Source organism: Stenotrophomonas sp. LMG 10879 (assembly GCF_002750935.1).
Classification (GTDB): Bacteria; Pseudomonadota; Gammaproteobacteria; order Xanthomonadales; family Xanthomonadaceae; genus Stenotrophomonas; species Stenotrophomonas lactitubi_B.
This window is the reverse complement of the sequence record NZ_PEJT01000004.1, coordinates 341,297-389,309: the sequence shown is the minus strand read 5'-3', so window position 1 is coordinate 389,309 and position 48,013 is coordinate 341,297. Positions and strand designations below refer to the sequence as shown.

Annotated in this window: 48 protein-coding genes (1 of these 48 only partly in view); 29 read left to right on the top strand and 19 right to left on the bottom strand. The window is 67.5% G+C overall.

What is annotated here, in order from left to right:
• Window positions 1–429: 429 nt before the first annotated feature.
• Window positions 430–1,638 (bottom strand): tyrosine--tRNA ligase, encoded by a 1,209-nt coding sequence (gene tyrS, locus CR919_RS08735; RefSeq protein WP_032977018.1) that lies wholly within the window; start codon window positions 1,636–1,638, stop codon window positions 430–432.
• 167 nt (window positions 1,639–1,805) lie between these two features.
• Between tyrS and CR919_RS08730 the strand changes: the two genes are divergently transcribed.
• Together CR919_RS08730 and CR919_RS08725 are read left to right on the top strand one after the other, a co-directional pair.
• Window positions 1,806–3,275, top strand: coding sequence for a peptidoglycan DD-metalloendopeptidase family protein (locus CR919_RS08730; RefSeq protein ID WP_099819672.1), 1,470 nt, complete (start codon window positions 1,806–1,808; stop codon window positions 3,273–3,275).
• Window positions 3,276–3,339: 64 nt separating this feature from the next.
• Window positions 3,340–4,467 carry an anhydro-N-acetylmuramic acid kinase gene (locus CR919_RS08725; protein WP_099819671.1) on the top strand — a complete coding sequence of 376 codons (1,128 nt, stop codon included), beginning with the start codon at window positions 3,340–3,342 and terminating at the stop codon, window positions 4,465–4,467.
• A 55-nt stretch (window positions 4,468–4,522) separates the two neighbouring features.
• Here CR919_RS08725 and CR919_RS08720 read toward each other — a convergent pair whose 3' ends face one another.
• The 3 genes from CR919_RS08720 to CR919_RS08710 form a co-directional block, all read right to left on the bottom strand.
• Window positions 4,523–4,753, bottom strand: coding sequence for a hypothetical protein (locus tag CR919_RS08720; RefSeq protein ID WP_099819670.1), 231 nt, complete (start codon window positions 4,751–4,753; stop codon window positions 4,523–4,525).
• Between the two features lie 77 nt (window positions 4,754–4,830).
• Window positions 4,831–6,135, bottom strand: a complete 1,305-nt coding sequence (locus CR919_RS08715; RefSeq protein WP_099819669.1) for an MFS transporter — start codon at window positions 6,133–6,135, stop codon at window positions 4,831–4,833.
• Entirely contained in the window at window positions 6,132–6,932 is an 801-nt protein-coding gene (locus CR919_RS08710; protein WP_099819668.1) for an exodeoxyribonuclease III, read from the bottom strand. Before CR919_RS08710 ends, CR919_RS08715 begins: the two co-directional genes overlap by 4 nt.
• Window positions 6,933–7,095: 163 nt before the next feature.
• Here CR919_RS08710 and pyrE point away from each other — a divergent pair, with 163 nt between their 5' ends.
• From pyrE to CR919_RS08670, 8 genes are all read left to right on the top strand, one after another.
• Complete coding sequence (gene pyrE / locus CR919_RS08705; RefSeq protein ID WP_025879424.1) at window positions 7,096–7,755, top strand: orotate phosphoribosyltransferase; 660 nt, start codon at window positions 7,096–7,098, stop codon at window positions 7,753–7,755.
• An 18-nt stretch (window positions 7,756–7,773) separates the two neighbouring features.
• Window positions 7,774–8,433 carry a hypothetical protein gene (locus CR919_RS08700; protein WP_099819667.1) on the top strand — a complete coding sequence of 220 codons (660 nt, stop codon included), beginning with the start codon at window positions 7,774–7,776 and terminating at the stop codon, window positions 8,431–8,433.
• A 218-nt stretch (window positions 8,434–8,651) separates the two neighbouring features.
• Window positions 8,652–8,744 carry a potassium-transporting ATPase subunit F gene (locus CR919_RS08695; protein WP_005407770.1) on the top strand — a complete coding sequence of 31 codons (93 nt, stop codon included), beginning with the start codon at window positions 8,652–8,654 and terminating at the stop codon, window positions 8,742–8,744.
• Between the two features lie 12 nt (window positions 8,745–8,756).
• A complete protein-coding gene (gene kdpA, locus CR919_RS08690; RefSeq protein WP_099819666.1) occupies window positions 8,757–10,466 on the top strand; it encodes a potassium-transporting ATPase subunit KdpA in 1,710 nt (569 codons plus the stop codon).
• Window positions 10,467–10,476: 10 nt separating this feature from the next.
• A complete protein-coding gene (gene kdpB / locus CR919_RS08685) occupies window positions 10,477–12,537 on the top strand; it encodes a potassium-transporting ATPase subunit KdpB (RefSeq protein ID WP_099819665.1) in 2,061 nt (686 codons plus the stop codon).
• Complete coding sequence (kdpC, locus tag CR919_RS08680) at window positions 12,534–13,178, top strand: potassium-transporting ATPase subunit KdpC (RefSeq protein WP_099819664.1); 645 nt, start codon at window positions 12,534–12,536, stop codon at window positions 13,176–13,178. The genes kdpB and kdpC overlap by 4 nt, the downstream gene beginning before the upstream one ends.
• Window positions 13,179–13,229: 51 nt before the next feature.
• Window positions 13,230–15,890, top strand: coding sequence for a sensor histidine kinase KdpD (locus CR919_RS08675; RefSeq protein ID WP_099819663.1), 2,661 nt, complete (start codon window positions 13,230–13,232; stop codon window positions 15,888–15,890).
• On the top strand, window positions 15,871–16,584 hold the full coding sequence (locus tag CR919_RS08670) for a response regulator transcription factor (RefSeq protein ID WP_099819662.1): 714 nt from the start codon (window positions 15,871–15,873) through the stop codon (window positions 16,582–16,584). Before CR919_RS08675 ends, CR919_RS08670 begins: the two co-directional genes overlap by 20 nt.
• 326 nt (window positions 16,585–16,910) lie before the next feature.
• Here CR919_RS08670 and CR919_RS08665 read toward each other — a convergent pair whose 3' ends face one another.
• The 3 genes from CR919_RS08665 to coaBC are packed head-to-tail and all read right to left on the bottom strand — an operon-like array spanning window position 16,911 to window position 21,019.
• The gene (locus CR919_RS08665; RefSeq protein ID WP_099819661.1) at window positions 16,911–19,259 is read right to left on the bottom strand and encodes a phosphomannomutase/phosphoglucomutase; all 2,349 of its coding nucleotides are present in this window, start codon (window positions 19,257–19,259) and stop codon (window positions 16,911–16,913) included.
• Between the two features lie 12 nt (window positions 19,260–19,271).
• Entirely contained in the window at window positions 19,272–19,760 is a 489-nt protein-coding gene (dut, locus tag CR919_RS08660) for a dUTP diphosphatase (RefSeq protein ID WP_099819660.1), read from the bottom strand.
• Window positions 19,757–21,019 (bottom strand): bifunctional phosphopantothenoylcysteine decarboxylase/phosphopantothenate--cysteine ligase CoaBC, encoded by a 1,263-nt coding sequence (coaBC, locus tag CR919_RS08655; RefSeq protein ID WP_099819659.1) that lies wholly within the window; start codon window positions 21,017–21,019, stop codon window positions 19,757–19,759. Before coaBC ends, dut begins: the two co-directional genes overlap by 4 nt.
• A 224-nt stretch (window positions 21,020–21,243) precedes the next feature.
• Between coaBC and CR919_RS08650 the strand changes: the two genes are divergently transcribed.
• The 4 genes from CR919_RS08650 (at window position 21,244) to CR919_RS08635 (ending at window position 25,369) form a co-directional block, all read left to right on the top strand.
• Window positions 21,244–21,870, top strand: a complete 627-nt coding sequence (locus tag CR919_RS08650) for a response regulator transcription factor (RefSeq protein ID WP_099819658.1) — start codon at window positions 21,244–21,246, stop codon at window positions 21,868–21,870.
• Between the two features lie 71 nt (window positions 21,871–21,941).
• A complete protein-coding gene (gene radC, locus CR919_RS08645; protein ID WP_099819657.1) occupies window positions 21,942–22,646 on the top strand; it encodes a DNA repair protein RadC in 705 nt (234 codons plus the stop codon).
• 116 nt (window positions 22,647–22,762) lie between these two features.
• On the top strand, window positions 22,763–24,451 hold the full coding sequence (gene argS / locus CR919_RS08640; RefSeq protein WP_099819656.1) for an arginine--tRNA ligase: 1,689 nt from the start codon (window positions 22,763–22,765) through the stop codon (window positions 24,449–24,451).
• 21 nt (window positions 24,452–24,472) lie between these two features.
• Window positions 24,473–25,369 (top strand): SPOR domain-containing protein, encoded by an 897-nt coding sequence (locus CR919_RS08635; protein WP_099819655.1) that lies wholly within the window; start codon window positions 24,473–24,475, stop codon window positions 25,367–25,369.
• A 132-nt stretch (window positions 25,370–25,501) separates the two neighbouring features.
• Here the strand turns inward: CR919_RS08635 and CR919_RS08630 are convergent, their stop codons facing one another.
• Window positions 25,502–26,254: an SDR family NAD(P)-dependent oxidoreductase gene (locus tag CR919_RS08630; RefSeq protein ID WP_089241353.1), complete on the bottom strand. Its 753-nt coding sequence runs from the start codon at window positions 26,252–26,254 to the stop codon at window positions 25,502–25,504.
• Window positions 26,255–26,342: 88 nt separating this feature from the next.
• Window positions 26,343–26,837, bottom strand: coding sequence for a hypothetical protein (locus CR919_RS08625; protein WP_099819654.1), 495 nt, complete (start codon window positions 26,835–26,837; stop codon window positions 26,343–26,345).
• Window positions 26,838–26,922: 85 nt separating this feature from the next.
• Here CR919_RS08625 and CR919_RS08620 point away from each other — a divergent pair, with 85 nt between their 5' ends.
• A complete protein-coding gene (locus CR919_RS08620; protein ID WP_099819653.1) occupies window positions 26,923–27,390 on the top strand; it encodes a DUF1456 family protein in 468 nt (155 codons plus the stop codon).
• On the opposite strand, the gene CR919_RS08615 is transcribed toward CR919_RS08620, so the two are convergent.
• Complete coding sequence (locus CR919_RS08615) at window positions 27,359–28,246, bottom strand: LysR family transcriptional regulator (RefSeq protein WP_099819652.1); 888 nt, start codon at window positions 28,244–28,246, stop codon at window positions 27,359–27,361. The genes CR919_RS08620 and CR919_RS08615 overlap by 32 nt on opposite strands.
• Before the next feature lie 100 nt (window positions 28,247–28,346).
• Here CR919_RS08615 and CR919_RS08610 point away from each other — a divergent pair, with 100 nt between their 5' ends.
• On the top strand, window positions 28,347–29,540 hold the full coding sequence (locus CR919_RS08610; protein ID WP_099819651.1) for an MFS transporter: 1,194 nt from the start codon (window positions 28,347–28,349) through the stop codon (window positions 29,538–29,540).
• Here the strand turns inward: CR919_RS08610 and CR919_RS08605 are convergent.
• Window positions 29,537–30,235 (bottom strand): TorF family putative porin, encoded by a 699-nt coding sequence (locus tag CR919_RS08605; protein ID WP_099819650.1) that lies wholly within the window; start codon window positions 30,233–30,235, stop codon window positions 29,537–29,539. The two genes, CR919_RS08610 and CR919_RS08605, sit on opposite strands and share 4 nt — an antisense overlap.
• Window positions 30,236–30,400: 165 nt before the next feature.
• Here CR919_RS08605 and CR919_RS08600 point away from each other — a divergent pair, with 165 nt between their 5' ends.
• Window positions 30,401–30,790: a DUF6165 family protein gene (locus CR919_RS08600; RefSeq protein WP_099819649.1), complete on the top strand. Its 390-nt coding sequence runs from the start codon at window positions 30,401–30,403 to the stop codon at window positions 30,788–30,790.
• Window positions 30,791–30,799: 9 nt separating this feature from the next.
• Here CR919_RS08600 and CR919_RS08595 read toward each other — a convergent pair whose 3' ends face one another.
• Both CR919_RS08595 and CR919_RS08590 read right to left on the bottom strand, forming a co-directional pair.
• Window positions 30,800–31,477 (bottom strand): response regulator transcription factor, encoded by a 678-nt coding sequence (locus CR919_RS08595; RefSeq protein WP_099819648.1) that lies wholly within the window; start codon window positions 31,475–31,477, stop codon window positions 30,800–30,802.
• Between the two features lie 190 nt (window positions 31,478–31,667).
• Window positions 31,668–32,240: an Ax21 family protein gene (locus tag CR919_RS08590; RefSeq protein WP_025878364.1), complete on the bottom strand. Its 573-nt coding sequence runs from the start codon at window positions 32,238–32,240 to the stop codon at window positions 31,668–31,670.
• A 278-nt stretch (window positions 32,241–32,518) separates the two neighbouring features.
• On the opposite strand from CR919_RS08590, the gene CR919_RS08585 reads away from it, so the two are divergent.
• The gene (locus CR919_RS08585; protein WP_099819647.1) at window positions 32,519–32,878 is read left to right on the top strand and encodes a DUF1428 domain-containing protein; all 360 of its coding nucleotides are present in this window, start codon (window positions 32,519–32,521) and stop codon (window positions 32,876–32,878) included.
• A 15-nt stretch (window positions 32,879–32,893) separates the two neighbouring features.
• Here the strand turns inward: CR919_RS08585 and CR919_RS08580 are convergent, their stop codons facing one another.
• The gene (locus tag CR919_RS08580) at window positions 32,894–33,592 is read right to left on the bottom strand and encodes a hypothetical protein (RefSeq protein ID WP_099819646.1); all 699 of its coding nucleotides are present in this window, start codon (window positions 33,590–33,592) and stop codon (window positions 32,894–32,896) included.
• Window positions 33,593–33,729: 137 nt separating this feature from the next.
• On the bottom strand, window positions 33,730–34,644 hold the full coding sequence (locus CR919_RS08575) for a histone (protein WP_099819645.1): 915 nt from the start codon (window positions 34,642–34,644) through the stop codon (window positions 33,730–33,732).
• Between the two features lie 490 nt (window positions 34,645–35,134).
• Between CR919_RS08575 and CR919_RS08570 the strand changes: the two genes are divergently transcribed.
• The 10 genes from CR919_RS08570 to CR919_RS08525 all read left to right on the top strand — a co-directional run bounded on the left by CR919_RS08570 (window position 35,135) and on the right by CR919_RS08525 (window position 43,664).
• Window positions 35,135–36,568 (top strand): Do family serine endopeptidase, encoded by a 1,434-nt coding sequence (locus tag CR919_RS08570; RefSeq protein WP_099819644.1) that lies wholly within the window; start codon window positions 35,135–35,137, stop codon window positions 36,566–36,568.
• Window positions 36,569–36,670: 102 nt separating this feature from the next.
• Complete coding sequence (locus CR919_RS08565; RefSeq protein WP_025878359.1) at window positions 36,671–37,033, top strand: hypothetical protein; 363 nt, start codon at window positions 36,671–36,673, stop codon at window positions 37,031–37,033.
• 8 nt (window positions 37,034–37,041) lie between these two features.
• Window positions 37,042–37,512: a phage holin family protein gene (locus CR919_RS08560; protein WP_025878358.1), complete on the top strand. Its 471-nt coding sequence runs from the start codon at window positions 37,042–37,044 to the stop codon at window positions 37,510–37,512.
• A complete protein-coding gene (locus CR919_RS08555; RefSeq protein WP_099819643.1) occupies window positions 37,509–37,952 on the top strand; it encodes a protein sip-5 in 444 nt (147 codons plus the stop codon). Before CR919_RS08560 ends, CR919_RS08555 begins: the two co-directional genes overlap by 4 nt.
• A gap of 67 nt (window positions 37,953–38,019) precedes the next feature.
• Window positions 38,020–39,126, top strand: coding sequence for an AI-2E family transporter (locus CR919_RS08550; RefSeq protein WP_099819642.1), 1,107 nt, complete (start codon window positions 38,020–38,022; stop codon window positions 39,124–39,126).
• A gap of 93 nt (window positions 39,127–39,219) precedes the next feature.
• Entirely contained in the window at window positions 39,220–39,687 is a 468-nt protein-coding gene (locus CR919_RS08545; RefSeq protein WP_099819641.1) for a hypothetical protein, read from the top strand.
• 68 nt (window positions 39,688–39,755) lie between these two features.
• Window positions 39,756–40,484 (top strand): HAD-IA family hydrolase, encoded by a 729-nt coding sequence (locus CR919_RS08540; RefSeq protein ID WP_089241387.1) that lies wholly within the window; start codon window positions 39,756–39,758, stop codon window positions 40,482–40,484.
• 3 nt (window positions 40,485–40,487) lie between these two features.
• Window positions 40,488–41,855, top strand: coding sequence for a leucyl aminopeptidase family protein (locus CR919_RS08535; RefSeq protein ID WP_099819640.1), 1,368 nt, complete (start codon window positions 40,488–40,490; stop codon window positions 41,853–41,855).
• 169 nt (window positions 41,856–42,024) lie between these two features.
• A complete protein-coding gene (locus tag CR919_RS08530) occupies window positions 42,025–43,131 on the top strand; it encodes a catalase family peroxidase (protein WP_099819639.1) in 1,107 nt (368 codons plus the stop codon).
• Complete coding sequence (locus CR919_RS08525) at window positions 43,128–43,664, top strand: cytochrome b (RefSeq protein ID WP_099819638.1); 537 nt, start codon at window positions 43,128–43,130, stop codon at window positions 43,662–43,664. The genes CR919_RS08530 and CR919_RS08525 overlap by 4 nt, the downstream gene beginning before the upstream one ends.
• Window positions 43,665–44,192: 528 nt before the next feature.
• Here CR919_RS08525 and CR919_RS08520 read toward each other — a convergent pair.
• From CR919_RS08520 to CR919_RS08505, 4 genes are read right to left on the bottom strand one after another with little or no spacing between them, the layout of a single operon-like run.
• The gene (locus CR919_RS08520) at window positions 44,193–44,795 is read right to left on the bottom strand and encodes a response regulator transcription factor (protein WP_099819637.1); all 603 of its coding nucleotides are present in this window, start codon (window positions 44,793–44,795) and stop codon (window positions 44,193–44,195) included.
• Window positions 44,792–46,006, bottom strand: a complete 1,215-nt coding sequence (locus tag CR919_RS08515; RefSeq protein ID WP_099819636.1) for a sensor histidine kinase — start codon at window positions 46,004–46,006, stop codon at window positions 44,792–44,794. Before CR919_RS08515 ends, CR919_RS08520 begins: the two co-directional genes overlap by 4 nt.
• 6 nt (window positions 46,007–46,012) lie before the next feature.
• Window positions 46,013–46,795: an ABC transporter permease gene (locus CR919_RS08510; RefSeq protein WP_099819635.1), complete on the bottom strand. Its 783-nt coding sequence runs from the start codon at window positions 46,793–46,795 to the stop codon at window positions 46,013–46,015.
• Entirely contained in the window at window positions 46,792–47,688 is an 897-nt protein-coding gene (locus CR919_RS08505; RefSeq protein ID WP_099819634.1) for an ABC transporter ATP-binding protein, read from the bottom strand. The genes CR919_RS08510 and CR919_RS08505 overlap by 4 nt, the downstream gene beginning before the upstream one ends.
• Window positions 47,689–47,890: 202 nt before the next feature.
• Here CR919_RS08505 and CR919_RS08500 point away from each other — a divergent pair, with 202 nt between their 5' ends.
• Window positions 47,891–48,013, top strand: the beginning of a protein-coding gene (locus CR919_RS08500) for an efflux RND transporter periplasmic adaptor subunit (protein ID WP_099819633.1). It continues 1,125 nt past the right edge of the window; 123 of the gene's 1,248 nt are visible here — the first part of the coding sequence; the start codon lies at window positions 47,891–47,893; the stop codon falls past the right edge of the window.

Sequence of the window (48,013 nt, the reverse complement as noted above, 5' to 3'; positions counted from 1 at the left end):
GCAAGATGGACAATCATCCTTCCTGCAGGCGCCTTCACAAGATACCTGCGCATACTTTCAAAGATCCGGGGAAGTGGCCTCAGCGCCGTTCCCGTGTGCTGCGAAGTTTCCTTCGTAGCGAGCCGCCTATTATGCCGGACTTTTCGAGTCCGTCAACACCTTTCGTTCGATCATCTCGTTCGTCGGTGATGGCGTCCCTTGTGCCGCTGAAGCCCCTTGTTGGCGACCCCTGCGACGGGGGAGGGAAAGTATGTCCCTATTCGCGGCCTTTGTGAAGGGGGTGTGGCAACTTTTTTCATCGGATGTTGCATCTGTTCATCCAGAAGGTCCTGGCAGGGACTGTTCCGCGGAGAGCAGAAGCAGCCGAGCGTGGGCTCGGCTCTACAAGAGCACAAGGAAGGGCCGGCTTGCGCCGGCCCTTCCTTGTTGTCAGGCAGCGACCAGGCGCACGCGGGCGAAGGTGCGCTTGCCGACCTGCAGCAGGCCCTCGAAGCCCGGCTGCAGCACCTGCTGGCCGTCTTCCACCACTTCGCCGTCCACCTTCACCGCACGCTCCTTGAGCTTGCGGTTGGCCTCGGAGTTGCTCGGGGTCAGGCCGGCAGCGGTCAGCAGCGCCGCGATGCGCAGGCCTTCGGCCGGGATCGCCACGTCCTGCAGCGGCAGCTGGGTGATGTCGCCCTGCCCCGTGACAGCCGCTTCCCAGCCGGCAATCGCCTGTTCGGCCGCTGCGGCGTCGTGGAACCGGGTCGCCAGTTCACGGGCCAGGCGCAGCTTCACCACGCGCGGGTTCAGGCCAGCGGCGATCTGCTCGCGCAGGGAAGCCGCTTCGGCCTGACTGATATCGAAGGACAGCAGCTCGATCCAACGCCACATCAGGGCGTCATCCACCTTCATGGTCTTGGTGACGATGTCGATGGCCGGTTCACTGATACCGATGTAGTTGCCCAGCGACTTGGACATCTTGTTGACGCCATCCAGGCCCTCCAGCAACGGCATGGTCAGCACCACCTGCGGCTTCTGGCCGTGGTGTTCCTGCAGGCCACGGCCCATCAGCAGGTTGAACTTCTGGTCGGTCCCCCCGAGCTCGACGTCCGCTTCCAGGGCCACCGAGTCGTAGCCCTGCACCAGCGGGTACAGGAATTCGTGGATGGCGATGGACTGCTGGGCGGCGTAGCGCTTGGCGAAGTCGTCGCGCTCGAGCATGCGCGCCACAGTGTGCTGGCCGGCCAGGCGGATCATGTCGGCCGCGCTCATCTTGCCGAACCACTCCGAATTGAAGCGGACCTCGGTGCGGCTGCGGTCCAGCACCTTGAACACCTGCTCTTCATAGGTGCGGGCGTTGGCCAGCACGTCGTCGCGGCTGAGCGGCTTGCGGGTCAGGCTTTTGCCGGAGGGGTCGCCGATCATGCCGGTGAAGTCGCCGATCAGGAAAATGACCTGGTGGCCGAGGTCCTGGAACTGACGCATCTTGTTCAGCAGCACCGTGTGGCCCAGATGCAGGTCCGGCGCGGTGGGGTCGAAGCCGGCCTTGATGCGCAGCGGGCGGCCTTCCTGCAGGCGCGCGCGCAGATCCTCGAGCTTGAGGATCTCGTCGGCACCGCGGCCGATCAGGGCAAGGGCTTCTTCAATCGAGGACACGTGACTACTCCCGGCAACGCCGTTTCTTATATGGGGTGTTAAAGCGAAGTTAACCCGATCGGCTTCACAAAAGCCAATAGGCACAAGGGTTTGACGCGAATTTGTTAGGTGTCTATGTTACCGGCGTTTGGGCCCGCGTTCCCGGGTCAGCCAGAGACCGACATCTGATGCTCAATTCCGATCAAGGCCGCGCACGCAAGCAGCGCTTCCAGGAACGACTCCACGTCCTGCACGACAACGCCCTGCACCGGAAGCTGAGGCAACACCTTCCCGCTGCGTTCAATGAGCGCTGGACGCGCCGTCATTGGATGCACGCCAGCCTGTTTGTGACCATCGGCGCACTGGTGGCCACGATCGTGCCGGGCTTCTCCCACACCATCGATGCCCCCTACGCCGACAGCCACACCAGCCTGGCCCTGCCGTTGCCGCCGCTGGCAATGGCCCGCCAGCAGCAGATCCCCGGCGACAGCTGGCAGGTGCTGCGGGTACAGCGCGGGCAGACCCTGAGCGACCTGTTCGACAAGGCCGGCATCCCGGCAACCACCCTGCACCGGGTGCTGGACCATCCGGGGGCTCGCGAATCGCTGACCAAGCTGCGCCCGGGCGCCGAGATCGCCTTCGACATGCCGCTGTCCGGTGACCTGCGCAGCATCCGCTTCGACCGCGATGCCGACAACCGGGTCGAGCTGAGCCTGAGCGGCGATGACATCAAGGAAACGGTGACCAAACGCGAGACGTCCACGCGGACGGTGGTCACCAGCGGCGAGATCACCAGTTCGCTGTATGCGGCTGCACGCCGCGCCGGACTGTCGCCATCGGCAATCGCGACGATGACCGACGACATCTTCAAGTACGACATCGACTTCTCCAAGGACCTGCAGCCGGGCGACCGCTTCAGCGTGGTGATGGATGAAACCTGGCGCGAAGGCGAGAAGGTGGACACCAGCAAGATCCTGGCGGCGACCTTCACCACCGGTGGCAAGACCTATTCCGGCTTCCGCTTCGACCGCAACGGCAAGTCCGAGTACTACGACATCAACGGCCGTTCGCTGAAGAAGAGCTTCATCCGCATGCCAATCCCCTTCGCGCGGCTGAGCTCGACCTTCGGCGCGCGCAAGCACCCGGTGCTGGGCAAGATGCGCATGCACAAGGGCGTGGACTACGCCGCACGCACCGGTACCCCGATCATGGCCGCCGGCGACGCGCGGGTGCAGTTCGTCGGCGTGCAGCGCGGTTACGGCAACGTGGTGATCCTCGACCATGGCCGTGGCCACACCACCCTGTACGGCCACATGTCGCGCTTTGCCGGGATCAAGAACGGCCAGCGCGTGGCCCAGGGCACGGTGATCGGCTACGTCGGCTCGACCGGCCTGGCGACCGGCCCGCACCTGCACTACGAGTTCCGGGTCAATGGCGAACACCGCAACCCGCTGACGGTGACCATGCCGCCGCCGGAGCCGCTGAAGGGTGCCGAGCTGGTGGCGTTCCGGGCGCAGACCGCGCCGGCGATGGCCCGCATCCAGGGCATGGAGAAGCTGATCTACGCCGACGCCAGCCCCGCCCCGGCCGCCGAAAGCGCGACCACCGAGGTGGCCAGCGCCAAGGACAAGGCACCGGCAGGCCGCAAGCGCGGCTGAGCCCTGCGTTGACGAAGGAGGACACGGCAGCACAAGCTTGCCGTGTCCTTTTTTTATGCCCGCCATGAACACCACTGCCGATCCGTCCCTTCCCCTCTACCTGGGCCTGATGTCGGGCACCAGCGCTGACGGCATCGATGCCGCGCTGGTGCAGTTCCCGGCCGACGGAGGTTGCCGCTTCGTGCATGGGCTGACCGCCCGCTGGGAGCCGGTACTGCGGGCGCGGCTGGTAGCCCTCGGTGAAGGCGGTCCGCTGCAGTCGCTGGAAGAGCTGGGCGAGCTGGACGCGCGGATTGCGATCAGCTTCGCCGCCGCCGCCAACCAGCTGCTGGACGAGGCCGGTGTCGACCGTTCGCAGGTGCGGGCCATCGGCTCGCACGGGCAGACCGTGCGCCATCGACCGTTGGCCGACCCGGCCTTCACCCTGCAGCTGGGCGACGGCAACCGCATCGCCGAACTGACCGGCATCACCACGGTGTGCGATTTCCGCCGCCGCGACGTTGCCGCCGGCGGCCACGGGGCGCCGCTGATGCCCGCCTTCCACCTGGGCATGCTGGGTGCAGCCAATGAGGACCGTGCGGTGCTGAACCTGGGCGGGATCGCCAACCTGACCCTGATTCCGCGCGAAGGCGTCGTGCGTGGCTTCGATACCGGCCCCGCCAATGCGCTGATGGATGCCTGGTGCCAGCGCCATACCGGGCGCAGCTTCGACGCTGACGGTGCCTACGCTGCCAGTGGTGCGGTGGATGACAGCCTGCTGGCCGGCTGGCGCGCCGACCCGTGGTTCGCGCTGCCGCCGCCCAAGAGCACCGGGCGCGAGCAGTTCCACCTGCCGTGGGCCGAAGCGCACATGGAGGAAGGCCAGTTTGCCGCCGCCGATGTACAGGCGACGCTGCTGGAGCTGACCGCGGCGACGGTGGTGGATGCGCTGCTGGCCCAGCAGCCGGACACCCGCCGGGTACTGGTATGCGGCGGCGGTGTGCGCAACGCGCAGTTGATGCGGCGGCTGGCGGCGCGACTGCCGGGCGTGGTGGTCGAATCCACGGCATTGCACGGGCTGGACCCGGAGTATGTGGAGGCAATGGGGTTTGCGTGGCTGGCGCAGCGGACGATGGACGGGCTGGCGGGCAACCTGCCGAGCGTGACCGGGGCGAAGGGGCCGCGGATTCTCGGGGCGATTCACTTGGCGTGAGGGTTGGCCCCATCCACGCATGGCGTGGATCTACTGGGCAGCCGGTCCTGCGGGGCTAATCGAAGCCTTGGCCGGCAGGGAGGGCCTGCAGTGCGGCAATCGCGTCGGACAGGGCGTCGACTTCGGGATCGCCGAAGCCGGAGCGGACCTCCAGTTCACTGCTGAACAGGCCCTGCTCCAGCAGGGCCGCGCAGGTCTGTTCATGGGTCCAGCCGCGGGCAACCGAGACCCGTTTGATGCGTTCCAGCAGCAGCGGGTCCAGGTCCCGCAGCACTACGTCGGCCATGCTCACTTCCCCGTTCGCAAGGCACCGCCCCCTCGGCGCGTCGGGGCGATCATCCCGCAGTAAGCGCGGACAGGCAATCAGGCGGCGGGCGACGGCCCACGGTCAAGGATGCGTGGCCACAGCCAGGCCAGCAGCAGCATGGTCGGCACCACCGTGACGGCGCTGAGCATGAAAAAGGTGCTGTAGGACGTCGCTTCCACGATGTAGCCGGAGACGCCGCCGACGAACTTGCCCGGCAGATTGGCCAGCGATACCAGCAGGGCGTACTGGGTCGCGGTGAAGTTGCGATCGGTCAGCGAAGACATGAATGCCACCAGCACCGTGCCGGCGAAGCCCTGGAACAGGTTGTCGGCACTGAGCGCAGCGTAGAACGCCCACAACTGCCCCGGATTGTGCGCCATCAGCAGGAAGGCCAGGTTGGACAGGGCCACACCCAACGCTGCGACAAGCAGCATCCGGCGGAAACCGAAGGCGGCGACGGCGATACCGCCAATGAACGCGCCACCAATACCCATCCACACGCCGAACAGCTTCGATACGGTGGCGATGTCGGCCTTGTCGAAGCCCGAGTCGAGATAGAAGGGACCGGCCATCACACCGATGACCTGGTCGGGAAACTTGAAGAACCCGACGAACGCGAGCAATGCCAATGCCAGTGCCATGCCGTTGCGGCTGAAGAAGCTGGTGATCGGCTGTACGAACGCTTCGGCAATGTCGATGCGGCGCTGCACGGCGTTGGCCGGACGCTCGGGCTCGCGGCAGAACAGGGTGGTGATGATCGGCAGGATCATCAGGGCGGCCATGGCCAGATAGGCAATGATCCAGCCTTCGAACTGCGCGAGATACAACGCGCCGGCACCGGCCAGGATCAGGCCGATGCGATAGCCCAGCGTGTACGTGGCGGCCAGGGCGGCCTGCGCGGTCTGCGGCGCGATCTCGATGCGGTAGGCGTCGACCACCGAATCCTGGGTGGCCCCTGCAAACGACGCCACCAGTACCCAGGCCACCAGCGGCCACACGCCCTGCTCCGGCCGCACGAACGCCAGTGCAACCAGGCCCACCAGCACCAGGATCTGCGAGACCAGCAGCCACGAGCGGCGGCGGCCCAGGAAACCCAGCAACGGAAACGCGTAGCGATCCAGCAGGGGTGCCCAGACAAATTTGAGCAGGTAGAAGAAGCTGGCCAGGCTGATCAGGCCGATGCTGCCCAGATCGAGGCCGACATCGCGCAGGCGCGTGGACAGGGTCTGCGAGGCGATCAGCAGGAACGGCAGGCCGCTGCCGAAGCCCAGCAGGGCCATGGTCAGCGCCGAGGGCGTGCCGAACGCACGCTTGATGCCGGCCCAGCCCTTGTAGCCGGCCGGCTTGGCAGCCTCGGTCACAGGTCGTAGTCCACGATGAACGGTGCGTGGTCGGAGAAGCGCTGGTCGCGGTAGATCGAGCAGCTGCGCAGGCGGTCACGCAGGCCCGGGGTGATGAACTGGTAGTCGATGCGCCAACCGACGTTGTTGGCACGGGCGGCACCACGGTTGCTCCACCATGTGTAGTCCTCGCCGGTCGGATTGAGCAGGCGATAGGCATCGGCCCAGCCGCGACCGCTGGCCACGTCGGTGGCCTGGCCGTGGTCGGCGCACAGGGCATTGAGCCAGTCGCGTTCTTCGGGCAGGCAGCCGGAGTTCTTCTGGTTGGACTTCCAGTTCTTGATGTCCAGCGCCGAGCGGACGATGTTCCAGTCGCCACACAGCACGTAGTCGCGGCCGCTGCGCGCCCATTCCTCGAGGATCGGCCGCAGCCACTCCATCACTTCGAACTTGAAGCCCTGGCGCAGGTCACCCGAGCTGCCGGAGGGAATATAGAAGGAGACCACGCTGAGGTTGCCGAAGCGCGCCTCGATGTAGCGGCCTTCGTCGTCGAACGGAGCCCAGCCCAGCGAGGTGATGACCTGGTCCGGTTCGCGCTTGCTGTAGATCGCCACGCCGCTGTAGCCCTTCTTGGTGATGGCATCGCGGTAGAAGCAATGGTGGCCGTCCGGGCGGAACATCGGGTCGGTCAGCTGGTCTTCCTGGGCCTTGGTCTCCTGGATGCAGAGGACGTCGGCATCCTGGCCACGGAACCAGTCGAGGAAGCCCTTGGTCGCGGCCGAGCGGATGCCATTGGCATTGAAACTGATGATGCGCATGCGGAAGAACCTACGGCGGGAAACCGGGCAAGCATACCGGTTGCCTGCCGGGCTGAGCAGCCCGCGGGGGCCGCCCCGGACACCCGCGTGAAGGGGCTGGACGAGCGCGGAAAGCCCAGCTGGATTAGGATTTGCGCTCCAAATGAAGATGAATCGAGTTTTGATGAGCGACCACCGTCACCGTTTTCTGCAGCTGGCCCTGACCGCCGACGCCCTGCGCTTCGGCCAGTTCACCCTCAAGTCCGGCCGGCTGAGCCCCTATTTCTTCAACGCCGGCCGTTTCGACTCCGGTTCCCTGCTGTCGCAGCTGGGCGCGTGCTATTCCGACGCCATCGACGCCACCGGGATCAAGTACGACGTGGTGTTCGGCCCGGCCTACAAGGGCATTCCGCTGGCCACCGCAATGGCCTGCGAGCTGGCCCAGCGTGGCCGCGACCTGCCGCTGTCGTTCAACCGCAAGGAAGTGAAGGACCATGGTGAAGGCGGCCAGCTGATCGGCGCCGACATGACCGGCAAGCGCGTGCTGATCGTCGACGACGTGATCACCGCCGGCACCGCCATCCGCGAGGCGCTGGCGATCATCCGCGCTGCGGGCGGCATTCCGGCCGGCATCGTGGTGGCCCTGGACCGCCAGGAGATCGCCTCGGACAGCGACCATCGCTCCGCCGCACAGGCCGTGGCCGAAGAAGCCGGCATCCCGGTGATCGCCGTGGCGACACTGGCCGACCTGCTTGATTTCGCGTCCGGAAATCCGGAACTTGTAGGCTACCGGCAGCCGCTGGAGGCCTATCGCGCCCAGTACGGCGTCCGTTCCACGCGCTGACCATCAGGGGAAGGTCGCATGTTCCGAGTTCCTGCCATCGTTGCTGCCAGCCTGCTGCTGGTGATGCCGCAGACGCTGCTGGCACAGTCCGGCGGCAAGGCCGCAGACAAGAAGCTGTACTGCTGGAACGAGGGCAAGGAGCGGATCTGCAGCGATGCGCTGCCGGCCGATGCGGTCAACCACGCCCGCGATGAGTTCAGCGCCAACAGCGGCCTGCGCAACGCGCAGGTGCAGCGCGCGTTGAGCGATGAGGAACGCGCTGCCGCCAGCACGGCGGCGGCGCAGGTCCAGCTGGACCAGATGGCCGAACAGACCCGCCAGCGCACCGAACAGGCGATGCTGACCACCTACGGTGATGAGAACGCGCTGCGGCGCGTGTTCGCCGAGCGCCAGGAGGTGCTCGACAACAACCTCAAGACCGCCCAGTACAACGTGGCCAGCCTGCGCGATTCGCTGGTGGCCCTGCTTGCTGCCGCCGGTGACCGCGAACTGGCCGGCGGCAAGGTGGCCGACAAGCAGGCCCAGGCGATCAGCCAGCGCCATGCGCAGCTGCAGTCGCAGCAGCGGCTGCTGGCCAGCTTCGAACAGCAGCAGCAGGCATTGAAGGTCGAGATCGAGAGCAGCCTGCAGCGCTATCGCGAGCTGAAGGGCGTGGCACCGGCGAGCCAAGCCCCGTGATTGCCGGTAGAGCCGAGCCCACGCTCGGCTCCGCTTGACCTCGGGAATGAGCAGCCGAGCGTAGGCTCGGCTCTACAGCAGGCGGGGCTGGTTACGGGTTGGCCCACGGAATTTATGCACTCTTTACGCGTCGGCCCGGTCCGGCGCGTAGTGCGTTTATGGGGGTGGGGACGACGATGACGGCCTGAGGTGGAGGGGTTCCACCAGGTCTCAATTCCATGTCCCCCTGGCTGTCGTTGCTGTGTGGCGTGCTGGTGCTGGTTGCCGCCGCCTATCTTCTTTATGTCGTGCTGCGGCCCGAGTCGTTCTGAGCGGAGCCTGCCATGACTGAAATTCTTGCCATTCTTGCCGCCAGCCTGCTGCTGGCCTGGCCCCTGGGCCTGTACCTTGCCCGGGTGATGCGCGGCACGCCGATGAAGGTCGACGTGCTGTTCCACTGGATCGAAAAGCCGCTGTACAGGGTGCTCGGCGTTGATCCGTCACGCTCGATGTCCTGGCGCGGTTACGTGCTGGCGTTCGTGCTCAGCAACGTGGTGATCGCGGTGCTGACCCAGGCCGTGTTCATGACCCAGGCGTGGTTGCCGTTGAATCCGGACCAGATCCCGAACATGCGCTGGGACACGGCGCTGCACACGATGATCTCGTTCCTGACCAACACCAACCAGCAGCACTACTCCGGCCAGGCACAGCTGTCCTATTTCTCGCAGATGACCGGCATCACCGGCCTGCAGGTGGTGACGCCGATGATGGGCCTGGCGCTGGCCGTGGCGACGCTGCGTGCGTTGTTCTCGCGTGCACCGAAATCGGTCACCGCACCCGTCGCGGGCGATGACCGCCAGGTGGCGGTGGGCAATTACTACGCGGACGTCGTGCGCTTGTGCGTGCGCTTCCTGTTGCCGTTGTGCCTGGTGTGGACGCTGCTGCTGACCAGCCAGGGCGTGCCCTCCACGATGGCCGGTGGCCCGCAGGCCACGCCGATCGACGCCAGCGCCGGCATGGCGCAGCAGAAGCTGCCGCTGGGCCCGGTTGCGGCGATGGTCGCGGCCAAGCAACTGGGCGCCAATGGTGGCGGCTGGTATGGCCCGAACAGCAGCTTCCCGCTGGAGAACCCGACCCCGGTGTCGAACATGCTGGAGGTGATCGGCATCCTGCTGGTGCCGATGGCGGTGATCTTCATGATCGGCGCGTTCACCGGGCGCCGTCGTTTCGGCGCGCTGGTGTTCAGCTGCATGCTCGGCATGTCGCTGCTGTCCACCGGCGCGATGGTGTGGAGCGAGGGCCATAGCGCCAGCGCGGCCACGCCGCTGCTGATGGAAGGCAAGGAAGTGCGCTTCGGCGCCGATGGCACCGCGCTGTGGGCGGCGGTGACCACCCAGGTCTCCAACGGTTCGGTCAACGGCATGCACGATTCGCTGAGCCCGCTGTCTGGCGGCCTGGCGATGGTCAACATGCTGGTCAGCGCGATCTGGGGCGGCATCGGCTGCGGCCTGCAGCAGTTCATCGTGTACCTGCTGCTGGGCGTGTTCCTGGCCGGGCTGATGACCGGCCGTACGCCGGAACTGTTCGGCCGCAAGCTGGAAACACCACAGGTGCGCCTGCTGGCCCTGCTGGTGCTGCTGCAGCCGATCACCCTGCTGCTGTTCACCGCGATCACGCTGGCCGTGCCCGGGCTGGCCGGCACCTCCAATCCCGGTTTCCACGGCATCAGCCAGGTGTTCTACGAGTATGTCTCGGCTTACGCCAACAACGGCTCGGGCTTCGAGGGCCTGGGCGACGCAACGCCCTGGTGGAACCTGAGCTGCTCGCTGGTGCTGCTGCTGGGCCGCTTCCCGCTGCTGATCATCCCGCTGGTGGTGGCCGCGCAGCTGGCCGCCAAGCGGCAGGCGCCTGAATCGGCCGGCAGCCTGCAGATCGAAACCCCGACCTTCGCCCTGACCCTGGTCTCGGTGATCGTCATCCTGACCGTGCTGCAGTTCATGCCGGCGCTGGTACTCGGCCCGATCGCCGACCACCTGAGCCTGGGACTGCACTGAGGACACCCCCATGAGTAGTCACGCAACCGCAAACCGTTCCTCTTCCGTGGCGTCCCGCCCGGCCCTGCTCGATGCCGCCGGCCTGCGCCGCGCGCTCGTCGAGGCCGTCCGCAAGCTGTCGCCGATGCACCTGGTGCGCAGCCCGGTGATGGCGGTGGTGATGGCCGGCACGATCGTCGCCGCGATCATCACCCTCACCGGCAATGCGCCACTGGGCTTCGGCCTGGCGGTGACGGCGATCCTGCTGGTCACCGTGCTGTTCGGCAATTTCGCCGAGGCCGTGGCCGAAGCACGTGGCCGTGGCCAGGCCGCCTCGCTGCGCCGCGCCCGCCAGGACCTGGTGGCGCGTCGCCTGGCGTCGGCGCAGGCCGGTGCCAGCGAAACCCAGGTGCCGGCCGCCGAACTGCGCCCCGGTGACCACGTGATCGTCAGTGCCGGCGAGCTGGTACCGGCCGACGGCGAGATCGTGCAGGGCCTGGCCACCATCAACGAAGCAGCGGTGACCGGCGAGTCGGCACCGGTGCTGCGCGAGGCGGGTACGGATCGCTCCGGCGTGATCGGCGGCACCAAGGTGCTGTCCGACCAGATCGTCGTGCGCATCACCGCCGAGCCGGGGCACAGCTTCCTGGACCGGATGATCGCGCTGGTGGAAGGCGCCAACCGGCAGAAGACGCCGAATGAAATCGCGCTGACCCTGTTGCTGGCGGCGATGACGCTGACCTTCCTGGTGGTGGTGGCGACGCTGCCGGCGATCGGTGCTTCGGTGGGCGTCAAGGTGGATCCGCTGCTGCTGATCGCGCTGCTGGTGTGCCTGATCCCGACCACCATCGGTGGCCTGCTGCCGGCCATCGGCATCGCCGGCATGAACCGTGCGCTGGCCGCCAACGTACTGGCCAAGTCGGGCAAGGCGGTGGAAGTGGCCGGTGACGTCGACGTGCTGCTGCTCGACAAGACCGGCACCATCACCTACGGCGACCGCCAGGCCAGCCACTTCCATGCACTGGCCGGGATCGACGCCGACCAGCTGCGTGAGGCGGCACTGCTCTCTTCGCTGGCCGACCCGACCCCGGAAGGCAAGTCGATCGTGCGCCTGGCGCGCGAGCAGGGCTGCACCACCGCTGAGCCGGACCAGGCCGACTACCTGGCCTTCAGTGCGCAGACCCGCATGTCCGGTGTCGACCTGCTGCACGGTCGGCAGATCCGCAAGGGCGCTGCCGATGCGATCCGCGCCCATGTGCAGGCGCTCGGCGGCAGCGTACCGGCGGAACTGGCCGGTCGCGTGGACCAGGTCGCACGCAACGGTGCTACGCCGCTGGTGGTGGCCGAGGGCCGCCATGTGCTGGGCGTGATCGAGCTGTCGGACGTGGTCAAGCACGGCATGCGCGAGAAGTTCGCGCAGCTGCGGGCGATGGGCATCCGCACGGTGATGATCACCGGTGACAACCCGCTGACGGCCGCCGCGATTGCCGCCGAAGCCGGTGTGGACGACTACATCGCCGAGGCGCGGCCGGAGGACAAGCTGGCACGCATCCGTGCCGAGCAGGCCGGTGGCCGCCTGGTGGCGATGGTCGGCGACGGTACCAACGATGCGCCGGCGCTGGCCCAGGCCGACATCGGCCTGGCGATGAACTCGGGCACGCAGGCGGCCAAGGAGGCCGGCAACATGGTCGACCTGGATTCGGATCCGGCCAAGCTGCTGGCGGTGGTGGAGGTGGGCAAGCAGCAGCTGATCACCCGCGGCGCGCTGACCACGTTCTCGCTGGCCAACGACGTATCCAAGTACTTCGCGATCCTGCCGGCGTTGTTTGCCGCCACCGTGCCTGCGATGGCCGCGTTGAACGTGATGCAGCTGTCGAGCCCGCGCAATGCGGTGCTGGCGGCGCTGATCTTCAATGCCCTGGTGATTCCCGCCCTGATTCCGCTGGCGTTGCGCGGTGTGCGCTTCCGCCCGGCCACCGCAACGGCGCTGCTGCGCCGGAACATGCTGGTTTACGGCCTGGGCGGCGTGCTGCTGCCGTTCGCGGCGATCAAGTTGATCGACCTTCTTCTTGTCCTGGTATTCGGCGCATGAACCGTTCTGACTCCCCTTCCCTTTCCCGCGAGCTGAAGCGCGAGGCACGCGTGGCGACGCTGCAGGATGGTGCCAGCTGGCGCCCGGCCATCGGCCTGGGCGTGGCTACCCTGCTGCTGGCCGGTGCGGTCTACGCCGGCATCGCCACCGGATTCGCCGGCCTGTCCTTCCCGACGCAGGCCGAAGGCAGCCTGCTGCGTGATGGCAGCGGCCAGGTGCGTGCTTCGGCATGGCTGTCGCAGCCGTTCACCGGCGATGGCTACTTCCAGGCGCGGCCGTCGGCGGCCAACTACGACCCGATGGCGGCGGCCGGTTCCAACCTGGCTCGCAGCAACCCAGCGCTGGCCGAACGCGTGGCGGCGAGCACTGCGGCAGTGGCCGCGCGCGAAGGCGTAGCGCCTGCGCAGGTACCTGCCGATCTGGTCACCCAGTCCGGCGGTGGCCTCGATCCGCAGCTGTCGCCGGCGGCAGCACAGCTGCAGGTGGCACGCGTGGCGCGTGCACGAGGCCTGCCGGTGGAGCGCGTGCAGGCGCTGGTGAAGGCCAACACGCAGGGCCGGCAATGGGGCGTGTTCGGCCAGCCACGGGTGAACGTGGTGACACTGAACTTCGCCCTGGACCACGCGGCACGCGCGCCGTGATGCAGGGCTGCACCCGCTGCGCGCACAATGGCGGCCATGACAGCGGCTCCCATGACTGATCTGCGGACCCGCCAGGCCAATGCCCTGGTGGAAGGCCTGCAACGCGAAGCCGGTGGCAAGCTCACCGTGTTCCTCGGCGCTGCGCCCGGCGTAGGCAAGACCTACGCGATGCTGACCCGCGCGCAGGAACAGCTGCGCCGTGGCGTGGACCTGGTGGTCGGGCTGGTGGAGACCCACGGCCGTGCCGATACCCAGGCCCTGCTGGAAGGCCTGCCACGGCTGCCGCTGAAGGATGTGGCCTACCATGGCCACGACCTGCAGGAGATGGACCTGGACGCCGTGCTGGCACGCAGGCCGGCGCTGGTGCTGGTGGACGAACTGGCCCACCGCAATGCGCCGGGCAGCCGCCATGAACGGCGCTGGCAGGACGTGATGGAACTGCTGGACGCCGGCATCGACGTCTGGACCACGGTCAACATCCAGCATCTGGAAAGCCTCAACGATGTGGTAATGCGCATCACCGGCGTGCGCGTCAGTGAGACCGTGCCCGACGGCGTGCTCGACCGCCTGCACGACATCGTGCTGGTCGATCTGCCGCCACGCGAACTCATCGCGCGCCTGCAGCAGGGCAAGGTGTACGTGCCCGAGCAGGCCGCACAGGCACTGCAGGCGTTTTTCTCGCCAGCCAACCTGACTGCATTGCGCGAACTGGCGATGCAGGAAGCGGCCGACCGCGTCGACAGCAGCCTGCGCGAGGCCCGTGCGGCCCGCGGTGAGAGCAATCTGCCGCTGCGTCGCGGCGTGCTGGTGGCGATCGATGGCGGCGGTCAGAGTGAATATCTGGTGCGGGTGGCGCGACGCATCGCCGAACGCCGCGATGCACCGTGGACGGTGGTGACGGTGCAGGGTCGCCGCCAGGACGAAGCAACCCGGCGCGAGATCGATGCGGCGTTCGCGCTGGCCCGCCGCCTGGGTGGCGAAGCCGAGCTGCTGCACGGTTCAAGCATCGCCGATGCATTGCTCGACCACGCCGCGCACAACGGCGTATCGACCCTGGTACTGGGCCGCACCCGCGAGCGACCACTGGCGCGGATGTTCAACCGCACCCTGACCCAGCAGCTGATCCAGCGCGGCGCGCACTACGAGATCACCATCATCAGCACGCCGCAGGCGCGGGCGCGTTCCCGTCGTGAAGGCCTGCTGCCACCGATGCGTGGGATCAGCCACGAGCCGTTGCAGGCGCTGTTGGCTACTGCGCTGGCCTGCCTGGTGGCGTGGCTGGCCGAACGCTGGGTGGGCATGGCCGATCTGTCGATGGTGTTCATCGTGGCCGTTGTGGTGGTAGCCGCGCGTACCCGCGCCAGCGTCGCGGTGATGGCGGCGATCCTGTGTTTCCTCGCCTACAACTTCCTGTTCATCGCGCCACGCTTCACCTTCGCCATCGGCGCACGGCAGGGCGTGATCACCGTGTTCCTGTTCCTGGCGGCGGCACTGGTTGCCGGACGCCTGGCGTCGCGCCTGCGCATGCAGGTGATCGCCCTGCGCGCGGCCAACCGCCATGCGCGTGCGCGCCAGCAACTGGGCCGGCAGCTGGCCAGCGCAGCCGGCAACGGTGAAGTGGCACAGGCCGGCCGGCATGCGCTGGAACAGGCCATGGATGTTCCGGCATGGCTGCGGATCGGCGCCGATATCGCCGCCGGTGGCCGTCACCTGCCCGGTGATACCGACCTGGCAGCGGCCGACTGGGCCCTGCGCCATGGCCAGCCCAGTGGCCGCTTCACCGATACCCTCGCTGGCGCGCAATGGTGGTTCCTGCCGCTGTTGGACGGCGAGGACCGTGCGATCGGCGTGGCCGGCCTGTACCTGCCGGGTGCGCAGGCGCGGCTGCTGCCCGAACAGCGCCAACTGGCCGAAGCGATGGTTGATGACATCGCCCAGGCCGCCTTGCGCACGCGCCTGGTGGCCGAGCTGGAACAGGCGCACGTCAGCAACGAGACCGAACGGCTGCGCTCTGCCCTGCTCTCCTCGGTGTCGCACGACCTGCGTTCGCCACTGGCGGCGATGATCGGCTCGGCCGACAGCCTGGCCAGCTACGGCGCGGCGATGGATCTGGCCGACCGCCGCGCCTTGCTGGACACCATCCTGATCGAAGGCGAACGCCTGGACCGCTACATCCAGAACCTGCTGGACATGACCCGGCTCGGCCACGAGGGCCTGAAGATCAACCGCGACTGGATAGGCGTGGATGAGCTGATTGGCTCTGCCGCCCGCCGCCTGCAGCGCTACCAGCCAAAGGTACGCCTGGAGCTGGATATCCCGGCGACGCTGGCGCCGATCTGGGTGCATCCGGCACTGGTCGAGCAGGCGGTGTTCAATGTGATGGAGAACGCTGCCAAGTTCTCGCCAGCCGATGCCGCCGTGCAGGTGCTGGCGCGCGAACTGGACGGTCAGCTGCGCATCGACGTGATCGATGCCGGCCCCGGCATTCCCGACGACGAGCGCGCGCGCATCTTCGACATGTTCTACAGCGTCGAACGCGGCGACCGCGGCCGCCACGGCACCGGCCTCGGCCTGACCATCTGCCAGGGCATGATCGGCGCGCATGGCGGCAGCGTGCAGGCGCTGCCCGGGCGCGACGGTCGCGGTACCCTGATCCGCATCACCCTGCCCCTGCTCAAGCCAGCCTCCCACGATGAGTCCGACCCCGACTGATGCCTGCGCGCCGGCCCCGCGCGTGCTGGTGATCGACGATGAAACCCAGATCCGCCGGTTCCTGGACATCAGCCTGCGCGCGCAGGGCTACCAGGTGCGCCAGGCCGCGAGTGGCCAGGAAGGCCTGCAGATGGCCGCCAGCGAGGACATGGACCTGGTGATCCTGGATATCGGCCTGCCGGACATGGAAGGCCACGAGGTGCTGGAGCAGCTGCGGCAGTGGAGCCAGGTGCCGGTGATCATGCTGACCGTGCGTGCCGGTGAAACCGAGAAGGTGCGTGCACTGGACAACGGCGCCAACGACTACGTGACCAAACCCTTCGGTACCCAGGAGCTGATGGCGCGGGTGCGGGCGCTGCTGCGCACACGCAGCGTGCCGACCGATGGCACGCCGCCGGTGTTCGACGATGGCCACCTGCACGTGGACCTGGTGCGCCGCGAAGTGGCGATCGACGGCGAGCTGGTGGCGTTGACCCGCAAGGAGTACGCGCTGCTGTCGCTGCTGCTGCGCAATGCCGGGCGGGTGGTGACCCAGCCGCAGATCCTGCAGGAAATCTGGGGACCCACCCACCAGCACGACACCCACTACCTGCGCATCCTGGTCGGCAAGCTGCGGCACAAGCTGGGCGACTCGGCGCTGGATTCACGCTACCTGTTCACCGAACCGGGCGTGGGGTTGCGGTTCAAGGGGTGAGGCGTGCCGACCAACGGTCGGCACCCACCAGACACGTAGATCCACGCCATGCGTGGATGGACATCCATCGAAGCGCATCCACGCATGGCGTGGATCTACTGTGTCGACCAAGGTCGACACCTACCAAGAGCAGCCGGAAATCCGTCGAAGGCGGGGTGGGTCCGGTTGCGGGGGCGTGAGCCGCATGGATGCGGCGACCGAGCTTACATGGACGTACTTGCAGCGGCCCCCGCAACCGGACCCACCCCGCCATCCCGCAGGAAGCCAGCGGTTGAATTTGACGTTGACGTGGATTCGGCGGGTGCCGGGCGCAGCCCGGCGCCACCTCAGAATCCCAGCGGGGTGTCGCCCAGCACCGGCTGCAGCTGGCTGCGGAACAGCGCCTGGATGCGCTCCAGTGCCGCTTCGTCGTTGCCTTCGAAGCGCAGCACCAGCGCCGGCGTGGTGTTGGACGCGCGCACCAGGCCCCAGCCGTCGGCGAAGTCCACCCGCAGGCCGTCGATGGTCGACAGGCGACCGCCGACATAGGGATTGTCCGGCGACTGCGCAGCGGCCACCAGCATCGCCACCAGCGCATGCGGGGTTCCCTCGGCCACCGGCACCTTCAGCTCCGGCGTTGCCACCATTTCCGGCAGTTCGGACAGCACCTCGTCAGGTGTTTCTTCGCGCTGGGCCAGTATCTCCAGCAGGCGCGCGGCGGCGTACAGGCCATCGTCGAAGCCGAACCAGCGTTCCTTGAAGAAGAAGTGGCCGCTCATCTCGCCCGCCAGTTCGGCGTCGGTCTCGCGCATCTTCGCCTTCATCAGCGAGTGCCCGGTCTTCCACATCAACGGGCTGCCGCCATTGCGCAGCACGTGATCGGACAACTTGCCCGTGCACTTCACGTCGTAGATCACCATCGCGCCCGGGTTGCGCATCAGCACATCGGCGGCGAACAGCATCAGCAGACGGTCGGCGTAGATGATCTTGCCTTCACCGGTGACCACGCCAAGGCGATCGCCATCACCATCGAACGCCACGCCGAGGTCGGCACCGAAGCGCTTGACCGTCTGCACCAGATCTTCCAGGTTGGCCGGTTCGCTGGGATCGGGGTGGTGGTTGGGGAAGGTGCCGTCGACATCGCAGTACAAGGGGATGACTTCAGCGCCGATCGCTTCCAGCAGCTGCGGCGCGAAGGCACCGGCCACGCCGTTGCCCGCGTCGGCGACGACCTTCAACGGGCGGTCCAGCTGCACATCATCGGCAATACGCTGGATGTAGTCGGCGGCGACCTCGCGCTGCTGGTAGTCACCCGGTTCCGCGGCCTGCACCAGACGGCCTTCGACAATGCGCTGGTAAAGGTCGGTGATCGCATCGCCGGAGAGGGTCTCCCCCCCGATGACGATCTTGAAACCGTTGTAGTCCGGCGGATTGTGGCTGCCGGTGACCGCTACACAGGTACCCGTGCGCAGATGGAAGGCCGCGAAATACACCACCGGGGTCGGCGCCAGGCCGATATCGATCACCGCACAGCCGGCTCGCCGCAGGCCTTCGGCCAGACCGGCCGACAGTTCGGGACCGGACAGGCGCCCGTCGCGACCGATCACGAGCTCGCGCAGACCCTGCTCAAGGGCGACGGTGCCGATGGCCTGGCCGATCAGCGCGGCGGTACGCGGCGTCAGTTCGCTGCCGACCACGCCGCGGATGTCGTAGGCACGGAAGATGCCCGCAGCCAGTTCCTCGGCGGGAACCGGTGGCGGCGGCGGCGGCGCAGCCTCGGCCGCCGCCTCGCCGGCTACCGTTGGCGGGGCCATCTGCAGGCTTTCACGCAGGGTCGGGCCGTGATCGGCGTCGGCCACCGCGCTGCGCCGGCTCGGCAGCGGCAGTGACTTCGGCAGTCGGCCACGGCCTACCACCAGCAGTACCGCGATGAAGGCCAGCAGCAGGGCGACAATCGCGCTGGCCAGGGCACCCAACCCGAGCGGGCCGGCTTCCACATTGGGCACCCCGGCGGCCAGTCGCAGCGGGGTTCCGGCGACCGGGCGCGCGATTGCTTCAGCGCTCTCGGACAGGCCGGTATCGCCCTGCGCCACGATGTTGTGTGCTCCCTGGCGCAGCGCCAGGAAACCGTTGCCGGGGGCCTGCACCTGGTCCAGCGGTGCGGTCAACCGCAGCAGCGGCTGGCGCACATACACCACCGCCGGCCCGACACCGGCCAGCTGTACCGGCGCGGCCAGACCCAGGCGGTTGCCGCCGCCATCGCGGACCACGCGCAGGGTTGGCTTGCCGTCGGCCAGCGCCGATTCCAGCAGGGCCAGGCGTGCGTATCCAAAGGTGGCCGCATCGGCGTAGCCCGCGGCCAGGTCAGCGCCCAGCACCTCCACCTGCTCGACGCCGGTCCAGCTTTCCCGCAGCGCCAGCGCGGCGCCGGCGGCATCACCGGCCTGCAGCGCCTGCTGGACGCGGTCGCCCTTCAACTGCTGCTGCAGCTGCTGCAGCTGGCCGGCGGCGGCCTGCTGCAGCCCTTGCACAGCCTGGTCGCGCGCCTGTTCCAGTGCGTCCCCGCTGGCCGCCTGCCGCCACTGCTGTACCGCGCTCCAGCCGAACCAGCCAGCCAGCAGTACCAGCAGCACGCCCAGCAAGGGCGCGCTCCGTCCCAACGACTTTCCCCGTTGTGCTTCCCCGATGCCGCTCATCGATGTCCCCTGTCAACGCACCCCGGTATGGCCGAATCCACCCGTTCCCCGCACGCTGTCGGTGAAAGTATCCACCACCTGCAGGCTGACGCGGGCAATCGGCACGACCACCAGCTGCGCGATGCGATCGCCCGGCTCGATGGTGAAGGCCTCGCGGCCACGGTTCCAGACACTGATCAGCAGCGGCCCCTGGTAGTCGGCGTCGATCAGGCCGGTGCCGTTGCCGAGCACGATGCCATGGCGGTGGCCCAGGCCCGAACGCGGCAGGATCACCGCACACAGATGCGGATCGGCGATATGGATGGCCAGCCCGCTGGCGACCAGTGCGGTATCGCCCGGCTGCAGGGTCAGCGCAGTTTCCAGCGCCGCGCGCAGGTCCATGCCGGCGCTGGCTTCGGTGGCATAGGCCGGCAGCGGCCAGCTGTCGCCGAAGCGCGGGTCGAGCAGCTTGACCTGCAACGGTTGCGCGGAGAATCCGGGGGTGTTGCTTGCCTGGGTCATGCCTGAAGCCTCCGCGCGATCAGCGCCAGCAGTTGTTCGGCCAGCTCGCGCTTGGAAGTAGCCGGGAATACCTGTTCGCCATCCTGCCAGAAGGCCGTGGCGGCATTGTTGTCGCTTTCGAAACCGCCGCCGCTGATGCCCACCTGGTTGGCGATCACCAGGTCCAGGCGCTTGTCGACCAGCTTGCCGCGCGCATATTTCTCCACGTCGTGGGTCTCGGCGGCAAAGCCGACCACCAGCTTCAACGACTGCGTCTGCGCGGCAACCTCGGCGAGGATGTCCGGGGTGCGCACCAGCTCGATCACCAGCGACTGGCTGTCGGCGGTCTTCTTCAGCTTCTGCGCGGCCACCTGGCGCGGGGTGTAATCGGAAACGGCGGCAGCACCGATGTAGATGTCGGCCGGCAGCGCATTCAGTACCGCCTCGCGCATCTGCGCGGCAGAGCGCACATCGATGCGCTGCACGCCGGGCGGCGTCGGCAGCTGCACCGGCCCGCTGACCAGCACCACCTGGGCACCCAGCCCGGCGGCAGCGGCGGCCAGCGCGTAGCCCATCTTGCCGCTGCTGCGGTTGCCCACATAACGCACCGGATCGATGTCTTCATAGGTCGGGCCGGCGCTGATCAGCAGGCGCAGGCCCTGCAGCGCGCGCGTTTCCGGCGCCGCAGTGGCGGCAGCAGCAGTGCCGTTGGCAGCCAGGGCGGCGACGATGTCGCCTGGCTCGGCCAGACGGCCGGGGCCGGACTCGCCTTCGGCCAGCGGCCCATCGACCGGACCGATCACCTGCGCGCCACGCTGGCGCAGCAGGGCGATATTGGCCTGGGTGGCCGGATGCAGCCACATCCGATGGTTCATCGCCGGGCACACGGTCAGCGGCGCGGTGCTGGCCAGGCACAGGGTGCTGACCAGGTCGTCGGCGTGGCCCTGGGCCAGGCGTGCCAGCAGGTCGGCGGTGCCTGGCGCGATCACGATGCGATCGGCCCAGCGTGCCAGTTCAATGTGGCCCATGGCCTGTTCGGCGGCGCTGTCCCACAGCGTGGTGCGGGTCGGCTGGCCGGAAAGGGCCTGGAAGCTGAGCGGCGTGACGAACTGCTGGGCGCCGGCCGTCATCGCCACCTGCATCAGCGCACCGGCATCACGCAGGCGTCGAACCAGCTCCAGGGCCTTGTAGGCCGCGATTCCGCCGCCGACACACAAGAGCAGTTTCTGGCCTTCCAGCGCGCGGATCCGCGTCGGGGAAGCGTTGGGAGAATCAGCCACCTGGAATTCCTGTGCAAACGAGGGCGTTAGCTTACCCGAAGGCCAGCAACGTCCCGGTGCACGCAGCACATAGCGGGCGGCTATCAGCACATGGACAGCCCCCACGGAGTTTTCCGGGTTTGCTGCACGCCGTTTCGGAACTTTCCTATACCTCTTCGCGTCCCCGCTTTGCAGAATCGTCACTGGCCACCTCGGTGTGCCGTTCGATTTCCCAGGAGTTCCCCGTGCAACCGCGCATCATCATTGCCGACGACCATCCGGTCGTACTGCACGGCATCCGAATCGTGCTTGAGCGTCACCAGATGGATGTGGCCGGTGCCGCTGCCGACGGTGCCGGATTGCTGCAGCTGCTGCTGCAGCAGCCCTGCCACGCCGTACTCACCGACCTGTCCATGCCCGGCCCCGGCCCGGACGGTCCCGCACTGCTGGCCGTGCTGCGGCAACGCCATCCCGACCTTCCCGTGGTGGTGCTGACCGGGGCCCGGCACCCGGGCCTGCTCGATGGCCTGCTACGCGATGGCGTACACGGCCTGGTCGACAAGAGCGCCGACTTCGCCGAACTACCGCAGGCCCTGCATGCCGCCATGGCGGGGCAGGTGTTCGTTTCCGATCAGCTGCGGCGCCACCTGCAGGCCCGCGATCTGCTGTTTCCGCATCCACCGGCTGCGTTGTCGGCACGCGAACTGGAAGTGCTGCAACTGCTGACCGACGGCCTGAACATCAATGCCATCGCCGACCGCAGCGGTCGCAGCCCGAAGACGATCAGCCGGCAGAAGGCCGAAGCCATGCGCAAGCTTGGCCTGCAGAGCAACCAGGAGCTGTACGACTACCTGCAGACCCGGCGCGACTGAGGATTTGGCCGACCCACAGATGTGGCAAGGGCTTATGGGAGCGGTCGACGAGGACCGCCATGATGGGTGCCATGCCCATCCATGAATGGCCCGAAGAAGAGCGTCCCCGCGAAAAGCTGCTGGCCCGCGGGCCCACGTCGCTGTCCGATGCCGAACTGCTGGCCCTGTTCCTGGGTTCCGGCTTTGGCGGCCGGGACGCGGTGCAGACCGCGCGCGACCTGTTGCTCGCCCACGGTCCCCTGCGGGTGCTGCTGGACCGCCCCGCCCGCGAACTGTCGAAACTGCCTGGGTTGGGGCCGGCGCGCAGCTGCACGCTGGCCGCAGGGCTGGAACTGGCCCACCGCTACCTGGCCGCTGAACTGCAGCAGGGCGAAGCGGTCGGCAACAATCCCGTGACCGTCGGCCGCTACCTGCAGCACCGTCTGCGCGGGCAGGCCCGGGAGCTGTTCGTGGTCCTGTTCCTGGACAACCGCCACCGCCTGATCGCCTGCGAGGAACTGTTCGCCGGCACCATCAATGCAGCCCCGGTCTACCCCCGCGAAGTGGTGCGCAGAGCCCTGCTGCACAACGCCGCCGCGGTCATCCTCAGCCATAACCACCCCTCCGGCGACCCGGAACCCTCGGCCGCCGACGCACAGATCACCGAAGAGCTGCAGCGGGCCCTCGCCCTGGTCGACATCCGCCTGCTGGACCACTTCGTGGTGGGCGAGGGGCGTCCCGTTTCGTTTGCTGAACGAGGCCTTCTACCACCACTGCAGGCCCGCCTGGTCGGATGAGCCCCCGGCAGCAGCCGGCGGCCAGACCTGCCCTGGCAGGCAGGCCACGGTCAGCGTTGGGGCCGGCATCTGCGCTAAAATGGGCGATTCCGCCGCTCATTCTCACAGCAGGCCTCGTGAAAAATCTCCTCCGCGCCCTGATCAGCCAAGGCATCGAAGCCTTGCGCGCCAATGGCACCCTGCCCGTCGACTCCCTGCCGCCGGACTTCGTGGTCGAGCGCCCGAAGACCCGCGACCATGGCGACTTCGCCACCAACGCCGCGATGCTGCTGGCCAAAGCCGCGCGCAGCAATCCGCGCGCACTGGCACAGGCGCTGGTCGAGGCGCTGCCGCGCAGCGAAGACGTCAGCAAGGTCGAGATCGCCGGCCCCGGTTTCATCAATTTCCACCTGGCACCGGCCGCGTATCAGCGTGAAGCCGTCACCGTGATCAAGGAAGGCGCCGATTACGGCCGCAACCTGTCCGGCAATGGCCGCACGGTGGGCGTGGAGTATGTGTCGGCCAACCCGACCGGTCCGCTGCATGTCGGCCACGGCCGCGCTGCGGCCATCGGCGACTGCGTGGCACGCGTGCTCGATGCCAACGGCTGGAACGCCAAGCGCGAGTTCTACTACAACGATGCCGGCGTGCAGATCGAGAATCTGGCGCTGTCGACCCAGGCCCGGGTGAAGGGAATCGCTCCGGACCAGGAAGGCTGGCCGGAAGGCGGCTATCGCGGCGACTACATCGCCGACGTGGCCCGCGCCTACATGTCCGGCGCCAGCGTCGACCTGGAAGGCACCCTGGTGGTCGGTGCCAAGGACCCGGACGACATGCAGGCGATCCGTCGCTTCGCCGTGGCCTACCTGCGCAACGAGCAGAACCTGGACCTGGCCGCGTTCGGCGTGGATTTCGACATCTACTTCCTGGAAAGCTCGCTGTACGCCGATGGCAAGGTGGCCGAGGCGGTGGCCAAGCTGCAGGCGTCCGGCCATACCTATGAAGAAGGCGGCGCGCTGTGGCTGCGCAGCACCGACTTCGGTGACGACAAGGACCGCGTGATGCGCAAGTCCGACGGCACCTTCACCTACTTCGTGCCGGACGTGGCCTACCACCTGTCGAAGTGGCAGCGCGGCTACGAGCGCGCGATCACCGAGCTGGGCGCGGACCACCACGGTTCGCTGGCGCGCGTGCGTGCCGGCCTGCAGGCAATGGAAGTGGGCATCCCGCAGGGCTGGCCGGAATACGTGCTGCACCAGATGGTCACCGTCATGCGCGGCGGCGAGGAAGTGAAGCTGTCCAAGCGTGCCGGCAGCTACTTCACCCTGCGCGACCTGATCGAAGAAGCCGGCCGCGACGCGACCCGCTGGTTCCTGATCGCGCGCAAGCCCGATTCGCAGCTGACCTTCGACATCGACCTGGCCCGCCAGCAGAGCAACGACAACCCGGTGTTCTACGTGCAGTACGCCCATGCCCGCGTCTGCAGCCTGCTGCGCCAGGCGCAGGAGAAGGGTCTGGTCTACGAACAGGGTACCGGCCTGTCCAACCTGGGCCGTCTGGCCGATGACGCATCGCTGGCCCTGATGAACGAGATCTCGCGTTATCCGGAAGTGGTGGAAGCGGCCGGCGTGGCGCTGGAGCCGCACCTGGTCGCGCAGTACCTGCGCGAATTGGCGCACGCGTTCCACACGTGGTATCACGGGACGCCGGTACTGGTGGACGACGCGACCGATCGCAATGCCAAGTTGACCCTGGCCTGCGCAGCGCGCCAGGTACTGGCCAACGGCCTCGACCTCCTGGGCGTTTCCGCCCCGGAAAAAATGTAAGTCTCAGGAGACGCAGTAGACATGGCAGCACGACGCGGCAAGACACAGGCTCGGCGCAACAGCAGCCAAGGCACGCCCGGATGGGTGTGGCTGGTTGCCGGCGTGGCGATCGCCGCCGTGGTGTTCCTGGCGGCGCCGAACCTGTTCAAGGGCGAGGGTGATGGCTTCCTGCGCGCCGGTCCGCAGCCGAACCCGAACGCGCAGCCGGCGCCGGTGGCCGATGGCGAAAGCGATGTCGGCACCCAGCCGGCCACGCAGCCGGCCACGCCGAAACCGGCCGAACCGGAAAAGCCGGCCGCCACCCAGTACGACTTCTACACCCTGCTGCCGGGCAAGGAAGTTGAAATGTCCGACGCCGAACTGGCCGCCAGCGCGCGTGCCGAAGACCAGCGCCGGGCCAAGGCCGAAGCGCAGCGCGCGCAGGCCGCCCTGGAAGGCAAGCCGGTGCCGGCGGTTGCGGCCGCCGCACCTGCGGCGACGGCGAGCGTTGCCAGCACCGCGCCGGTGACCGCCACCAGCCGTCCGCTGCCGACCCCGGTAAGTGAACGCCCAGCAGCAGCGACGCCAGCAGCCGGCACCACTGCGCCGGCCAGCACCGTTGCCGCCGCGCCTGCGGCACGCAGCGAAGCCGCGCCAGCCGCGCCGGCCGCCGCCAGCGCTGCGGCAGCCCCGGCACCGGCCGACAATGCCCGCTACATCCTGCAGGCAGGTGCATTCGGCGCTTCCGGTGATGCTGAAGCGACCAAGGCCAAGCTGGCGATGATGGGCCTGGCTGCACGCGTTGAGTCGGCGCAGATCAACGGCAAGACCGTGTACCGCGTACGCATGGGGCCCTATGGCAGCGCCGGTGAGCTTTCCGAAGCCAAGCAGAAGCTGGATGGCACCGGCCTGCAGGCGATGGCGATCAAGGCGCAGTAAGTCTGCGGGCATGAATGAAAAAGCCGGGCGTTGCCCGGCTTTTTTTTGCCTGTAGAGCCGAGCCCACGCTCGGCTGATCGCCCATCAAGCCGAGCATCGGCTCGGCTCTACAGAACGCATCCTGGGCGCGGATCAGCCCTCGCGGGCAACCTGGAAGCCGGCAAACGACTGGCTGACCGGCATCAGTTCCAGGCGATTGATGTTCAGGTGCGGCGGCAGGCTCGCTACCCAGAAGATCTGCTCGGCGATGTCCTCGGCGGTCATCGGATTGGCGCCGGTGTACAGCTTGTCCGAGGCGACCTGGTCGCCATGGGTGCGGACCACGGTGAACTCGGTTTCGGCCATGCCCGGCTCGATGGTGGTCACCCGTACGCCGGTACCGTGCAGGTCCGAGCGCAGGCCCAGCGAGAACTGGCTGACGAAGGCCTTGGTACCGCCATAGGCGTTGCCGCCCGGATACGGATAGACACCGGCCACCGACGAAATGTTGATGATGGCGCCCTTGCGCTCCACCAGCTGCGGCAACAGGCGATGGGTCAGGGTGACCAGCGCGGTGATGTTGGTGTCGATCATCGTCGTCCAGTCCTTCAGGCTGGCGCTCTGCGCCGGCGCGGTGCCCTGGGCGAGACCGGCATTGTTGACCAGCAGGTCGATGTCGCCAAAGGCCGGCGGCAGTGCCAGCAGCGCCGCTTCCATGGCGATCGGATCACGCACGTCGAACACGGCCGCGTGCACCACCTCCTTGCCGTAACGCTCGACCAGCGGCTGCAGGCGTTCGCTGCGACGGCCGGTGGCGATCACTTTCCAGCCCGCCTGGGCGAAGCGGTGGACGGCAGCGGCGCCGAAGCCGGAAGTGGCGCCGGTAATCAGGACGGTTCGGGTCATCAGACAACTCCGTGGGAAACCAGACCGCCATTCTGGCACCCTCGGTCCACGCCTGCGTTGCCTGATCGGCCCGCTGCGGTGCGCGCAGTCAGCGCAGGCGGAACACGCGTGCCTTCGGCAGGTCTTCGTCAACCTGCAGGAACCAGCGCCCGGCGATACCCGGGATCACTTCGATCTGCGGCGCCTGCAGGGTCTTGCGCAGCTTCATCTGGCCCTTCATCACCTGCCACTGCTGGCCGTTGTCGAGGGTGAACACCGTGCCCGGTTCCCAGCCCGCAACGTCGCCGACCACGCGGGCGCTGACCGGGCCCTCTTCCAGGCCCAGGTGCATCGCCGCCGGGGCGGGAACGTTGGCCGGCAGCGGCGCGCCGGTGCTGGCGGTAACCGGCGCCCGGGCGGCGGCGGGCGTAGATGCTTCGGCCTCGCGCAGCAAGCGGTTCAGGGTCTGCAGCTGGGTCGCGTCCAGGCCCACTTCGGCCAGCTGGGCCGCGCTGAGACGCTGCTCCACGGGGACGTAGCGGTCCTGGGCGGTGGCGGCAAAGCTGCTGGCGACCAGCAGGAGGGAGAGGAGGTACCGGCGCATCGAAGGGAATCCCTGCAGAACAGCGCTCACGATGCTGCAATCCGGTGACAGTCCGGTTACAGCCGCCGGGCCGCTACAATGGGCCATGATCAATAATGATGTGCTGCGCAGCGTGCGCTACTCCCTGGACCTCGGCGACCATCACGTGGTGACCCTGTGCCAGATGGCCGATCCGGCGTTCGAGGTGGATATCGAGCAGGCCAAGGCCTGGCTGCTGCGTGAAGACGAGCCGGGCTTCCAGCCGATGAGCGACAGTGCGCTGGCGCACTTCCTCGATGGCCTGATCCTGCACCTGCGCGGTCAGGATGAGGGCCAGGCGCCGCGCGCGGTGGAAACCCGCATCGACAACAACCTGGTGCTGAAGAAGCTGCGCGTGGCCTTCCAGCTGCGCGACGTCGACATGATGGAGATCTTCACCAGCATCGGCTTCACTGTCTCCAAATCCGAACTCGGCGCGCTGTTCCGCCAGCCCGGCCACAAGAACTATCGGCGCTGTCTGGACCAGATGCTGCGCAACTTCCTCAAGGGCCTGAGCCTGCGCCTGCGCGGCTGAGCACGGCATCGACGAAGGCGCGTGCGGCTGGCGTCGGCAGGCGCTGCCAGACCAGATGTACGCGCCGGGTCGGGGTCGGTTGCAGAGGCACCTGCACCACCCCTTCGAAACCGTCGGCGATCAGCACCGGCACGATGCCCACCGCCAGGCCGTGGCGGACGAAGCGCTCGACCAGTTCCATCAGATTGACCTCGAAACGCACCTGATGCGGCAGGCCCGCTGCGGCGAACGCATCATCGGTCTGCCGGCGCGCGCCGGTACCCCGCGGGAAATCGACCAGGGCCTCATCCTGCAGCGCCGCCAACGGCAACCGGCGGTGCGTGGCCAGCCGATGCTGCGGTGACAGTACGGCCACCAGATCCTCTTCCTGCAGCATCTGGTGGCAGACGCCTTCAAGATCGGCCGACGGTGCCAGCCCCACCAGCGCCACGTCCAATGCACGTGACTGCACCTGCTCCAGCAGGGTCTCGCTCTTGTCCACCCGCAGTTGGAATTCGACCTGCGGGTGCTGCTGCTGGAAGCCCGCCAGCAACGCCACCACGTCGATGCCGGTCAGCGACGATATCTGCCCGATCGCCAGCAGCCCGCGCACCTCACCACTGACGGCAGCGACGTCGGCACGCAGGTGGCGCAGGCTGGCCAGCACCTGCCGCGCATGCACCAGCAACGCTTCGCCCGCGGCCGTAGCGCGCACCTGGCGCGGCAGTCGCTCGAACAACACGGTGCCCAGCTCCTGCTCCAGATGGGCGATCTGGTGGCTCAAGGCGGACTGCACCACGTGGCAGCGCGCGGCCGCACGGGTGAAGTTGCCCTCTTCAGCCAGGGCCACGGCGAATTCGAGCTGCTTGAGGTTCACGCCGGTATCTCAATTCCAGATGACAGGGATGATGATGATTCATTTCCATCATGCCTGCAGCAGGCGGACACTGTGCTGCCCTGCTTCAACGGAACATCGCGTGTCCCCTTCCCTTCCTCCCCTGCAGCGCTGGCAGATCCTGCTGATGGCGGTCGCCACCGGCGTCGCGGTAGCCAGCAACTACTACGCGCAGCCATTGCTGCATACCATCGCCGATGCCTTCGGCGTGCCGTTCGGCCAGGTCGGCATGGTGGTCACCGCTGCCCAGTTGAGCTACGCCGCCGGCCTCATCCTGCTGGTGCCGTTGGGTGATCTGTTCGAGCGCCGCCGGCTGATCGTGGTGATGACGTTGTTGTCGGCCAGCGGACTGGTGATCAGCGCGTGCGCGCCGTCGTTGCCGTGGCTGCTGGCCGGGACCGCGATCACCGGGTTGTTCTCGGTGGTGGCGCAGGTACTGGTGCCGTTCGCCGCAACCCTGGCGGCACCCGAGCATCGCGGCCGCGTGGTCGGCACCCTGATGAGCGGACTGCTGCTGGGCATCCTGCTGGCACGCACCGTGGCCGGGCTGCTGTCGAGCCTGGGCGACTGGCGCCTGGTCTATGCGATCGCCGCAGGTACGCTGGTACTGACCGCACTGGCCCTGCAGCGCGGCCTGCCGCGCTTCCACCACACCGCCGGGCTGGGCTATTTCGCGTTGCTGCGCTCGATCGGCACGCTGTTCCTGCAGGAACCGGTGCTGCGCCAGCGCACACTGCTCGGTGCCTGCAGCTTTGCGATGTTCGCGATCTTCTGGACGCCGTTGGCCTTCCTGCTGGCGCAGCCACCCTATGCCTACAGTGACGCCACCATCGGCCTGTTCGGGCTGGTCGGTGCCGCCGGTACCCTGGCTGCCGGTCTGGCCGGGCGCATGTCCGACCGTGGCCAGAGCGGCCGGGCCACGGCCATTGCGCTGCTGCTGTTGTTGCTGTCCTGGCTGCCGCTCGGGCTGTCGGCGCACTCGCTGCTGGCACTGCTGGTCGGCGTGGTGGTGCTGGACCTGGCCGCGCAGCTGCTGCATGTCAGCAACCAGAACCTGATCTACGCGCTGCAGCCGGAGGCCCGCAACCGCCTCAATGCCGGTTACATGACCGGCTACTTCATCGGCGGCTCGCTGGGCTCGCTGCTGTCGGCGCAGGTCTACCAGCGCTTCGGCTGGACCGGTGTGTGCGTGGCCGGTACCGCGGTGGCGGTACTGGCCCTGCTGGTGTGGCTGCCCTCTGCCTGGCGCACCCGCCAGGCAGCATCGGCCGACTAGAAGCTGCCCTGCAGCGCCAGCTCCCAGCGTCCACCGGCATTACCCGGGAACAGCCGCTTGGCGCCGCCGTCGGTGTCATGCACGGTGGCGCGCAGTTCCCAGGCCGGCGTCAACGTGGCGATGGCACTGAGCTGGCCATGCAGGTAGTCCGGCCCCTGCGCGGTGGCCAGCCAGTACTGCCCCACCGCTGCTTCCAGGCGCACGCGCTCGTTCAGCGGCACCCGCACGCCCAGCTGCGCGTAGGTGCCGCGACGGCCGCCGGCCAGGGCATCGTTGGAGTGGGCAACCTGCAGCCAGGCGCGTTGCTTCCAGGTGGTGGTGACATTGAGTTCGGTCCAGTCCAGTGCGCGACCGGTACCCGGATAGACATAACGGGTGAGGTTCGCATCCAGGCTCCAGTCCGGCGACAGTGCGCCCGACCAGCCGGCGACGAGATCGAACTCGCTGCGTGCACCATTGTCCGGCGTGAACGAGACATTCGAGCCCCATGCGCTGGCATACCAGCCCGAACCCACCGTCACCTTTGCCCCCACCTGCGCGGCCGGATCGCCGTCGCTCTGCGAGCTGCCGCGCCAGACATAGTCGCTGGTCAATGCCGCCGTGCCACTCACCTGCACCTGCGCCTGCACGCTGCCGGCGCACAGCAGCCCCGCCAGTGCGGCCGCGCTGGCCACGATCATCCCCTTGCTCTTCACTGCACTCACTTCCTCGTCGAAGGCGGTCGGTCCGCCGGGACGGCAGTGTCGACGGCATGGCCGTAACGGTTCGATGGCGATGCCGCCGCGCCAGCGCAAATTCAGCGTAAATCCGCGCCGCAACGAGCGCGGTATCATGCAGGCCTATTTCCAGGAACCAACCACGTGGACGCCATCCTGACCCCGGTATCGATCGGCGAGCTGATCGACAAGATCACCATTCTCGAGATCAAGGCCGAGCGCATCGACGATGCGACCAAGCTGGCCAACGTGCGCACCGAACTTGATGGCCTGCTGCCGCTGCTGCAGCAGCAGCTTGAGGCACAGCCGGCACTGGCCGCGCTGAAGACGCAGCTGAAGGCCATCAACGAGCGCATGTGGGAGATCCAGGACCAGCTGCGCGACAAGGAAGCGGCGCAGGTGTTCGACGAGGCGTTCATCCAGCTGGCGCGCGGCGTGTACGGCACCAACGGCGAACGCGTGCAGGTGAAGAACGAGATCAACCGTGTCGCCGGTTCGGCGCTGGTCGAGGAAAAGCAGTACCAGGGCGAGTAAGCGCGCCCGTCAGCCACACTCCAGCAGGTGGCGGATGCGGAACAGTTCGACATCGCTGCGGATGCCCAGCTTCTGGTAGGCCGCTTTCTTCTGCGTGCTGATGGTGCTGGCCGAGCGCTGGAAGCGCCGCGCCACTTCACCGGTGCTGCAGCCTTGCAGTAGCAGCCCCAGCACTTCGCGTTCACGCCGGCTCAGTGGCGTCAGGCTGGGCGCCGACATGCGCCGCGAGCGTGATCGATTCAGCTGCGTGCGCAGATCCGGGGGCACGAAACGCCCCCCGCGGGCCACCACGTCCACCGCGCGCAGCAGCATTTCCGGCGTGGTCGCCTTGGACAGGAAGCCGCGTGCACCGGCCTGCATCGTCGTGGCCACGGTGCTGGCATTGCAGTGTGCCGACAGCACCAGTATCGGCACGCTGGGCCAGCGCCGGGACAACCGGCGCAGCAGCTGCAGGCCGTCGCCAAGATCGCCCAGCGGCAGCGCATCGATCAGCAGCAGGTCAACGCTGCCCGGTTCGCTCTCCAGCAGTTCCAACAGGTCACGTTCGTTGGCGTAGCTGCCGCGCACGTGCACGCCGCTGTGCTGGCGCAGCAACACCTCCACCCCCAGCCGCAGCACCGGATGCGGATCCAGCAGTGCCAGGCGGCGCGGCCGATCGGGGAGCAGCGGTGGGAGGACGGGCGGCATCGCGGTGTATCCGGCAGCACGGGATATCCACCGTAGGCCGCCACTGGCTGTGGCGGAATCCAATTCATTGCAATGCAACATGACGCCCGCATCGCAGTCAGACTCTGTTCTGATTCCCCACAACGCAACAGGCCCGGCAATGCCGGGCCTGTTGCAGCACGAACAGCGCGCGGGCGCGCCGTAGATGCAATTACCAGCTGAAGCGCGGGCCGACGGTGTATTCCTTGTCGCCGTGGCGGTTCATCTTCAGCTCGCCGTTCAGGCCCCAGTTCTGGTTCAGCTTGACCTGACCACCCAGACGGCCGTACCACTGGCTGTCGATGTCGACGCCGTGCTTCTTCGAATAGTCTTCGTAACCGACCAGGCCGTAGACCTCAGCGTGGGCGCCGAACGCGGTACGGATACCGGCTTCAGCGCTGTAGCCGTTGAAATCCAGGCCGTGCTTCTGGTCGAACTTCTGGTAGGCGACGCGGGCAACGAAGTCGGTCGACGGAGCGATTTCGACGTTGTAGCCGGCACCGACCTTCCACTGGTCAACCTTGATGTTGGTGTGGTCGACTTCCTGGCGGCTGTATTCGCCGAACGCGTGGAAGTTCGGCAGGAAGCCGTAGGAACCCTTCACGCCCCAGCCATCAGCCTTGATGCCGTCAACGTCGGTCTTGGCGTAATCAGCCTCAGCGTAGTTGTAGGACAGGTTCTCGGCGGCCGAAGCGGTGAACGGCAGGGCAGCGGCCAGAGCCAGAGCAATCAGCGAATTCTTCATGGGGGTACACCTTTACTTTCTTATGGTGTGCAGCAGCGCCAGGGCGCCATCGCATCGGGAATGTAAATTCTCCGTTATTCGCCACAACGCTCCCTGAAAACAGCGGTCTTCGCATTGCTGAATTTTTTGCATTGATTCAGCAAGGCTCAGGCATACGCGCGCGGTACGCGCACGCGCTTCGATTCAACGGTGCAGCAATCGATGTCGATTTTCCGCGCCCTGAAGCGTCGACTCATTGAAGGCCGTGCACCTGGCATGGTCCATTCCGGAGGCAAGCGATGAGCTACATCGATGGTTTCGTTCTGGCAGTGCCGACCGCCAACAAGGAGAAGTTCCTCGCCCATGCACGTGCAGGTGATCCCGTTTTCATCGAATACGGCGCGCTGCGCGTGGTCGAGTGCTGGGGCAATGACGTGCCGCACGGCAAGACCACCGACTTCTTTGGCGCGGTGAAAGCCACGGCGGAGGAAACGGTGGTGTTTTCCTGGATCGAGTGGCCGGACAAGGCCACCCGCGATGCAGGCATGCAGAAGATGATGGAAGACCCGCGGTTGGACCCGACGAAGAATCCCATGCCGTTCGACGGTGCGCGGATGATCTACGGCGGATTCGAGCCGATCTTCGAACTCAAGCGCTGACCCCGGCGGGCGTCCTCAGCGGGTGCCCGCTTCATCCTCGCCGGCCGCATGGCCGGCACCCAGCGCAGCACCCGCGCCAACACCCAGCCCGCCCATTCCGGCGCCCATGCCGCCGCCGCCACCGCCAACGCCACCGGTGCGACCTCCCTTGCCTTCGCCTTCGTTGCGGCCCTTGCCACTTCCGCCACCGCTACCTGCGGGTCGGGTAGGCCCCTGCGGCGGGATCTCCAGGTCGGCCGGCACCGGCGCAAGGTCCAGCGCTTCGCGGACGAAGTCGCGCAGCGAGATCACCAGTTCGTGTGTGTGCACCAGGCGCCCCTGCGCCAGTTCGCTGGCCGCGCGCGCAGCCAGCCGTACCTGCTCGTCGGTGCCCAGCAGCAGGATGTCCGACAACGCCGCTTCAACCGCATCGCGGATGCGCCGGGCCCGATCCGAGCCCGGCTCGGCGATGCCTTCTTCATGGGCGCGCTGGCGCAGGTCGCGCAGATGGGCCGGGTCGACCCCCAGCTCACCGGTGAAGGAACCCCCCAGCGTCTTGTAGGCCGCCATCAGGGTACGCAGCCGCTCGTTGATCTGGCGGTTCTCGCGTTCACGGCGCTGCTGCAGGGTCTGCATCACCAGCAGGCGGATACCCACGCCGAGCAGGGTGATCAGGACCAACCCAGCCAGGGTGGACAGCACGCCCTGCCAGGAACTGAAATCGATACCGCGCATGGTCAGGGCTCCTGCGGAAGAGCTTCATCTTGCCCCAGCCTGCTGCCGCAGATCCACGTCAGGCGCGGATGAGCGCCCCCGAAAACGCAGAAGGCCCTCCCGCCCGATGAGCGGAAGGGCCTTCGAACCACGCGCGATTACTTGCGCTTGGCAGCCTTGCGCACGGCCTTCTTGGCCGGAGCCTTCTTGGCCACGGTCTTCTTCAGCGGTGCAGCCTTCTTGGCCACGGTCTTGCGGGTAGCGGCGACCTTCTTGCCGACAACCTTCTTGGCGACGGCGGTCTTCTTGCCGACGACCTTCTTGGCAGCAGCGGTCTTCTTGCCGACAACCTTCTTGGCAGCGGCGGTCTTCTTGCCGACAACCTTCTTGGCAGCGACGGTCTTCTTGCCGACAACCTTCTTGGCAGCGACGGTCTTCTTGCCGGCGACCTTCTTGGCAGCGACGGTCTTCTTGGCCACAGCCTTCTTGGCGGTCGCGACCTTCTTGCCGACAACCTTCTTGGCGGCGACGGTCTTCTTGGCGACAGCCTTCTTGGCGGTCGCGACCTTCTTGCCGACAACCTTCTTGGCAGCAGCGGTCTTCTTGGCAACAGCCTTCTTGGCGGTCGCAACCTTCTTGGTGGCGGCCTTCTTCACGGTGGCGACCTTCTTGCCGGCAGCCTTGGTGGTCTTCTTGGCAGCAGCAGCCTTCTTGGTCACGGTCTTGCCGGCAGCCGCCTTCTTCTTGGCCACTTCCTTCTTCAGGGCAGCCGCTTCGGCCTTGGCGTTCTTCTTGGCCGCTTCCAGCTTCTTCTTGGCGTTGGCAACGGTCTTGCCGACCGACTTGGCGGCCTTCTCGGCCTTCTTGGCAACGGTCTTCTCGACCTTGGCCACGACCTTCTTGGCCTTGGCGACGCGGGTGGTGGCAGCCTTGCTGGCGCGCTTGACGGTCTTCTTGACCGACTTCACTGCGTCTTCGGCGGCGTGGGCGATGGTCTCGCCGACGTTGGTGGCGGTTTCTTTCACGTTCTCGACGGCGTCGGTCACGACCGACACACCATTACCGTTGCTCATGTTGCCCTCCTAGGGGCCTGGATTGTCAAAACGGGGCGATGCTATACCGACAATGGCTATCGTGGAACGGGCACGGCCGGTCAATCGCATCCGGTGCGACGCAACTGGTGTAAGCGATGGCGGCGGCTGACGCGCCGCGCAGTCAGGAAATCCCTTTTTTTAAGCAGTGTGCTGCGCCGCTTGCCTGTTGCCGGCATGCCGATACAGGCACTGGCCGCCGCAACACGTCCGCGCAGCAATGAGTGTCATTGCAAGGTCAGGATGCGCGGAACTGCGCAAGTGTCGCGGTGTGTCATGGCGCTGTCGGCCTGCCTTGTGGCGCTCGCGCGCGGCTGTCGCGAACAGCGATACGGCGCGTTCGGAACCTCTCCGGCACCCTCGGCGCGAGATCGGATTTTCATGGGGCATTTATCCAGATCGCGACACACTCATTCAGCTTGTTCTACCGTATGCGTCAACGGCCCCCATCCCAGCCTGCGAACCGACTCCCATGCGACCGCTTCCCACCCTGCTTACGCTCGCAATCGCTGCTGCCTTCGGCGGCTTCGTTGCCACTGGCCTCAACGCGCACCTGGACAACCGTGCCGATGCCGCTCCGCTGCCGGCGGTACTGCCTACCACCGCAGCGCTGCCGGCATCGGTCGCCGGGCAGGCGGTGCCATCGCTTGCGCCGATGCTGGAAAAAGCCATGCCGGCGGTGGTCAGCGTCAACACCAAGCAGGTGGTGCGGGTACGCAACCCGTTCTTCAACGACCCGTTCTTCCGCCGCCTGTTCCCGGACATTCCGCAGGAGCGGATCAACGAGTCACTCGGTTCGGGCGTCATCATCGATGCCACCGAAGGCCTGGTGCTGACCAACCACCACGTCATCGACAATGCCGATGACGTGCAGGTGACACTGGCCGATGGGCGCACGGTCAAGGCCGAGTTCCTCGGCTCGGACCGCGACACCGACATCGCGCTGATCCGCATTCCGGCGCAGAACCTGACCGACATCAAGCTGGGCAACAGCGACCAGCTGCGGGTCGGCGACTTCGTGGTCGCCATCGGCAATCCGTTCGGTTTCAGCCAGACGGTCACCTCGGGCATCGTCTCGGCGGTGGGCCGCAGCGGCATCCGCGGGCTGGGCTACCAGAACTTCATCCAGACCGATGCGTCGATCAACCCGGGCAATTCCGGTGGCGCGCTGGTCAACCTGCAGGGCCAGCTGGTGGGCATCAACACCGCCAGCTTCAACCCGCAGGGCAGCATGGCCGGCAACATCGGCCTGGGCCTGGCGATTCCATCGAACCTGGCCCGCAGCGTGGTCGACCAGCTGGTCAAGCATGGCGTGGTGGTGCGCGGCACGCTGGGCATCGAAAGCCAGAACCTGAGCGCGCAGATCGCGCAGGGCCTGGGCCTGGGCGAAACCCGTGGCGCACTGGTGACCCGCGTGCTGGCCGGTTCGGCCGGTGCCGCCGCAGGGCTGAAGCCGGGCGACGTGGTGGTCTCGGCCAACGGCCAGCGGGTGGACAGTGCCGAAGCACTGCACAACGTGGAAGGCCTGGCGGCGGTGGGCAGCGTGCTGACCCTGGACGTTCGCCGCGAAGGCAAGCCGCTGCAGATCAAGGCCACGCTGAAGGAACAGGCGCGCGTGGTCAGCGGCGAGAGCCTGGACCCGCGCCTGACCGGTGCCAGCTTCGTCGACCTGCCCGAATCGCTGCGCCAGTCCGGCGTAGGCGGGGTGCTGGTCAGCGAGGTCAAGCGTGGCAGCCGCGCGGCGACCAATGGCCTGCAGCAGGGCGACATCATCACCGATGCCACGGTTGGCGAATTCGCCGACCTGGCCAGCTGGCGCGCCAATTTCCAGCAGCGCCCGCCGACCCTGGTGCTGCGCGTGCTGCGCAACAATGGCCAACAGCAGGGCCAGTTGGTGATGCGGTGATCGCCTGGCCGTAACGCCCCCTATACCCCCGTGATGCTATCTCTGTATGTCCAGGTCGGCTGAGCCGATCGCCCGTTCCCCCATCGCAACAGGAGTGATTCGATGAGCCCCACCAATACCGAAAACCTGAAGGACCACCTGGGTGAAGCCGGTTCCCACCTGAAGCAGGCCGCCAGCGCTGCCGGCGGTGCGATCAAGGGCGCTACCGGTGCCGCGACCGACGAACTGCGCATCGGCAAGGCCAACGTCAAGGCTGAACTGTCCGACAGCGCGCTGTCGGGCCTGGCTGCCGCCGAGTTCGGTGGTGCCGCCGCCAAGGAACAGGTCGATGCGCTGATGGACAAGGGCAAGGACCTGATCGACAGCGCCGCTGAACTGATCCGCGAACGTCCGCTGGCCTCGTTCGGTGTGGCCTTCGCTACCGGCTGGATCATCGCCAAGCTGGCCCGCGGCAGCGACAAGTAAGCTGCGGCGTGAGCGAAGACACCACGCAACGTCCGGATCCGGCGGCGACGCCGCCGTTGGACGAGAGCATCCGCCAGGTCGGCGCTGCCGGCCGGGCGACCGCCGATTCGGCCAAGCACTCGCTGCGTTCGCTGCGCCGGTTGGCGTCGGCGGACTTCGCGCTTGCACGCAGTGCGTTCGGGCGTGCGTTGGCCTGGGCCGGCGTCGCCATCGTATTCGGCGCCTCGGCCTGGTTGTTGCTGGCCGCCACCCTGATCGCCCTGCTGCAGAGCTTCGGCCTGAGCTGGCTGCAGGCACTGCTGATCACCTCGTTGCTGAGCCTGGCCGTCACCGGCTATGCGATCTGGCGCGTGTCGTACTTCTTCCACCACACCGGCATGCACGCCACCCGGCGCCAGTTGTCCCGGTTGGGCCTGTTCGATGAGCCCACCGATGATGATCCCGATGCCGGCGTGCAGATTCCGGAGGGCAAGCCATGAAGTTCGGTGCACTGCAGCGGCGGGTAAAGCGCTGCGAACAGGTGATGGCCGTGCGCATCGGCGAGACCCAGGACAACTGGGGCGTACTCAGCCAGGTCTGGCGACAGGGCTGGTCACCACTGCGCATCGTGCTGGTCGGCCTGGCCGGCGGTTTCATCGCCGGCAAGCTGGAGGTTCCAGGCAAGGTCAACGGTGCGCGTTGGCTGCAGATGGTAGGTTCGGTGTCCAGCCTGTTCGCCAGCGCACAGGCCGCGTTTGCCACCGTGGTGGCGGCGCAGGCGGCGGAAACCGCAGACGATGCCGCCGACCAGGCGGATGAGGCCGCCGAGCAGCCGGCGCCCGCAGCTGCACGGCCGGCAGCGCAGCCGGCGCCCACGGTGGACACCGAGCTGCGTGGGCCGCGTCCGGCCGAAGCGGCCACCGAGATGTCCGAACGTTGATGATCCTTACCCGCCGCGTTGATCGCGGCGGGTCGATAATGGGCTTCTTTTCCCGGTCGGTGCGTCGATGAGCGAGTCCCTGTTGTCCCCGCCGTCGCCTGCGCCGGACGCCCCCGCACCGCTGCCTCCCGCCTCGCGCCCACGTGGCCCGATGTCGCTGGTGATACTGGCGACCCTGGCCGTGGCGTTCACCCTGTGGGCGGCACAGGACATCATCCTGCCGGTGCTGCTGGCGATGTTCTTCGCCCTGGTCGGCAACCCGATCCTGCGCCTGCTGCAGAAGCTGTGGATTCCGCGCGCCCTTGGCGCCCTGCTGGTGCTGGGCGCCGGACTGGGCGTGACCGGCGCCTTGGCGGTGCAGCTGATCGGCCCGGCGATGGACTGGGCACAGGAAGCACCGCAGCAGCTGCGCAAGGTCGCGCGCCAGGTGCAGGACCTGACCAAGCCGGTGCAGCAGGCCAACCAGGCGGCGGAGAATTTCGCGCGCGTGGCCGGTGGCGACGGCAACCGCAAGGTGCAGGTGATCCGCACCCAGTTGGACGATCCGTACCGCATGCTGACGCGCGCGCCGCGGCTGGCCGCCTCGGTGCTGGCCGTCGTGCTGCTGACATTGTTCTTCATGATCTACGGCCAGAGTCTGCAGCGCGCGGCGATCGCCCTGTTCCCGAACCGGCAGCAGCAGCGCTTCACCAGCGACATCCTGCGCTCGATCGAGCATGAGGTATCGCGCTACGTGTTGACCATCAGCGTGATCAACACCGTGGTCGGCCTGCTGTTGGCCGGCGTGCTGATGCTGCTGGGCATCGGCCTGCAGGAGGCCCTGCTGTGGGGCACCGTGGCGGCGCTGCTGAATTTCGCGCCCTATGTCGGCCCGCTGCTCGGCGTGGCATTGATGCTGCTGATGGGCTTCGTCGAGTTCCGCGACCCGCTGCAGGCGCTGCTGCCTGCGGCCGCCTACCTGACCCTGCATACCCTGGAAGGGCAGATGGTGACGCCGATCGTGCTTGGCCGGCAGATGAAACTGTCACCGCTGGTGCTGATCCTGGCGCTGATGGTCTTCGGCTGGGCCTGGGGCATGATCGGCCTGCTGTTGGCGGTGCCGCTGCTGGTCTGCATCAAGCTGGTGCTGGCACGACTGGAGGGCATGCAGGGCTGGGCGCGCTTGCTGGAGTGAGCTGGCCAGGACAATGATCGCGCCGATGGCAGGGCCGGAAACAAGGGCAGAACTGGCAGAATAGTCCCCCTTTTTTCGGATGGATCCGTTCGGATGACCTCGTTCGCCACACGCTGCCTCGCCCTTGCCTGCCTTGCCACCCCTGCTTTCGCCGCGACGCCGCCGGCAGTCGAGCAGGCGCGTGCCCAGCTGGTCGAAGCGGTCACCTGCCAGCGCCACCTCACCCCCAGGCAGTTCGAAACGATCGCCCAGTTGCTGGCACCGCCGCCGCTGCGGGCGGAAAACGGGGAGTCCAGCGGTGAGTTCCTGTTGACCACGCCGCTGATGGTGCTGGGCCAGCCAGTGAACCGCCTGCAGGCCTACGACGGCGACAGCGGCGAGGATGGCGTCGACAGTTTCACCGCGTACTTCAGCACCGCCAGCGTCGAACAGATCGCGGCACTGGCGAAGCTGTCCGACCCAGTGGCGGGCAGCTACACGCGGGAAGTAGGCCGGCACAACCTGGATGTGCGGCGGTTCGACGGCCAGACCACCATCAGCTGCTCCTACGACCTGCGCTGACGCACCCTGCAGTGCCCCCTGCCCGTCGCGCGCATGAAAGCGCGCGCGGGCAGGCGTAGAATGGCGGGGTGAAATTCCCTGTCCTTGCCATCACCCTCGACCTCGACGATACGCTGTGGCCGTTCGCTCCGATCGGCGCCCGCATCGACCAGGTCCTGTTCGACTGGATGCGTGAACACAGCCCCGCCACCGCCGCGATGTATCCGGTGGCGGCCATGCGCGAACTGCGCGAGCGCTCGTTCCGCGACAACCCCCACCTGCATTTCGACCTGAGCGCGCTGCGCCGGCTGACGATCCAGGAGGCGCTGGAAAACAGTGGCGCCAGCCTGGATCTTCTGGAACCGGCGTATGAAGTGTTCTACGCGGCGCGCAACCAGGTGGAGTGCTACCCCGATGCGCTGGATGCTCTGGCGCGGATCGCCGCGCGGGTGCCGGTGGCCGCGTTGAGCAACGGCAACGCCGACCTGGAACGGATCGGCCTGGCCCATCACTTCAGCTTCCAGCTGGGCGCGCGCGAGCATGGCGCGGCCAAGCCCGAAGCAAGCATTTTCCACGCCGCCTGCGACCGCCTGGGCGTCGCCCCGGCGCAGGTGCTGCACGTGGGCGACCACGTCGAGATGGACGTGGCCGGCGCGATGGCTGCCGGCCTGCGCGGCTGCTGGATCAACCGCGAAGCGGCCACCTGGAACCATCCGCAGCTGCAGCCTGACCTGCAGTTCGACACCCTCACCGGCCTGGCCGATTGGCTCGATGCCAACCTCGACGCCGCCGACGCTGACGAATCCCGGAGTACCTGACGCATGAGCGAGATCACTGGTTTCACCGCCGACACCACCGCCGCGCTGCCGTTGCACGTGCTGGACCGCAGCCAGTTCGAGGCGTGGAAGAACAGCCAGTCCGCTGCAACCCAGGCGTGGTTGAAGTCGCAGGGGTTCACTGCCGGCGCGCATTCGGTTGCCCTGTTGCCCGGCGCCGATGGCCTGGCGGGCGCGGTGATCGGTATCGGCGATCGCGGCGATGCCTACAGCTACGCCCATGCACCGCATGCCCTGCCGGAAGGCAGCGTGTGGCAGCTGGCCAGCGAACTGCCGGCTGCCGAACAGGCGCTGCTGCAGCTGGGCTGGGGCCTGGGCAGCTACCGCTTCGACCGCTACCGCAAGCGCAACCGTACGCCGGCCCAGCTGGTTGCCGCACCGACCGGCGAGGTGGCCGACCTGATCGCCGCCAGCCTGCGCGTGCGTGACTGGGTCAACACCCCCACCGAAGACATGGGCCCGCAGCAACTGGAAGACGCCGCGCGTGCACTGGCTGAAGCGCATGGCGCGCAGGTTGAAGCGATCACCGGCGACCAACTGCTGGCGCAGAACTTCCCGGCCATCCATGCCGTGGGCCGTGCCTCGCACCGCGCGCCGCGGCTGATCGTGCTGCGCTGGGGCAAGGAGACGGACCCGGCGCTGGCGCTGGTCGGCAAGGGCGTGTGCTTCGATACCGGCGGCCTGGACATCAAGCCGGCCGATGGCATGCGCAACATGAAGAAGGACATGGGCGGCGCCGCCCACGCGCTGGCACTGGCCGGGCTGGTGATGGCCCAGCAGTTGCCGGTGCGCCTGACCCTGCTGGTACCGGCGGTGGAAAACGCGATCGGCCCGGATGCGTTCCGTCCGGGCGAAGTGATCGCCACCCGCAAGGGCCTGAGCGTGGAGATCGACAACACCGACGCCGAAGGCCGGGTGATCCTGTGCGACGCGCTGACCTTCGCCGGTGAGCAGAAGCCGGACCTGGTGCTGGACTTCGCCACCCTGACCGGCGCCGCGCGCATCGCGCTGGGCCCGGATCTGCCGGCGCTGTTCAGCAACGATGACACGGTTGCCCAGCAGTGGCTGCAGGCTGGCGACGCCACCCGCGACCCGGTCTGGCGCATGCCGCTGTGGCGCCCCTACCTGCGTTACCTGAGCAGCGGCATCGCCGACCTGGCCAACGCCGGTTCGCGCATGGCCGGCTCGGTGACCGCCGCGCTGTACCTGGAACGCTTCCTGGAAGATGGCCAGCGCTGGGCACATCTGGACGTGTACGCCTGGAACGATGGCGAGCGCCCGGGCCGCCCGGCCGGTGGCGAAGCCCTCGCCCTGCGTTCGGCCTGGGCGATGCTGAAAGCGCGTTACGCCTGATGCAGCCGCCGGGCATGGCCCGGCGCTACCGATGCCGGGGCGGGTGCTGATCCTGGTCGGCACTGCATTCCCGGCAAATCTGACGAAAAATTGAATTTCGGCCCCGGCCGGGTTCTGCGAGGATGTGGTGGTCGCCCACCCACACGTCCGTGAAGGCAGGACTCCGACCATGTCGCTCTTCCGCTACACCCGTGCCGGCCAAGGGCCGCAGTCACCGCGCAGGCATTCACCGCTGCCCTGGATCGCGCTGATCGCGCTGATCCTGGGCGTCGTCGCCCTCGCTTTCGCCTGGTTGGCCGGCTGGATCGGCCGCGACCGGCTGACCGCACAGCGCTTCACCGACACCATCGAGGCCACCGGCCCTGCGCATCCCGGCTTCCGCCGCGCGCACAGCAAGGGTGTGTGCGTGAGTGGCTGGTTCGAACCCAGCGCGCAGGCGCCCACACTGTCCAGTGCACGGGTGTTCTCGCAGGCCAAGGTACCGGTGATGGGCCGCCTGTCGATCGGCGGCGGTGACCCCTACGGCGCCGACAACACCGCACGCGTCCGGAGCATCGCGGTACAGCTGGTCGGCGATGACGGCCAGGAATGGCGGATGGCGATGAACAGCTTCCCGTTCTTTGCCGTGCCCACCGCCGAAGCCTTCTACGAGCAGACCCGCGCGCAGATTCCGGACCCGGCCACCGGCAAGCCCGACCCGCAGAAGATGGCCGCCGTGCTGGCGAAATACCCCAGCGCGCAGGCGTTCCAGCAGTGGGCCAAGAGCGCACCGTGGACCAGCAGCTGGGCCAACACCACCTTCAACAGCGTCAACAGCTTCTGGTTCACCAACGCACAGGGGCAGAAGCGCGCGGTGCGCTGGCGCTGGCAGCCGCAGGCACCGGTGGTGGAGATGGATGCGGACGCACGCAAGCAGGCCAGCGTCGATTTCCTCAGCCAGGAACTGCAGCAGCGCCTGGCCAGCGGCCCGGTGCGCTGGAACCTGGTGGTCAGCCTGGCCGCGCCCGGTGATGCCATCGATGATCCCTCGGTGCCGTGGCCGGAATCGCGCGAACAGGTGGTGGCCGGCGTGCTCAGCCTCGACCGCATGCAGTCGCAGGAAGAAGGTGCCTGCGGCCAGCTCAACTTCGATCCGCTGATCGTGCCCAGCGGCGTGCGCGGCAGTGATGACCCGATCCTGGCGGCGCGCTCTGCGGTGTATTCGCAGTCGTTCAACCGTCGCGAGCGCGAGCGCGCCAGCGGCAACGTCGAGCAACCGAAGGAGGCTGCGCAATGAACACCGGCAACGGCCACTTCAACCTGCTTGCCCGGGTGCTGCACTGGTCCATGGCGTTGATGATCATCGCGATGCTTTTCATCGGCGTGACCATGGTCGCCTCGCTGCACCTGCGCCCCCTGCTGATCGACCTGCACCGGCCGCTGGGCATCGCCATCCTGCTGCTGGTGGTGCTGCGCCTGTACAACCGCCTGCGCCATCGCCCACCGCCGCTGCCGGCAGATCTTCCGGCGTGGCAGGTGCTGGCGGCGAAGGCCTCGCACTGGATGCTGTACGCGTTGATGCTGGCGATGCCGCTGATCGGCTGGGCAATGCTGTCGGCCGGCGGCTACCCGATCGTGCTGGGCGGTAGCCTGCACCTGCCACCGATCGTGCCGCACACCCCGGCGCTGTACGCCGCGCTGCGCAATGCGCACAGCCTGCTGGCCTATGTGTTGTTCGCCACGGTGCTGATGCATGTGGGTGCGGCGTTGTTCCACCTGTGGGTGCGCCGCGATGGCGTGTTCCAGGCGATGGCACGCGGGAAGGATTGAAAGGGTTCGCCGGGAGTTCCCGGCGGATCGTTTCCGCGACTGCGGGGGGTGTCACTTTCTTTGCTCGTGCAAAGAAAGTAACCAAAGAAACACGCCGCCAGGTCGCGAGCCGACGTGCTTCGCACGCCGGTGCCCTGCGCTCCTCGGCCCGTCGAGGGACGGCGCGGGAACTCGCTGCGCTCAGACACCCGCGCCTCTGCGCCCTCGCCGGACCTGCGGTGCTCGGCTCGCTCAAGGCGGACGGGAGGGCAACAGCGACAGCATCCACGCATGGCGTGGATCTACTGGGTGCAGGTCTGGCGTTTGACGTTGGGTCCGCCTTCTAGCGAGCCGAGCATCGCAGGGGAATCAGGGGCGTAGAGGCGCCGATGTCTGAGCGCAGCGAGTTCGGCGCCGTCCCCTGATTCACCGAGAAGCGCAAGGCACCGGTGCGCAGCACCGGCTCGCGACCTGGCGGCGTGTTTCTTTGGTTACTTTCTTTGCACGAGCAAAGAAAGTGACACCTCCCCGCGGTCGCGGAAATGATCCCTACAACCACCCCTTCTGCCGCGCCAGCCGATACGCCTCGATCCTGTTGGCCACGCCCAGCTTGCCGATGCATTCGGACAGGTAATTGCGCACTGTGCCGTGCGACAGCCCCAGCTGCTCGGCGATCTCGCTGGCGGTGCGGCCCTCGCCCGCCAGGCGCAGCACGCGGCGCTCGCGGTCGGTCAGCGGGTCGGCCTGCGACCAGGCATCCAGGGCCAGCTGCGGGTCGATCGCGCGGATCCCCTGCTTCACCTTGCGCAGCGCCTCGGCCAGGTTCTCTGCCGGTGCATCCTTTAATAGATAACCCAGCACGCCCGCTTCCAGCGCACGGCGCAGGAAACCGGCGCGGGCGAAGGTGGTCACGATCACCACCCTGATCGGCAGTTCATGGCGGGCGATGCGCTGGGCCAGCTCCAGCCCGCTCAACCCGGGCATTTCAATGTCGGTGACCAGGATGTCCGGCTGCAGCTGCTGCAGCATGCGCCAGGCGGCTTCGCCGTCGGCTGCACTGCCCAGTACTTCGATATCCGGTTCCAGGCCCAGCAGCGCCGACAATGCGCCACGCACCATCGCCTGATCCTCGGCCAGCAGGATGCGGATCATGCCGCGCCTCCCTGTGCCAGCGATGCCGGCGACAGCGGCGTAGTCGCGGCCACCAGGGGCACGCGCACGGTCAGCAGCGTGCCTTCCCCGCGTGGCGACTGCAGCGTCAACTGGCCACCCAGCGCCGCTGCCCGCTCACGCATGCCACACAGTCCGTTGCCCTCGGCCTGCACGCCGCCACGGCCGTCATCGCGTATCTGCATTGCCAACTGTCGGTCCTCAAGCATGAAATCCACCTGCACCCGGGTCGCCTGCGCGTGGCGCACGATGTTGGTCGCCGCCTCGCGCAGCACCAGTGCCAGCCCACGCTCCACCTCCACTGGCATCGGCGGCGGCGGCATGTACTGCAGGTGTACCTGTTGGCATTCCAGCAGCAGGCGAGCCGAGGCCAGTTCGCCGGCCAGGTCGCTGGCGCGGATGCCGGTGACCGCACTGCGTACCTGTGCCAGCGCCTCGCGCGCGATGTCCTCGGCTTCACCGATTTCCTGCCGGGCACGCGCGTCATCGCGGTCGTACAGCTTGCGCGCCAGTTCCAGCTTCAGCGTGATCAACGACAGCGTATGCCCCAGCAGGTCATGCAGATCACGGCCGATGCGCTCGCGCTCGGCGGTGGTCGCCAGGCGCCGCACCTCATCCTGGGACAGCTGCAGGGCGACGTCGCGCTGATGGCTCAAGGCCTCCACGTTCACCACCAGCCCGACAATGAACGATACCGCCGGCATCCACACCATGGCCTGCCACGGATAACCGAAGTACAGCGCGGTGCTGCAGAACAGCAGATTCAGGCCAGTGAGCTGCAACAGGTACACCCACCAGCCGCCGCGGCTGCTCATGCGGATCATCACGCAGCCGAACACGAAGTAGCTCAGTCCCGACGGATACCACGGCAGCAGTACCAGGGCCATCGCAATCATGGCCAGCGCGTAGCGCCAGGCGTGGTGCCGTGGCGCCAGCATCACCTTGGCATAGAACAGCAGGAACAACGGATAGCTGGCCAGCGTCAGCAACAACCAGCGCAGCGTGAAGCCATTGCCGAGCACCGGGGTGAGGAAGATCCAGACCGACCACAGCAGATGGATCGCGCCACTCCAGGGCGACTTGCCTCGCCGCAGCAGTTCGGCCACTGCCGAATCCGGTGCGGGGCGCAGCAGGGACGCAAGCCAGCTCGGTGGCACGGAGGATTCCAGGCGGGGACGATCGCTGCCGATCATGCCAGTTCAGCCGACCCGGCGCAGGCGGCGACGCGCCAGCAGCAGTGCGCCCGCACTCACACCCAGCAACACCAGCAGATGGCCAACGGTATCGCCACGCGCCGGCTGGCCAAGAATGGGCAGGGCCAGCTGCGCCAGGTGCCAGGTCGGCCACAGCGGCGCCAGCGTCGAAAACACCGTCGGCAATGCCGACAACGGCAGCCACAGCCCGGACAGCAGGGCCAGCGGCAGGTAGACCAGGTTGACGATGGCCGGTGCCGCGCTGGCGCCGACATGGCTGCCGATCAGCAGGCCGATCGACCCCAGCGGCAATGCCGCAAACGCCGCCACGGCCAGCAGCTGCAGTACCTGCACCGCCTGCAGCTGCACGCCGCCGAAGAGGCACGCCACCGCCATCAGCATTGCGGCGATCAGCACCGCGAACAGCAGGGCCATTGCCAGCCGCGCCAGCAGCGGCGCTGCGGCAGGCAGCGGCAGTGCGCGCTTGAGGGTCAGCAGACCGCCTTCGCGGTCCAGCGCCAGCTGCACGCCAAAGCCAAACAGCGAGGGCGCCATCGCGCCGAACACGCAGTAGGTCGCCAGCAGATAGACCGGCGCGTGGCCACGGCCCAGCAGTACGCCGAACAACAGGTAGAACAGCACCGGGAACAACAGCGAGGGCAGCACGAACGACGGCGAGCGGCAGGCGCGACGCAGCTCGGCCTGCAGTTCGGCGCGATAGGGACGCAGGGCACGCAGCCAGGCGGAAGGCGCTGCACCGGCGGCGGTGGGACGGGTCAAGGTGTTCATGCGGCCTCCCGGGTCAGGTCGAGGAAGGCGTCGGCCAGTGCCGCGCCCTGTACTTCCAGTTCTCGCAGTTGCGCATCGGTGGCCAGCAGCCGGGCTACCACCGGCTCGGCCGGGCTGGCCAGCACCTGCAGATGTTCACCATCGCGCTGCACCTGCTGGACGCCGGGCCAGTGCTGCACCTCATCGGCGGCCAGCGTGCTGCGGCAGCGGATGCGTCGCGGGCGGTCGGCCAGGCGCAGTTCGGACAGCGGCGCATCGGCCACTACCCTGCCCTGCTCCAGCACCACCACCCGTTGCGCCAGCGCCTCGGCTTCTTCCAGGTAGTGGGTGGTCAGCAGCACGCCGCAGCCTTCGGCCACCAGTTGCCGGATCGCCTGCCACATCGCCTGCCGCGCCTGGATGTCCAGGCCGGTGGTGGGCTCATCGAGGAACAGCACGCGCGGGCGGCCGCAGATGGCAATGGCGAACTGCACGCAGCGCTGCTGCCCGCCGGACAGCTGGCCATAGCGACGCCGGGCAAGGCCCTGCAGGCCCACACGCTGCAGTACGTCGCCCAGCGGCAATGGATCCGGATAGCAGGCGCTGGCCTGCGCCACCAGTTCATCCACCTGCAGCATCGGCGGCAGGCTGGTGCTCTGCAGCATCACGCCGAGGCCGAGCCGATGATCGCGTTGCTGCGGATCGCCGTCCAGCAGCTCGACCTGGCCGCCGTCGGCGCGGCGCAGGCCCAACAGCACGCTGATCGCGGTACTCTTGCCGGCACCGTTGCGGCCCAGCAGGGCCAGTACCTGGCCAGCGCGGACCTGCAGGTCGATGCCGTGCAGGGCGGTATGGTCGCGGTAACGCACCTGCACCTGCTGCAGGCGGGCCAGCGGCGGAGCGATCGGATCCATGGGCAGTACCGGTAGCGGGGACGTTGCCATCCTGTGCCGCCGTGGTCACATTTCGCAGTTGCCGCCGTCAATGACATCGGATGACAGCTGTCACTGCCATCGCCGATGCACCTGCCTTCATGCTGTGCCGCACGCTCCACCGCCGGAACCGCCGCTGCCTGCCCTTCCGGTCACACCCGCCCGAACGCCTGTGATGGAACGAATGAACGCTTCTGCCGAGCTGTTGAAGGAACTCCGTATCGACCGCAAGTCGCCGCCGCCTGCCTCCAGTGGTGGCAGTGGTGGCCGCCGCTGGCTGTGGATCGCCGTGGTCGTGATCATCGTG

Bases quoted from the DNA above. Each gene is read 5' to 3' on its own strand.
- CR919_RS08730 (WP_099819672.1), top strand. From the start codon at position 1,806: ATGCTCAATTCCGATCAAGGCCGCGCACGCAAGCAGCGCTTCCAGGAA.
- CR919_RS08725 (WP_099819671.1), top strand. From the start codon at position 3,340: ATGAACACCACTGCCGATCCGTCCCTTCCCCTCTACCTGGGCCTGATG.
- CR919_RS08720 (WP_099819670.1), bottom strand. From the start codon at position 4,753: ATGGCCGACGTAGTGCTGCGGGACCTGGACCCGCTGCTGCTGGAACGC.
- CR919_RS08710 (WP_099819668.1), bottom strand. From the start codon at position 6,932: ATGCGCATCATCAGTTTCAATGCCAATGGCATCCGCTCGGCCGCGACC.
- pyrE (WP_025879424.1), top strand. From the start codon at position 7,096: ATGAGCGACCACCGTCACCGTTTTCTGCAGCTGGCCCTGACCGCCGAC.
- CR919_RS08700 (WP_099819667.1), top strand. From the start codon at position 7,774: ATGTTCCGAGTTCCTGCCATCGTTGCTGCCAGCCTGCTGCTGGTGATG.
- CR919_RS08695 (WP_005407770.1), top strand. From the start codon at position 8,652: ATGTCCCCCTGGCTGTCGTTGCTGTGTGGCGTGCTGGTGCTGGTTGCC.
- kdpA (WP_099819666.1), top strand. From the start codon at position 8,757: ATGACTGAAATTCTTGCCATTCTTGCCGCCAGCCTGCTGCTGGCCTGG.
- kdpB (WP_099819665.1), top strand. From the start codon at position 10,477: ATGAGTAGTCACGCAACCGCAAACCGTTCCTCTTCCGTGGCGTCCCGC.
- kdpC (WP_099819664.1), top strand. From the start codon at position 12,534: ATGAACCGTTCTGACTCCCCTTCCCTTTCCCGCGAGCTGAAGCGCGAG.
- CR919_RS08675 (WP_099819663.1), top strand. From the start codon at position 13,230: ATGACTGATCTGCGGACCCGCCAGGCCAATGCCCTGGTGGAAGGCCTG.
- CR919_RS08670 (WP_099819662.1), top strand. From the start codon at position 15,871: ATGAGTCCGACCCCGACTGATGCCTGCGCGCCGGCCCCGCGCGTGCTG.
- CR919_RS08665 (WP_099819661.1), bottom strand. From the start codon at position 19,259: ATGAGCGGCATCGGGGAAGCACAACGGGGAAAGTCGTTGGGACGGAGC.
- dut (WP_099819660.1), bottom strand. From the start codon at position 19,760: ATGACCCAGGCAAGCAACACCCCCGGATTCTCCGCGCAACCGTTGCAG.
- radC (WP_099819657.1), top strand. From the start codon at position 21,942: ATGCCCATCCATGAATGGCCCGAAGAAGAGCGTCCCCGCGAAAAGCTG.
- CR919_RS08635 (WP_099819655.1), top strand. From the start codon at position 24,473: ATGGCAGCACGACGCGGCAAGACACAGGCTCGGCGCAACAGCAGCCAA.
- CR919_RS08630 (WP_089241353.1), bottom strand. From the start codon at position 26,254: ATGACCCGAACCGTCCTGATTACCGGCGCCACTTCCGGCTTCGGCGCC.
- CR919_RS08625 (WP_099819654.1), bottom strand. From the start codon at position 26,837: ATGCGCCGGTACCTCCTCTCCCTCCTGCTGGTCGCCAGCAGCTTTGCC.
- CR919_RS08620 (WP_099819653.1), top strand. From the start codon at position 26,923: ATGATCAATAATGATGTGCTGCGCAGCGTGCGCTACTCCCTGGACCTC.
- CR919_RS08595 (WP_099819648.1), bottom strand. From the start codon at position 31,477: ATGCCGCCCGTCCTCCCACCGCTGCTCCCCGATCGGCCGCGCCGCCTG.
- CR919_RS08590 (WP_025878364.1), bottom strand. From the start codon at position 32,240: ATGAAGAATTCGCTGATTGCTCTGGCTCTGGCCGCTGCCCTGCCGTTC.
- CR919_RS08585 (WP_099819647.1), top strand. From the start codon at position 32,519: ATGAGCTACATCGATGGTTTCGTTCTGGCAGTGCCGACCGCCAACAAG.
- CR919_RS08580 (WP_099819646.1), bottom strand. From the start codon at position 33,592: ATGCGCGGTATCGATTTCAGTTCCTGGCAGGGCGTGCTGTCCACCCTG.
- CR919_RS08575 (WP_099819645.1), bottom strand. From the start codon at position 34,644: ATGAGCAACGGTAATGGTGTGTCGGTCGTGACCGACGCCGTCGAGAAC.
- CR919_RS08570 (WP_099819644.1), top strand. From the start codon at position 35,135: ATGCGACCGCTTCCCACCCTGCTTACGCTCGCAATCGCTGCTGCCTTC.
- CR919_RS08565 (WP_025878359.1), top strand. From the start codon at position 36,671: ATGAGCCCCACCAATACCGAAAACCTGAAGGACCACCTGGGTGAAGCC.
- CR919_RS08555 (WP_099819643.1), top strand. From the start codon at position 37,509: ATGAAGTTCGGTGCACTGCAGCGGCGGGTAAAGCGCTGCGAACAGGTG.
- CR919_RS08550 (WP_099819642.1), top strand. From the start codon at position 38,020: ATGAGCGAGTCCCTGTTGTCCCCGCCGTCGCCTGCGCCGGACGCCCCC.
- CR919_RS08545 (WP_099819641.1), top strand. From the start codon at position 39,220: ATGACCTCGTTCGCCACACGCTGCCTCGCCCTTGCCTGCCTTGCCACC.
- CR919_RS08535 (WP_099819640.1), top strand. From the start codon at position 40,488: ATGAGCGAGATCACTGGTTTCACCGCCGACACCACCGCCGCGCTGCCG.
- CR919_RS08530 (WP_099819639.1), top strand. From the start codon at position 42,025: ATGTCGCTCTTCCGCTACACCCGTGCCGGCCAAGGGCCGCAGTCACCG.
- CR919_RS08525 (WP_099819638.1), top strand. From the start codon at position 43,128: ATGAACACCGGCAACGGCCACTTCAACCTGCTTGCCCGGGTGCTGCAC.
- CR919_RS08520 (WP_099819637.1), bottom strand. From the start codon at position 44,795: ATGATCCGCATCCTGCTGGCCGAGGATCAGGCGATGGTGCGTGGCGCA.
- CR919_RS08515 (WP_099819636.1), bottom strand. From the start codon at position 46,006: ATGATCGGCAGCGATCGTCCCCGCCTGGAATCCTCCGTGCCACCGAGC.
- CR919_RS08510 (WP_099819635.1), bottom strand. From the start codon at position 46,795: ATGAACACCTTGACCCGTCCCACCGCCGCCGGTGCAGCGCCTTCCGCC.
- CR919_RS08505 (WP_099819634.1), bottom strand. From the start codon at position 47,688: ATGGATCCGATCGCTCCGCCGCTGGCCCGCCTGCAGCAGGTGCAGGTG.